Consider the following 57,671-nt stretch of genomic DNA (forward strand, 5'->3'; position numbering starts at 1 on the left):
CCCGTTCGTGATCTTCGACGGCATTGAGGAACGGGCTCTGGACGACGAGCTGCGGGCCGTCGCCAAGGAGTCGGTCGACGAGTCCGGTCGACCGGACCCCGCCCCCTCGCGTCGGCGGCCGCACCCGCCCATGCACCGCGGAACAGGCGTCCGCGTCATCTGCATTCCCAATTTCTGAAACACGTTCTACGGTGTGCGCCGTCAGGTCGGGCTCGGGGAGGCAGGAGGCGCCGTGCATCTCGAATACACGCCGGAGCAGCAGCGGTTGCGCACCGAACTACGGGTCTACTTCGCCGAGTTGGTACCGGACAACGCCTACGCGCGGTACGGCGACCCGGCGGCGCAGAAGCGGTTCTACCGCGAGACGATCCGCCGGCTCGGCGCCGACGGCCGGCTGGGGGTGGGCTGGCCCAAGGAGTACGGCGGGCGGGGCCTGAGCCCGATGGAGCAGTTCATCTTCTTCGACGAGGCCGCCCAGGCAGGGGTACCGCTGCCGCTGATGGCGCTCAACACCGTCGGACCGACGATCATGCAGTTCGGTACGGAGGAGCAGAAGTCGTACTTCCTGCCGAAGATCCTCTCCGGCGAGCTCGACTTCGCGATCGGCTACAGCGAGCCCGACGCCGGGACGGACCTCGCCGCGCTCCGGACCAAGGCCGTCCGGGAAGGCGACGAGGAGACCGGCCACTACGTCGTCAACGGGCAGAAGATCTGGACCACCAACGGCGACACGGCCGACTGGGTGTGGCTCGCCGTCCGCACCGATCCGGACGCCCCGCCCCACAAGGGCATCACCATGCTCCTCGTACCGACCTCCGACCCCGGCTACTCGTGCACCATCATCAACACGCTCGCCTCGCACGACACCACCGCGAGCTACTACGAGAACATCCGCGTCCCGGCCACGCGCCGGGTCGGCGAGGAGAACAAGGGCTGGCGGCTGATCACCAACCAGCTCAACCACGAGCGCGTCACCCTCGCCGCGCACGGCACCATGGCCGTCCGCGCCCTGCACGACGTCCAGCGCTGGGCGATGGAGACCAAACTCGCCGACGGCCGCCGCGTCGTCGACCTGCCGTGGGTGCGCCGCCTCCTCGCCCGGACGCACACCAGACTGGACGCCATGAAACTCCTCAACTGGCGGATGGTGAACGCCGTCCAGGAGGGCACGCTCACCCCGCAGGACGCCTCCGCCGTCAAGGTGTACGGCTCCGAGGCGCGCCGGGACGCGTACGCCTGGCTGATGGAGATCGTCGCGGCCCCCGGCGTCCTCAAGGAGGGCTCCGCCGGAGCCGTCCTGCACGGCGAACTCGAACGCGGCTACCGGTCGGCGGTGATCTTCACCTTCGGAGGCGGGAACAACGAGATCCAGCGGGAGATCATCTCGTGGATAGGACTGGGGATGCCCAGGGTGCGGCGATAGCCTGGCTGTGTGTGACGAAGCTCCTGCGTACGGAGACTCGGAGGTTCAGATTCTGGTCGCAGGGAGTCCCGAGTCGTGTCGAGTCTCAGGTGTCCGCGCCGACAGAGCTGCTCGCTGCTTCGTCCTTGAACGTGAGGCCTTTGAGCCTCACGCTGAGGGTAGCCCCGGGTAGGATTTCGTCGATGCGGACCTGGAGGCTGGCCTCTCCTGGGAGCACAACAACCCTGGTGGTCAGCCGAGGTTCACCTGCGCCGAGGCGGCAGCCTGCTCAGCCGCTTCAGTGCCGCGGCTGCCATGCCGCAAGACATGCGGTCTGTTCTCGGCGATGTCGCCCAGGCTCTCCTGCTGCAGGGAATGGTCTGTGGCGCCTGCGGCACGGCACTGGTTTCCTCATTCGAGCGTTGGCCGAACGGCGGCAGTCCGTACGCGCCTTCGCCGTTCGCCCAGGGGTGAGGTCGGAGTGCCTTTCGAGGCGGCGCAGCAGCTCGCCTGCACGACTTCGCCGATGACGTGCAGGACGCGTTGCGGTTGGTGAAGGGGATGGCGGAGGAAGACGCTGTCCTGACGATGGCGGGCAGGACCGCAGAGGTGTTCCGGGACGAGTTCTCGGGTGTGCCGAAGAATTTGCGGAAGCTGAAGAAGTCGTACGACCTGGCGGGTGACGCGCTGGCGGCGTACTGGCCGAAGCTGGAGCGTGCGCAGGCCCTCGCGGACAAGGCCCTGGCCGACGGGCGGGAGGCCCGGGCCGATCTGTCCTCCGCCAAGTCCCGTCTCTCGTCGGCCGATTCGTGGGTTGCTCGCGCCAACAAGGAAGCCGAGAAGTACAAGGAGGACAAGGGCGCGGGCAAGATGTGCCGAAGCCGGACGAGGCGAAGGTGCGTGCGGCGACGCGGGACGCGCAAAGTGCCAAGGCTGCGCACACGTCGGCTCAGTCGGATGTGACGTCGGAGCAGAGCGTGTTGGACGCGGCGAAGAAGATGGCCGCGGATGCCCGTCAGATGCGTGAGGACGCGGCGGGTGAGGCGAAGCGCAAGATCGATGATGCGTCCGACGCGGGGATCCGGAACCGTAAGTGGTACGAGGAGGTCGGGGACTGGTTCGTCGACAACTGGGACACCATCGTCGCCGTCTGCAAAGTGGTTGTCGCCGTCCTGGGAATCATCGCGATGATCATCGGTGGGCCGATTCTCGGGACGATCGTGCTGATCGCCGCACTGGTCGTCCTCGCGGACACCTTGAGCAAGTACGCCAAGGGGCAGGCGTCGCTGTGGGATGTGGCGTTCGCCGCGCTGGACTGCATACCCGCCATGAAGGGCCTGACCACGCTCGGGGGTCTCGCCAAGGGGCTGAGGTCGCTGGGCAAACTGGGCCTCAAAGGCATGGTCAAGGGCCTGAAGAACGGGCTGCGCAGGGGCGCGGACGACGCGGTGGCCGCCGGCAAGCCCGCCAAGGGCCGGTGCAAGAACGGCGACCCCGTCGACATGGTCTCCGGCGAGATGCTCATGACGCAGACGGACGTCCTCCTCCAGGGAGTGCTGCGTCTGGGTGTGGCGCGAACTCATGTGTCGACCTACCGCTGGGGGCGCTGGTTCGGGCCCTCGTGGGCATCCACGCTGGACCAGCGCCTGGAACTCGACGACGAGGGCGTGCTGTTCGCGACAGAGGACGGGATGATCCTGGTCTATCCCGTACCGGTCGGCGCGGACGCCGTCATGCCGGCGGAAGGCCCGCGGTGGCCCCTGGCCTGGGACCGCGAGCGGCCGGGCGCCAGGCACATCACCGACCCGAGGACGGGTCTGACCCGGCACTTCGCCCCGGTCGGCCGGAACCAGCGGCACGACACCGCCTTCACACTTCCCGTTACGGCCGTCTCGGACCGCAACGGGAACCGTGTCGACTTCGACTACGACGCCTCCGGCACCCCGACCGCCATGCGGCACTCCGGCGGCTACCACGTGATCGTCGAGGCGGACGGCGTGCGTGTGACGGGGCTCGGGCTTCGCCGCTCCGATGGTGAGCCGACCCCCCTGGTGGGATACGGCTACAAAGACGGACACCTCACCGAGATCTACAACTCCAGTGGCCTGCCGTACAGGTTGACCTACGACGGCGAGGACCGGATCACCTCCTGGACCGACCGCACCGGGGACTGGTACCGCTACGAGTACGACACCTTCGACCGGGTCGTCAGGGGCACCGGCGTGGACTCCGTACTGAACTGTGTCATCGCCTATGACGAGGAGGAACGCACCACGCGGTACACCGACTCCCTCGGCCGCAGCACGACGTACCGCCACAACGAGCGGCTCCAGCTCGTCTCCACGACGAACGCCCTCGGGGAGTCGGTGACCGCCGAATGGGACCGGTTCGACCGCCTGGTCTCCCAGACCGACCCGCTCGGCGGGATCGTCCGCTACCGGCACGACGCCGCCGGCAACGTCACCGCCGTCGTCCGTCCCGACGGGACCTCGGCCGAGGCGACGTACGACGAGCTGCACCGGCTGGTGTCGGCGGTGACTCCGGGCGGAGCGGTCTGGCGGAACGTCTACGACGGCGCCAACCATGTCGCCACGATCGGCCCGACCGGTCTGGAGACCCGGTACGCCTACGACGAGCACGGCGGCCTGGTCGCCGCCACGGACCCGGCCGGCCGGACGAGCCGAGCCCGCTGCGACGGCGCGGGGCTGCCCGTGGAGTTCACCGACGTCCAGGGCGCGGTGACCACGATCGAACGCGACGACTTCGGCAGGGTGTCCGGCGTCACCGACCCGCTCGGCCGCACCACACGCCTGGGGACGACGGCCGAGGGCCGGACCGTGTGGCGTCGGGGTCCCGACGGGCACCGGGAGACCTGGGAGTGGGACGCGGAGGGGAATCTGCTCGCCCAGACCGACCGGGCCGGACACGTCACCTCCTTCACGGTCGGACCCTTCGGTCAGGTCGCGGCGCGGACGACGAGCGACGGCACCACCCTCTCGTTCGGCTACGACACCGAGCTGAACCTGCTGAGCGTCACGGATCCGCACGAGCGGTCCTGGCAGTACACGTACGACGCGGTGAATCGGCTGATCGAGGAGAGCGACTTCACCGGCCGGACCCTCACCTACCGGCTGGACGCCATGGGCACGCTCGCGGCCCGGACCAACGGCGTCGGCGAGACGGTGGAGTTCGGCCGTGACGTACTCGGCCGGCTCACCGAGATGCGGCACGACGGCCTCTCGATCCGCTACGCCTACGACGCGGCCGGGCGTGTGGTGCGGGAGAGCGGCCCGGAGGTCACCGTCGAGCGGGAGTACAACGAGCTCGGCCTGCTGCTGTCCGAGAGCATCGACGGCAGGACCACCCGATACGCGTACGACTCCCTGGGGCGCCGCGTCCTGCGGCGCACCCCCACGGGCATCGAGTCCACCTGGACGTACGACGGCGCCGGTCGTCCCCCCGCGCTCGACACCGACGGACACCGCATCACGTTCGGGTTCGACGCCTGCGGGCGGGAGACCGAGCGGGGGCTGCCCGGCGGCGTCACGCTCGACCAGTCCTGGGACACCGCTGGCCGGCTCGGCGCCCAGCACCTGGTCCGCGGTTCCGTGGGGGCGGACACGCTCCTCCAGCGGCGTGAGTACACCTACCGGCCCGACGGCATCCCGACCGGCATCGAGGAACTCACCGGGGGAGAGAAGCGGTTCGGCCTCGATCCGCGGGGCCGCGTCACGGCGGTCGACGGACGAGGTTGGACCGAGCGCTACCGGTACGACGAGGCGGGCAACGTCAGCCGCGCCGCGCTCCCGGGGACGGACGGCACCGACGCGGACCGCACCCACGCCGGTGACCGGATCACGCACCGCGGCCGTACCCGGTACGAGCGGGACGGCGAGGGCCGCGTCGTGCGCTCCGTGTTGCGCCTTCTCAACGGGCAGCAGCGGACGCAGACGTACACGTGGAACAGCCGCAACAGGCTTACCGGGACGACCACCCGGGACGGCGAGCGCTGGACGTACCTGTACGACTCCGTCGGGCGGCGCGTGGCGAAGCAGCGACTTGACGACGGGGGAGCCGTCGCCGACGAGATCCGCTTCTCCTGGGACGGTACGAGGCTCATCGAGCAGGTCAGCCGCGCCGGCCGGGCCACGTCGTGGGACTACCGCCCGGGCGGCCACCAGCCGGTGGCCCAGCTCGACCGGTCCGGCGCCGGCGGGGATGCGCGCTTCCACGCCATCGTCACCGACCTGTCGGGCGCTCCGTCCGAGCTGGTCTCCGCCGACGGTGAGGTGGCCTGGCAGCCCCGCACGACCCTGTGGGGGGAGCGCCTCCCCGAGCGGTTCCAGGGCGCCGGCACTGGGGAGACCGAGTGCCTGCTGCGCTTCCCCGGCCAGTACGCCGACCGGGAGACCGGGTGGCACTACAACTACGAGCGCCACTACGACCCCGCGACGGCGCAGTACACCAGCCCGGACCCGCTCGGCCTGGCCGCCGGCCCCAACGACAGCGCCTACGTGCCCAATCCCTACCGGTGGATCGACCCGCTGGGCCTGTCCTGGCAGGACCCGAACAACGGCATGCGGTTCGGGCGGGACCCGGCCCTCCCGGAGGGTGAGCGCGAGTACACGCGCGACAATCAGTACCCTTCCGAATACCGGACATCCACCCACGACTACATGGTCGAGAACTACACCGACGAGGGCCGGGCGCTCGGAGGAGTACCGCGTGACGCGAACGATGTGAGAGTCCCGCGCGACCAGCTCACCTGGCGCAACGGCAACGACGAGCTGATCTGGGACCCGGCCGCCGAGAACCCGAAGCCCTTCAGCCGGACGGTGACCTACGAGCATCTGGACCCGGTGGTCCAGCACTGGAACCGCGAGGGACGCTTCAGCGACAGGGCGGCGCGCAACGGCTTCTACAACAACACGGATCATCTGGAACCGATGGACTGGAGCGAGAACTCACGCGGCGGTGGCCGTATGACGGACACCTACATCCAGGAAGTCGGTGAGGGCTACTCATGCACCTGATCGTGGAGGAATCATGGACATCCGTGCCGTAGTGAGCGGCTTCCGCAATGTGGAGCCGCTTCCCGGCCCGGCGGACGCCTGGCACTGGTCACCCGCTCCGGGGATCGACTTCGCGGGCGCGCTCTCCGCGGACGGCCGGCGGCTGCTCCAGCTCAGTGCCCGCAATTCGTACGACCAGGAACTGGCTGTCGCCACACTGGAGTTCGCGCGGGAGCACGAGGAGGACATCTTCGCGGGCCATCCCCATCTGGGCACGGCCGGCGGATTCGCGGCGCCCGGGGGAAGGAGGTTCGACGTGGTGGCGGGGGTGGGGCCGCAGGTGCACGGCTTCTACCGGGTCGAGAATCCCGACCTCACTCCGCACGTCCGCCTGACGTTTCCCGCCCATTCCTGCGAGTTCTCCGGAGACGAGACCCTCGAAGAGGCCGTCTCCCGGTACCGCATGCTCAAGATGAACAACTTCGACCGCGAGCCTCTCCCCTTTCTCAAGATGCGCTACACCAATACGCGCACCCGGGGCCGGAGCGGCAACCCCGGACGCGGCCTTACCGAACCGAAGCGCCTGCTGGAGGAGCTTCGGCTGATGGAGGGCGGTGAGGGCAGCTTCGTCGAGTTCGAGAACCGTCACGGCAAGGTGTGGCGGGTCGAGTGGCACGGAGCGTGGTTCATCGCGGAATGGGAGACACCGGACGGCCGGCCCCGCGAGATCGGGGGCGACGACCTCCTGTTGTTCGCACAGAGCCGGTTGACCGAGTAGTCCGTTCCGGATCCCCGGGCCGCCGCTTCCCTCTCCCGCACACTGCTTCCTCGGACGTGCGCGCGCGGTATCACGGAACTGCGGCCAGAGCCGGTTTCCACGAGCGCCATCACCCCGTCGGACGCTTGGAGTTCAGAGGCACCCTTTCGGAGCCTTCGTCCTCAGCAACGACCGTATGCTCCAGCAGTTCGGACTCGGCCTTGCTGTTGCCGTCCTGCTCGACGCCGTCGTCATCCGATGCCTCATCGTTCCCGCGGTCATGCAGACGCTCGGCACATGGGCCCATTGACTCCCTGCCCCACTGGCCCGAAAGCTGCCCAAGGTGTCCATCGAGTGCCCTGAGCAGAGCTGACATCGGCTCAACGCGGCTCGGATCACCATCAAACCCCCGTCACTCTGCTCCAGCCGCCGCCACAGCGGCAGCGAGGAGGAACTGCGCGCCGATGCGGTCGTGGTCGCGGTCGGCGGCTGGGCGCCCGGAATGCTGGGCGGCGGTACCGCTCCGCTGGTCGGCGGCGTGCCGGTGCTGCGTGTTACCCAGGAGCAGCCCGCGCACTTCTCCGCGGCGGACGCGCTCACCTGGCCCAGCTACATTCACCACCCGGGTGCCGCGCTGCCCGTGGACGGCCTCACCGCGGACGGGGTGTACGGACTCGGCAGCACCGACGGCGTCAAGGCGGGCTTCCACGGCGTCGGCCCGGTCGTCGACCCCGTCGGCCCGGCGGGCGACGTGGCCGTCGGGGCCCAGCTTCGTCATGTTGGACCGGTGGACGCTCGCCCGGTGCCTCATGCCAGGACGGGTTCACTCTGCGGCTGCTGCTTCAAGCCGTTCGGTCGGTCCGGCAAAGGCCAGATACAAGGACCGAGAACTGAGGAGCCAATGGCCTTCGACCTTGAGGAACGTGTCCTCGTAGTGGCCGACCTGTGTCGGGGCCTGCGGGGGCAGGCAACCACCGACATGTCCGTCGACACGGTATGTGGTGAAGTAGGTGGTCGCGGTGGCCGTCGACTCTGAACTGACGGTGACCAGGATATTCGTGCATATCCGGCGCGAGAGCCGGTCCGCGGGCCGACCGGCGAAATACGACCGAAGTGCGTCACGGCCCTCAACCCGGCGGTCGCCTTCCGGCCACTCCCAAAATCCGGCATACGTGAAGAGATCGGCCACGTCACCCGGCTCGCCCAGGTCGAGCTTGTGGACAAACTCGACGATGAGGCGTTCGCAAGCCCGCTCGGCAAGCAGACGGTCTGTGGGATTCAGCGCTTCAGCAGCCATCCCCATGTCGTATCAGGATGATCAAGGGCACCGCGACAGCTTTATTGACGCCGCATGCATCCGCGAGCGCCTTCGTATTGCCCCGTGACTACGACCAGCTACTGATCTGTGCTGCCCCGGTGACATCAATCCTCATCGACATTGCTCATGGAAGAACGGCACAGGTGACTCCCGACTCACCTTGAAACGACATCCATGGAGAGTGGCACAGTCAGGAGGCTGGACCCCGACTCATCGACCACGCGAGGTCTCCGCGTATCACGGCAACTTCTGGGAGGTGCTGCTGTACCGGCAGCTCGGCCAGGACCGGTCGGTGATGTTCGACCCGGCCGAGAAGCTGGAGTTCACCGCGGCGTCGGAAGCGCTCGCGGCGAGTACATCAGCGCGCTCGGCGAGGACGGCAAGTCGGTCGACATATCTAAACGGTTCGGCGAGTACTCCACCCACGAACTCGCCGTCCAGCCCGCGGCGTACGACCCCGAACTCGACATCGACTTCGCCCGGCTCCGCGACCAGGACCTGAGCCGAGGGCATCGGCGCAGCGGCCTGATCAGGTGAAGTCGGGCGGCAGCCTCCTGCCGCTTTCCGGCACGCCTCGTGCGGCGATCGGCTCCTGCCGCGTGGAGGTCGAGTCCGCAACGCGGATCGGAGACAGGCCGTCTGGCCTATGGCCGCAACACCACGTCAACGGCCAGAGCGAGCTTGTCGACGAATTCCGGACGGTCGGCCACGCGGTGCTTCCACCCTTCACCGGCGGCGGCCAGGACCTCGGCGATCTGCTGCGGCATGATCTCGCCGGTAGGCCGTCCGGAGGTGGCGATGGCTTCAGTCAGTGCGTCCTGGAAAGCGGACCGGTAGTCGTCGTACATGCCGTCGAGCTTTGCTGCTCCCTGCTCCAGCAGGGCATCGAAACCCTCGCTGAGGTGGGTACCGACATAACGGCCCAGATGGGCGTCGAGCGCGGCCACCAGGCGCGCGCCGAGGTCCATGCCGGGTGTGGCCAGCGCCGTACGGACGTCACCCAGGGCCTTGTCCAGTTCCTGCTGCATGGTCGCACGGAACAGTTCCTCCTTGCTGGCGAAGAGGAAGTAGAGGCCGGGGCGGGAGACGTCCGCGGCCTGGGCCACCGCGTCCATCGACGTCTTGCGGTATCCGAAGGTCGCGAAAACGGTCAGCGCGCACGCGAGCACCTGCTCGCGGCGTTGGGGGTCTCCTCGGGTAACTGACATATACGCACTGTACCGAGTGCACATCCTGTACCGCTTCCATCATTTTGTTCAGTACGGATCGAGGCCGCTCCATGAGAAGAGAAAGGGAGAGCGTCATGTGCGACGGCGGGGCACGCCGGCGCGGACCGGTCGCTGCGACCGGTCCGCGCCGGGGTTTCGTCGGCCCGCGCGTGGTGCTGCGCAGGGGTGCAGCCGTCAAGAGGCGGTGGCGGCCGTGACCTGCTCCCAGCGGGCGTACTCGTCCATCAGCTGGGTGAAGCGCCCGCGCACCATTTCCAGGGCGGCGGGGGCCACCGCGAGGTGCAGCGGGGGCTCGTCGACGCCGGTGATGTCGGCGACGGCCGACATGGACTTGGCGAGGTCGCCGCGCACCGCATGCTTGTCGAACTCGGCCATGGTGGCGTACGAGTCGGCGTAGGCGGCGATGGACGTGGCGGGGAACTTCGAGCTGGCCGTGAAGTTGGTGTGAAAGCCCGCCGGCTCGACCAGGGTGACGTGGATGCCCAGCGGGCCGAGCTCCCAGGCCAGTCCCTCGGTCAGGTTCTGCAGGGCACTCTTGGACGAGCAGTACACGGCCATGGTGGGCAGGCTGACGTGGCCCCCCATGGAGCCGACATTGACGATGTGACCGGCGCCGCGTTCGCGCATGTGCGGGAGCACGGCCTGGACCACCTGGACGACGCCGACCACGTTGGTCTCGTACTGGGCGCGCAACTGGTCGATGCTGACTTCCTCGACCGTGCCGAGCTGGCCGTAGCCGGCGGCGTTGACGACGGCGTCGATGGCACCGAAGCGGTCGAGCGTCTCCTTGACGGCCTGGTCGATGCCGACGCGGTCAGTGACATCGAGGCGGGTGACCAGAACGGTGTCGAGGTCGGCGAAGGCCGGGTTGGCCTTGGCCGTGTCACGCATGGTGGCCACGACGTTCCAGCCGCGCTCGACGTACTCGAAGGTGAGCGTCTCGCCCATGCCGGTCGAGGCGCCGGTGATCAGAACTGTCTTGCTCATGGTGCTCTCTCTTTCATTGGTGCGCCCCCTGACCTCAACTATACAGACTCAACTAATTTTGCATAGTGCGCCCACTGGGTGCAGTATGCGCATTCCTACGCCCCGAGGCGACGTCCAGCGTCGCGAGCAGACACTTGAGGCCGCACTGACCGTGTTTGCCACCTTCGGCTACCGCAGGACGTCGATGGACGCCGTGGCTCAGGCCTCGGACGTCTCCCGCCCCGGCCTGTACTTCCTCTTCTCCAGCAAGCCGGAGCTGTTCCGCGCGACCATGCGGCAGGAGCTGGACAAGGCCCTCGGAGCCGTCCGCGCAGCGCTGGCCGCGCCCGGCGCGGACCTCGGCGCGCGCCTGGTGGCCGCGCTCGACGCCCACCTGGGCCGCTACGTCGGCACCAGCCGCAATGAAGGCGTCGACGCCCTGGGCAGCAGCTGCGGGCGGTCGTACGCAGCCTGCTCGACAATGCGGAACGGCAGGCGCGCACCAGGATCGCCGTACGTCTGTTCCCGTTCGAGGAGGTGAACGTGTGCGGGTACGGGAACGCCGGCGGAGTTGAGGTGGGCCCGGCGGCCGAGCTGGTCGTGGCCGACGACGGTCCGGGGGTCGCCGCCGCCCACCGCGAGCAGGTCTTCGACCGATTCTTCCGAGTCCAGTCCGCTCGCGACCGGAACTCCGGCGGCGTGGGGTTGGGCCTTGCGATCGTCCGCGACGTGGTCACTACTCACGGCGGCCGCGTGTGGATCGCCGGTTCTCCGACTGGCGCGGAGTTCCACGTGCGGCTGCCCATCATTCGTCCAGAGCAATTGCCGTGACTCATCGCAGACGACCGGGCCGGTGCCGGCGGTCACCGATGAGCGCTGTACCGATGTGCCCCGGGGCTGAATCGGATGCAAGGGGGCGACACGTACGGCCACAGTGAAGTGACGAGGGTTTTCCGCCGACCGGAGCCGCAGGTGCGGTCGTGGTCCCGTTCCGCCGCGTCATCGCGACGCCCACGAGGACCACGGCCATGCCCAGCACCACCCGGACGCTGAGGTGTTCGCCCAGGACGACCACGCCGAGGAGAACGGAGACCACGGGCAGCAGGTAGCCGACCACGGCCGCGCTGGTGGCGCCCTCGTCATTGATGATCCGGTAGGTGAGGTGGAACGTGATCGCGGTGCAGAAGACGCTGAGAACGACAGCCGCGACCACGACGGTCGGACCGGGGTCGATCGACTTCAGGCCACCGATCGGCATCGTGACGGCGGTCAGTCCGCTCGCCGCGACGAGCTGGGCGGCGGAGAGGGAGATGGTGGGGGTGCCCTTGCCGACCAGGGTGCGACCCATGTACGTGAACGCGACGGCGTAGCTGGCGGCCGCGCCGAGGATGGCGAGGGCGCCCCAGCCGATGGCCCCGTTCGTCTGCCAGGGGGCGAAGATGACGATCGTGCCGGCGAAGCCGAGCAGAAGGCCTGTCAGACGGACGGGGCGGAGTCCATGTTCCGAGCCGAGGGCGAGACCGAGGGCGATCGACCAGATGGGGGTCGTGGAGTTCAGGACTCCGGCGAGACCCGAGTCGACGGTCTGCTGGCCCAGGCTGAACAGCGCGAACGGGAGCGCGTTGCAGAAGAAGGCCGCGACGACGATGTGGCGCCAGACGGTGACGCCCCGAGGCATGCTCCGGCCCGTCGCGTAGCAGGCGGCGGTGAGGACGAGCGCGCCGAGGACACAGCGGACGAACGTGACCTGGAGCGGGGAGAGCCCGCGCAGCGCCAGTTCGATCCAGAGGAAGGTCGAGCCCCACAGCAGAGCGAGCACGGCCACCCGCATTCCACCCCGCAGACTCCGTGTACTGCTGTTCACGACGGTTGTCCTCGATTCGGTCGATGTCCGGCTCGGTGGTCGGTTCCGCGGTCGGTCCGGCGGGCTCCTTCGGTCCCGGTCCTTCGAAGGTGCCCCAGCCAAGCTTTGAGGACAAGCAAATGGTTCTACCCATTCTGTTAAGCTGTGCTACATGCTTGACGTGAGGCGGCTGCAGGTCCTGCGCGCGGTGGTCACCAGCGGCACGGTCACCGCTGCCGCGGCCCACCTCGGCTACACGCCGTCCGCCGTCAGTCAGCAGGTGGCCGCGCTGGAGAAGCAGGCCGGTACGGCCCTGCTCGAACGGGTCGGCCGCGGGGTGCGGCCCACCGCCGCCGGCCTGCTGCTCACCGAGCACGCGGCTCTGATCAGCTCGGCGGTCGCCCAGGCGGAGACCGCCCTCGCCGACCTCCGCGCCGGACGCACCGGACGCCTGGCGGTCCGCTACTTCGCCACAGCGGGGTCCACGTTGGTGGCCCCCGCCCTGGCCCGACTGCGCGCCGAGCACCCCGGCGTCCGCGTCGACCTCCGACTCACCGACCCGGACGACCCGTTCCAGGAAGTGGCACGCGGCCGGGCCGACCTGGCCGTGGTCGTCCAGACGCGTGACCGCGTCGGCGACGGCTTCCGGCTCATCCGCCTCCTCGACGACCCCTACGCCGCCGTACTGCCCCTCGGTCATCCGCTCGCCGGCGAGGAGACCATCGACCTGAGCGCGCTGTCCGGCGAGCAGTGGGTCGGCAGCGAGCCGCCCGGCCCCTGCCTGGAACCGGTGATCGACTCCTGTGCGGCGGCCGGCTTCAGCCCCGACTTCGTCATTCAGAGCGAGGATTACGCCACCGCTCAGGGCTTTGTCGCGGCTGGCCTCGGTGTCGGCCTGATGCCGCGGCTGGGGCTGCGCAACCAGCACCCCGGCGTCGTCGTACGCCCGGTCCGCAACCCCGAGCCGGTCCGGGTGATCTCGGCGGCCGTACGGGAGATCGCCTTCGAACAGCCCGCCCTGCGCGGTCTGCTGGACGCCCTGCGGGACGCGGCCACCACCGCCGACGCGCCCGATGCACCCGGGGTGGACTGACCGCGTCCGGGTTACGGCGACGCCCCGCCACGTGTGCCGGCTCCGGATCCTGGGCATACCAGGCGGAGTGGACCCCACCGGAGCCCGTGACCCCGGGCTGTTCGGCCCCGACTCGGTCACCTGGCAGATGCACGGCGACCCCATGATGTGGGTCGCCGGGATCCGCGCTCTCTACCTCCAGGCCCTCCACCCGCGCGCTGTACGCGGCGTCATGCAGAACTCCGACTTCCGGAACGACGCCTGGGGCCGGCTCATGCGCACGGCGAACTTCGTCGGGACGACGACATACGGGACCGCCGAGGCCGCGGAGCGGGCAGGGGCCCGGGTACGGAAGATTCACCGCATGCTCACCGCCACCGACCCGGACACCGGCGAACGCTACGGCGTCGACGAGCCCGAACTGCTGCTGTGGGTGCACTGCGCGGAGATCGACTCCTATCTGTACGTCCTGCGGCGTTCCGGCTTCCGGCTCACGGACGCGCAGGCCGACCGCTACATCGGGGAACACCGGGTCGGCGCGCGGCTGGTGGGGCTCGACCCCGCCCAGGTGCCGGCCGACCGCGCCGAACTGGCCGCGTACTTCGAGCGGGTGCTGCCCGAACTCGCCGCGGGCCCCGAGGCCCGTGACGTGGACGACTTCCTCTCGCGTCCGCCGGTCCACCCGTTGCTCGTACCGGCGCGCGCACTGCTGTGGCGGCGCGTGGCCCGGCTCGCGTACGCCGCTCTGCCGCCGTACGCCCACGCGCTGTACGGCAGGGCGGCGCCGGGGCCCGCCACCGTGACCCGGCGACTGCGCGTCACGGGCACCGCGCTGCGCTGTGTCCCCGCACGGCTGCGCTGGCAACTCCCGCCCAAACACATTCTCTCGGCCATGTCACGGCTCGGCCCCGGCTCGCGCCCGGCGCCGTACAAAGTCGCCAGATAGCTCGTCATACTGGACGGGGCCAGGGGTGGGCTCGGAGCTGAGCAGTGACGGGGGCGATCACACGAGATGGCGGAGAGCAGGCTGATCCAGGGCCGTTACCGGCTGCTCGATCCGATCGGGCGCGGCGGCATGGGCGAGGTGTGGCGGGCGCGGGACGAATCGCTGGGCCGCCAGGTGGCCGTCAAATGCCTCAAGCCGCTCGGCCCGCACCACGACCAGTCCTTCACCCGTGTCCTGCGCGAGCGGTTTCGGCGCGAGGCCCGGGTCGCCGCGGCCCTTCAGCACCGCGGGGTGACCGTCGTCCATGACTTCGGCGAGTCCGACGGTGTGCTGTACCTGGTGATGGAACTGCTGGAGGGACACAATCTCGGCCAGCTCCTGGAGGAGAACAAGCACCATCCGCTGGCGGTCGCCGACGTCGTGGACATCGCCGACCAGGTGACCGCCGCGCTCGCGTACACCCACCAACAGGGCATCGTGCACCGCGACTTGAAGCCGGCGAACATCATGCGGCTGACCGACGGCACCGTGAAGATATGCGACTTCGGCATCGCCCGCCTCGGCCACGACATCGGATTCACCTCGCGGCTCACCGGCACCGGCATCGCGATGGGCACGCCGCACTACATGTCGCCGGAACAGATCGGCGGCTCGGAGGTCGACCAGCGCAGCGATCTGTACTCGTTCGGCTGCGTGCTCTACGAAATCGCGACCGGGGCACCGCCGTTCGACCTCGACGACGCCTGGGCCGTCCTCGTCGGCCACCGCGACACCGTTCCTGAGCCGCCGCGCAACCACCGGGCCGAAATCCCCGAGTACCTGGAGCGGATCATCCTCGACCTGCTCGCCAAGCAGCCCGAGCAGCGCCCGCACGACGCCCGCGAACTCGCCCGCCGCATCAGCGCCGGGCGCACCACGCCGATGTACGTGCCGACGGTGGTCGCCCCGGCCCTGCCGTACCCCGCCGCGGGACAGCCGTCCCCGGCACCCCGGGTCCCGTCCCGCCCCGAGCAGCCGCCCTCCCGCGCAGCACGGCTGCCGTCCTGGACCCAGGGCATGACCACCGGCCACAAGGCCACCGGCGCGGGGCTGCGCGTCACCCCGCCGGACGCCTCGGCCGGACTCACCGGCGAGTGGATCGCCCGCCCCTCCACCACGGTCACGCCGCAGCCGGGTCGCGGTGAACGACCCACCCCAGCCCCGGAGTTGCTCACCACCCTGGCGGGGCGGCACAACGCCGGACTGAGCCTCGGGCGGCTCGGCCGGTGGACCGAGGCGGGAGAGGTGCACCGCTCGGTCGCCGCCGAACGGGAGCATCTGCTCGGGCCCGACCACCCGGACACACTCGCCAGCCGCTACGAGGTCGGCTTCACCCTCAGCCGCACCGGGCGCCCCGCCGAGGCGCTCGGCGAGTACGCGCGCGTGGCCCGGGCCAGGGAGCGGGTACTCGGCGCAGGCCACCCCGACACCTTGGCCGCGCGACAGGAAATGGCCTATGTGCTCGGCCAGTTGGGCCGCCACTTCGAGGCACACCAGGCCTACACGTCGGTGCTCGCCGCCCGGGAGCGAGCGATGGGCCCCGACCATCCCGACACATTGCGCTGCCGCCACAATCTCGCCTTCAACCTCAGCAGACTCGGACGCCTGGAGGACTCGTACCGCATGGCGAGCGAGGTCGCCGCCGCCCGCGCCCGGGTGCTCGGCCCGGCCCACCCCGACACGCTCGTCACCCGCTATGAAGTCGCCTATGCCCTCGGCCAGTTGGGGCGCTGGCCCGAGGCGCTGCACACCTATCAGGACGTGGCGGGGGCCCGTGCGCAGGCCCTGGGCCCGGACCACCCGGACACGCTCGCCGCCCGCTACGAGGTGGGCATCAGCCTCGGCAGGCTCGGCCGCAGCGCGCAGGCACTGGAGCTGTATCGCTCCCTCGTCGACGACCGCACCCGGGCCCAGGGCGCCGCGCATCCCGAAACCCTGCGCGCACGGCACGGGCTCGGTGTGAACCTCGGCCGCCTGGGCCGCTGGGAGGAGGCGCTCGCCGAGTCCCGTGACGTGTGCGTCATCCGCGAGCGCGTGCTCGGCGCCGACCACCCCGACACGCTCGTCAGCCGCCGCGAGGTCGCCGTCGGGCTCGGCTGGCTCGGCCGCTGGGCCGACGCCCTCACCGAGTACCGGCGCGTCGCCGCCGCCCGCGACCGCGTGCTCGGCGCCGACCATCCCGACACCCTCGCCAGCCGCAACGACGAAGCGCACTGCCTGGAGCAGCTGGGACACGGGCAGGAGGCGGTGGAGCTGTACCGGAGAGTGGCCGCCCTGCGGCAGCAGCGAGCAGCCGGAGGACGCTGACCACCACGGCGGCCGGCGTCCGCGCCCCCTCGTACGGCCGACCGCCGCTTGCCGCGCACCTCTGGCAGGCGTAGATCATCACGTGCTACGAAGAACCATGCCTGCACACGAGGGATATGACGCCGTGATCGTCGGCGGGGGCCACAACGGACTGGTCGCCGCCGCCTACCTGGCCCGGGCCGGGCGCTCCGTGCTGGTGCTGGAGCGCCTGGGGAACACCGGGGGCGCCGCCGTGTCCACCCGGCCGTTCGCCGGAGTCGACGCGCGTCTTTCGCGCTACTCGTACCTGGTGAGCCTGCTGCCCCGGAAGATCGTGCGGGACCTGGGCCTCGACTTCCGGGTCCGTGGCCGCACGGTCTCCTCGTACACGCCCGTCGAGCGCGACGGACGGCCCACCGGGCTGCTCGTCGGCGGCGGCGAGCGGCGCACCCGCGAGGCGTTCGCCCGGCTCACCGGATCGGACCGCGAGTACGAGGCGTGGCAGCGCTTCTACGCGATGACCGGGCGCGTCGCCCGGAACGTGTTCCCGACGCTCACCGAACCGCTGCCCACCCGCGAGGAGCTGCGGACCCGCGTCGACGACGACGACGCCTGGCGGATCCTCTTCGAGGAGCCGGTCGGCGCGGCCGTCGAGGAGTACTTCACCGACGACCTCGTCCGCGGTGTCGTTCTCACCGACGCGCTCATCGGCACCTTCGCCGACGCCCACGACCCGTCGCTGCGGCAGAACCGTTGCTTCCTGTACCACGTGATCGGCGGCGGCACCGGAGACTGGGACGTGCCGGTCGGCGGGATGGGCGCCCTCACCGACGCGATCGCCTCCGCCGCGCGCACCGCGGGGGCCGTGATCGCCACCGGACACGAGGTGCTGCGGATCGACACGGACGGCGAGTCGGCCGAGATCACCTACCGGACCGCCGACGGCGAGGGCGTCGTAGCGGCCCGTCACGTCCTGGTGAACGCCTCACCCCAGGAGCTCGCGCACCTGACCGGTGACGAGCAGCCGACGCCCGCCGAGGGCGCCCAGCTCAAGGTGAACATGCTGCTCAAGAGGCTGCCTAGGCTCCGCGACACCTCCGTCGACCCGCGCGAGGCGTTCTCCGGGACCTTCCATATCGCAGAGGGCTACGAGCAGTTGGCGACGGCCCACGCGCAGGCCGCGTCCGGTGAACTGCCCTCGGCGCCGCCCTCCGAGATCTACTGCCACTCGCTCACCGACCCGAGCATCCTCGGCCGGGACCTGGTGGAGCAGGGATACCAGACCCTCACGCTCTTCGGCCTCCACACGCCCGCCCGGCTCTTCGAACGGGACAACGACGCCGTACGGGAGGAACTGCTGAAGTCGACGCTGGCACAGTTGGAGGCGCACCTCGCCGAGCCGCTCGCCGACTGCCTGGCCACCGACGCGGACGGGCGGCCGTGCATCGAGGCCAAGACCCCGCTCGACCTGGAGCGCGATCTGCGCCTGCCCGGCGGCAACATCTTCCACCGCGACCTCGCCTTCCCCTACGTCCAGGAGGGCACCGGCCGCTGGGGCGTCGAGACCCGGCACGCGAATGTGCTGCTGTGCGGGGCGGGCGCGGTGCGCGGCGGCGGCGTGAGCGGCGTACCGGGCCACAACGCCGCGAAGGCGGTCCTGGAGTCCCTGGGCCGGCGAGCCTAGCCCGCTGCCGCGGGCGCCGAGCCGGTCGGACCCGGGCTGAGCGGGGCCGAGCCGGTCCGAGTCGGTCTGAGCCGAGCTGGGCCCGTCTGGTCTGATCCGGTCCGGGCCGGTCCAACTCGAGGCCGACGCGAGCCGAGGTCGACACGAGCCGAGGCCGGAGCTGCCCCCGGCCGGGGCGAAGCGCAGTCGCCGTCGGTGACTCGCCGTCCTTGCTCGGATGCCCCAGGGCGAGGGCGGCGGTTCGGTCGGCCGGGATTTCGTCGGACGCTGCGGCGCTGGGCGGCGGGGGGCGCGTAGCCGACCCGCCGCTCAGCCCGTCAGTCCCGGGACGGCTCCCAGCCCACTGTCGCGATCCGCGCCGCGTCCGCAGGCCGTGTCTCGTCGAAGACGACGCGGTCGCCGGTCTCGACCCGCAGGGCGTCGACGTACGCGCCGCGGCCGACGTACAGCCGGTCGGTCGTGTACCGCCAGCGCAGCGTGAGTGCCGGCGCGCTCGGCAGGTCCGCGCCGAGCCGGTGCCACACTCGCCCCGACCAGCCGGTGGCCGTACCCGCCGGATGGTCCTCCGGGGCCTCGGACCGTCGCCGGGTCGTGAAGGGAACCGGCTGCCAGGTCGTGCCACCGTCGGTGGAGGACTCCAGGAACAGGAGGTCCGACCGGGGCTCGGTGTCCCACCACAGCGCGCAGCCGAGGCGCGGGGGACCGGCGGTGGTGTCGAGCGCGGGCAGCGTCAGTGTCGCCGTCGTCGCGCTCGCCGTGCCGGAGAACCAGGACGTACGGCCGCGCGCGGGACGCACCGGGACGGCCCGCGCCAGGTTGTTCGCGGCGGCGACCCGGGGAGCGGAGCCGGATCGCCAATTGCGCACGGGATGGACGGAGTTGCCGAGGACGATCAGGAAGGAGTCGGTCGTCGGGTCGAGGACGAGCGAGGTGCCGGTGAACCCGGTGTGGCCGGCGGTGCGCGGTGTCGCCATCGCGCCCATGTACCAGTGCTGGTAGAGCTCGAAGCCCAGGCCGTGTTCGTCGCCCGGGAAGGCGGTGTTGAAGTCGGTGAACATCAGGTCCACCGTCTCCGGCTTCAGGATGCGGGCCTTGCCGTACGCGCCACCGTTCAGCAGCGTACGGCCCAGAATCGCCAGGTCCCAGGCGCGGGAGAAGACCCCCGCGTGACCGGCGACACCGCCGAGCGAGTACGCGTTCTCGTCGTGGACCTCGCCCCACACGAGCCCGCGGTCCAGTCCCGACCACGGCAGCCGGGCGTCCTCGGTGGCGGCGATCTCCGGCTTCCAGGAGGCGGGCGGGTTGTAGCGGGTGCGGTCCATGCCGAGGGGGCCGGTGATCTCGTCGCGCAGGAGGGTGTCGAGGGCCCGGCCGGTGATCCTCTCCAGGACCAGTTGGAGCGAGATCAGGTTCAGGTCGGAGTAGAGGTACGCGGTGCCGGGCGGACGGAGGGGCACCTCGTCCCAGATGAGCTGGAGCTTTCCCTCGTGGGTCGGCGCCTTGTACAGCGGGATCCAGGAGCGGAACCCCGAGGTGTGGGTGAGCAGTTGACGGACGGTGATGTCCTGCTTGCCGCCGCCCGCGAACTCCGGGAGGTACGAGGCGACGGTGGCCTCCAGCTCCAGGGTGCCGCGCTCCATCTGCTGCACGGCGAGGATCGAGGTGAACAGCTTCGAGACGGAGGCGAGGTCGTAGACCGTGTCCTTCGCCGCCGGGATCTGCTGGTCGGCCGCGAACTCCACGCCGGTGTCGGTCTTCTCGTCGTACGCGGCATAGCGCACGGCCATCCCGATCGGCTGGTGCAGGGCCACCGTGCCGCCGCGCCCGGCGAGCAGCACGGCACCGGCGTACCAGGGGTACTTGGGGGAGGGGTCGAGGAACGCCTCGGCGTCCGCGACCAGTTGGCACAGATGACCGGCGAGCAGCCCGGCCTGCCCGGGGGTGCCGTGCCGCAAGGTCTGGCGGCCGCTTCCCGTCGAGGCCGCCGCCGGGCCCGCCGGGAAGGGGGTGAGGGCCAGTGCCCCGCCCACGGCCAGTACGCCCTTGCCCCATTGACGACGGGTCAGGCCGCCGCCCGCTCTGGCCCGGTCGCCCCCCGCTCCGTCCCGCTCGCCTTCCGTCCTGTCCTTCGCGCCTTCGGTCATCGAGAAGCCTCTCGCTCGCGTCGCCTGAAAGTATCTTTCCGGGTCTGCTGTGCCGAGTGAAACTTTCCCGTCAGGCGTGGGCGTGTCAACCCTCCCCGGCAGCCTTCAAGAGATCTGACGGAGTATCAGAAAAGGCCTTCCCTCGTCCGGATGTCTGCGGCATCCTGCGGCCATGCAGACGGAGCTGAGCAAGGAACTGGGAGTCGAGCACGCCATTTTCGGCTTCACGCCGTTTCCCGCCGTCGCCGCGGCCATCAGTCGCGCGGGTGGATTCGGTGTGCTCGGCGCGGTCCGCTACACCGCCCCCACCGACCTGGAGCGCGACCTCGACTGGATCGAGGCGAACGTCGACGGTATGCCCTACGGCCTGGACGTCGTCATGCCCGCGAAGAAGGTCGAGGGCGTCAGCGAGGCCGACGTCGAGGCGATGATCCCCGAGGGGCACCGCCAGTACGTCAAGGACACCCTCGCCAAATACGGCGTGCCCGAACTCGCCGAGGGCGATGTGTCGGGCTGGCGTATCACCGGGTGGATGGAACAGGTCGCCCGCGGCCAGCTCGATGTCGCCTTCGACTATCCGATCAAGCTGCTCGCCAACGCGCTGGGCTCACCTCCCGCCGATGTCGTGGAACGCGCCCACGCCCAGGGGGTGCTCGTCGCCGCCCTCGCGGGCAGCGCCCGGCACGCGCGCAAGCACGCCGAGGCGGGCATCGACATCGTCGTCGCGCAGGGCTACGAAGCCGGCGGACACACCGGAGAGATCGCCTCGATGGTGCTCACACCCGAAGTGGTCGAAGCCGTCGACCCGTTGCCGGTCCTGGCGGCCGGCGGGATCGGCAGCGGACAGCAGGTGGCCGCCGCCCTCAGCCTCGGCGCCCAAGGGGTGTGGCTCGGGTCGGTCTGGCTGACCGTCACCGAGGCCGACATGCACTCGCCCGCCGTCACCCGGAAACTGCTCGCCGCCGGATCCGGTGACACCGTCCGCTCGCGCGCCCTGACCGGCAAGCCGGCACGCCAGTTGCGCACCGAGTGGACCGAGGCCTGGGACGACCCGAACGGCCCCGGCACGCTACCCATGCCGCTCCAGGGACTGCTCGTCGCCGACGCCGTCTCCCGCATCCAGAAGTACGAGGTGGAGCCGCTGCTCGGCACCCCGGTCGGACAGATCGTCGGCCTGATGAACAGCGAACGCGCCGTCCAGGAGGTCTTCGACGACCTGACCCGGGGCTTCGAGCGCGCCGTCGACCGCATCAACCGCATCGCGGGCAGGGGGGAACAGGCATGAGCACAGCACCGAACGGTTTCTGGGCCCAGGCCGCCGCCGACCCCGAGCGTGTCGTCCTCGTCACCCCCGCCGGCGAGGAGTGGACCGCGGGACGGCTGCACGAGGCCGCCAACGGGCTCGTCCACGGACTGCGTGCCGCCGGCCTCCGGCGCGGCGACTCCTTCGCGGTCGTGCTCCCCAACGGCGTCGAGTTCTTCGTCGCCTACCTCGCCGCCTCGCAGGCCGGTCTCTACCTCGTCCCCGTCAACCACCACCTCGTCGGCCCCGAGATCGCCTGGATCGTCTCCGACTCCGGCGCCAAGGTCCTCATCGCCCACGAGAGGTTCGCCGACGCCGCCCGGCACGCCGCCGACGAGGCGAAGCTTCCCGGGACACAGCGGTACGCCGTCGGCGAGATCGAGGGCTTCCGGCCGTACGCCGAACTCCTCGACGGCCGGCCCGGGTCCGTGCCCGCCGACCGCACCCTCGGCTGGGTCATGAACTACACCTCCGGCACCACCGGGCGCCCGCGCGGGATCCGGCGCCCGCTGCCCGGCAAGCTCCCCGAGGAGTCGTACCTCGGAGGCTTCCTCGGCATCTTCGGCATCAGGCCGTTCGGCGACAACGTGCACCTCGTCTGCTCGCCGCTCTACCACACCGCGGTACTCCAGTTCGCGGGCGCGTCCCTGCACATCGGCCACCGGCTGGTGCTGATGGACAAGTGGACACCCGAGGAGATGCTGTGTGTCATCGCCGCACACGGGTGCACTCACACCCATATGGTGCCGACCCAGTTCCACCGGCTGCTGGCCCTCCCCGACGAGGTCAAGGCCCGCTACGACGTCTCCTCCATGCGGCACGCCATCCATGGCGCGGCCCCGTGCCCGGACCATGTGAAACGAGCCATGATCGAGTGGTGGGGAGACAGTGTCGAGGAGTACTACGCGGCCAGCGAGGGCGGCGGATCCTTCGCGACCGCCGAGGACTGGCTGAAAAAGCCAGGCACCGTCGGCAAGGCGTGGCCGATCAGCGAGCTGGCGGTCTTCGACGACGACGGCAACCGGCTGCCGCCCGGTGAACTCGGCACCGTCTACATGAAGATGAGCACCGGCGGATTCTCGTACCACAAGGACGAGACCAAGACCCGGAAGAACCGCATCGGCGACTTCTTCACCGTCGGCGACCTGGGCCTTCTCGACGAGGACGGCTATCTCTTCCTCCGCGACCGCAAGATCGACATGATCATCTCGGGCGGGGTCAACATCTACCCGGCGGAGATCGAGGCGGCCCTGCTCACCCACCCCGCCGTCGCCGACGCGGCCGCCTTCGGCATCCCGCACGACGACTGGGGCGAGGAGGTCAAGGCCGTGGTCGAGGCCGCGCCGGGCCACGAAGCGGGTCCGGCACTCGCCGCCGACATCCTCGGCCACTGCGAGCGGCAGCTCGCCGGGTACAAGCGCCCCAAGAGCGTCGACTTCATCGCGGCGATGCCCCGCGATCCCAACGGAAAGCTGTACAAGCGGCGGCTGCGCGATCCGTACTGGGAGGGCCGCACCCGGGCCATGTGACCCAGGTCCGCTCATCGGTCCACGAGGACCCGCGTCGACGGCGCCCTCGCGGTCCTCGGCACGGCAGGCCGGGCCACCCGGGCCTGTGACGCGACGGCGCGCGGTGACCTGAGAACTCCTGGCCACCGCGCACCGTCCTCCGTCGCCGTCCGCCCCGCGGTCCCGAAGGACGGGGCGGTCCACGGTCAGCGGTGGTCGCTCACCCGCACGACCCGCAGACCCGGCGACGACAGGATGTCCTTCTCGCAGAACCGCGAGGTCACCCACCGCTCGTCCGAGAACAGCCGCGTCTGATCACTGAAGTGCGGCGAGTTCGGGTTCGAGGACTGGGAGTACGTCAGCAGGGTGCGGGCGACCGGGCAGCGGCCGCCGTCCCAGCCGACGGCCTGGATGTACGAGGACCCGGTGGTGACCTCCGTGTATCCGCCGGCCGCCGCGCTCCACGGCATCTCCACCTTGTTCCACACGCCGAGCGACTCCGTGCCGCCCGGCACGGGGATGCGCCGATCACCGCGTACGACGAACTGGTGGGAGCCGAGCCGCGCGTCCAGCGCGACGCCCGCCGCCCGCAGCTCCGTCACCGTGTCCGCGAGGGCCGTGGCGAAGCCCGGCGCGGCGGTGTTGAGCGTGTTCGGGGTGCGGACCGGGTCCGCCGCCGAGAACGGCACCTTCCACAGCTGCGCCGCCGGCACCGCGACCGTGAGCTTCCGCCAGAACCGGTCGAAGAGCAGCGCGCCCCGGCTGCCGGTGTTCATCGAGTGGTCCCAGGCCCGGAGCACACCGCAGGCCTCGGACACGTCAACGGCCTTGCCGTCGCCGCCCGTTGCCGTGCCGCCCGGCAGCGCGGCACAGGCGCGTGCCGTGTCGTCCGCGACGAGGTCACCCGCGGGCACCCGGTTCGCGAACTGCTGCGCCTGGAGATCCCGTACGGTCAGCCGCCCCCGCGCGGCCATCGCGGCCACGTCCTCGGCCGCGCCACGCGTACGCATCGACCTCTGTGTGCCGATCGTGCCGAACACCCGCTCGTACCCGGTCAGCGGCCGGTCGATGTTGGCCAGCCAGGCACTGTCGTTGGAGTTCTCCGCGTACGGCGCGTCCCGGAGCACCGGCATCTTCGCCGGACCGAAGATGCCCGGCTGCACGGCGTCGGGATCACTGCCGAGCGCGCAGTCGCCGCGCGAACCGTCCAGCACGGCGACACCGGACGAGGGATATGTGACCTTGCCCAGCGGTGTCGAGCAGCGCTGCGCCAACTCGTCGGTGATGCGCGGCAGCACCTGCGACTGCGTGAACAGCGAGTGGCCGTGCGCGTCGGCGGCGATCGTGTTCACCCACGGCAGGCCCTGGGTGCGCCTGAGGGCGGCGAGGACGCCCGCCGTGTCGCGTGCCTTGCTGAGGCCGAGCCCGGTGTCCGGGGCGCGGAGGTTGGCGGCGTTCGGGTCGTTGAGGGCGTACGCCGTCGTGGTCGTCCACGGCAGCGGCAGTTGCGCGCCGAGCGTGCTGACGACCGGGCCGTACCGGGTCCACCACTGGGTCCGTGTCACCGGCGCGCCGTCCCGCACGTCGACGGTGACGGTGCGTCGCGTCATCCGCTCGGGCCTGCCGTCCACCAGATACGTCGTCGGATCGGCCGGATCGAGGGTGAGCTGGTGGAGGTTGAGGGTGACGCCCGTCGCGACGGTGTGGCTCCAGGCCACCTGGGCGGTGTGACCGATGGATATGGTCGCGGTGCCGAGCAGCGCGCCGCCCTGGACGTTCAGCTCGCCGGGGATCGTCTGCTGCGCCTGCCAGAAGCGGCGGCCGCCCTGCCAGGGATAGTGCGGATTGCCGAGCAGGAGGCCACGGCCGTTCGCGGTCGAAGCACCGCTGAAGGCGACGGCGTTGGACCCCATGTCCGCCGTGTCGAACAGCTCGCGCGCCGCGGCGGCGGCCCGCTTCATGTCGGGCACACCATCGACCGCCTCTGCACCCGTCGCACCCGGCGCACCCGTCGCGGCCGTCGGCGGCTGCGCGGCCGTGATGCCGTCGGCACCGCGGCCCTGGCCGCCGAGCACGGCCAGCGCGAAGCCGCGCGCGGCCACGTCCACCTGCGTCACCGGGCGGACCCAGGCGGCTCCCCGGCACGCCGGATCGGTGACGCGGTTCTGCGCCAGCCACGCGTTGTAGCCGGCCGCCCAGCCGCGCATCAGGTTCTTGACGTCGTGGCTGGGCCCCCGGGGCGCGGGTTCGGCCAGCAGCTTCTCGACCGTGCCCGCCTCCCGCACACCGCGGAAGTACTGGTCGCTGGAGAGGTTCTTGGTCGCGGAGGAGAGGGAACCGTCGGGCGCCGCGTCGGGCCCGAAGTAGCGGGACCGCTCTCCGCGCAGGGTCATGAATCCGTCGGCGAGGGTGCACACCTGGTCGGCGGCCTGAGCCCAGCCGGTGCCGAAGCCGAGGTTCGCGTAGTCCTTGGCGACGACGTGTGGAATGCCGTACTCGGTGTAGCGGATCACGGCCGACAGCCCGCCGTGCGAGGGGTGTTCCTGCCGGGCCTGTCGCTCCGCCGCGGCCGCGGGCAGTGTGGCGACGGCGGATAACAGGGCGACGGCCGTGACGACGAGCCGTCTCGGACGGATGCGCATCGTGCCTCCCAACATCATTGAGGGAAAGGGCGGTTGAGCGTACCAACGGGTATGTGTGCGGTCGGTATGTCGGTTCGGCCTCTGTGCGGTGACTTGACCTCCCCGTTCCATGGACCGAGGATCACGTGACATGACGCCTGGACACGGCAGTACGGTTGACGGGGTGCTGCGCCGCAGCGCCCGGCGCACACCGGCGCGGCGCGCGGTCGACTACCGCGAGCGCTCCTGGACGTACGCGGAACTCGACGAGGCCGTCTCCCGCGCGGCGACCGTCCTCCTCGACGAGGGGCTCGCCCCCGGGGACCGCGTCGGCGCCTACGGCCACAACTCGGACGCCTATCTGATCGGCTTCCTCGCCTGCGCCCGCGCGGGACTCGTCCATGTGCCGGTCAACCAGAACCTCACCGGTGACGACCTCGCCTACATCGTCGGCCAGTCGGGAAGCACCCTGGTCCTGGCCGATCCCGGCCTCGCCGACCGGCTCCCGGACGGCGTACGGACCCTGCCGCTGCGCGACACCGAGGACTCGCTCCTCGCGCGGCTGGACACGGCACTCCCGTACGACGGTGACGAGCCGCGCGGTGACACGCTCGTGCAGCTCCTCTACACGTCGGGCACCACCGCGCTGCCCAAGGGCGCGATGATGACGCACCGCGCCCTGGTCCACGAGTACCTGAGCGCGATCACCGCGCTCGACCTGAGCGCCGGGGACCTGCCGGTCCACTCGCTGCCGCTCTACCACTCGGCGCAGATGCATGTGTTCCTGCTGCCCTATCTCGCGATCGGCGCCTCGAACACCATCCTCGACGCGCCGGACGCCGGTCAGCTCTTCGACCTGATCGAGGCGGGTCGCGCGGACAGCCTGTTCGCCCCACCCACCGTGTGGATCGGTCTGTCGAACCGCCCCGACTTCGCCGACCGTGACCTGAGCGGTCTGCGCAAGGCGTACTACGGGGCGTCGATCATGCCGGTCCCGGTCCTGGAACGACTGCGCGAACGGCTGCCGAAGCTGGCCTTCTACAACTGCTTCGGCCAGAGCGAGATCGGCCCCCTGGCCACCGTCCTCGGACCCGACGAGCACAAGGGCCGGATGGACTCGTGCGGACGCCCGGTGCTGTTCGTCGACGCGCGGGTGGTCGACGAGGACGGCAAGGACGTGCCGGACGGGACACCGGGCGAAGTCGTCTACCGCTCACCGCAGTTGTGCGAGGGCTACTGGGACAAGCCCGAGGAGACGGCCGAGGCGTTCCGCGACGGCTGGTTCCACTCGGGGGACCTCGCCGTGCGCGACGCCCACGGCTACTTCACCGTCGTGGACCGGGTGAAGGACGTCATCAACTCCGGTGGCGTCCTGGTCGCCTCGCGGCAGGTCGAGGACGCGCTGTACACCCACGAGGGGGTCGCCGAGGTGGCCGTCGTCGGGCTCCCCGACGAGCGCTGGATCGAGGCCGTCACCGCGGTCGTCGTCCCGCGCGGCGAGGTCACCGAGGACGAACTGATCGCCCACGCACGGGAGAAGCTCGCCCACTTCAAGGCACCCAAGCGTGTCCTGTTCGTGGACGAGCTGCCCCGCAACGCCAGCGGGAAGATCCTGAAGCGGGAGCTGCGGGACCGGTTCGGCGACGCTTAGGACCCGTCCGGGTTGTCGCCCTCGTGCTCGGCGATCCCCGGCACTTCCTCGGCGTCGGGTGCTCCTTCGTGGGACAGGCGGTATGCCACGGCGAGCCCCCAGGGGACACCGAGAAGGAGGACGAGGGAGAGGCCGAGAACGAGTGGCGCCGGGCGTGCGGCACCGACTCCCGCACAGAGGACGGCCACGGCGACGCAGGTGCGGGCCAGCGGCCGGTAGAGCCCGCGGTCCAGGTCCCAGACGCGCAGGGAGTTCGCGAGCACCATCGTCGTACAGAGCACGACGGCCGCGCCCCCGCCGAGCACCCAGGCCGTGGCGGCCGGGGTGCGGCTGTCGTGGGCGTGTTCGACGAGGCCGCCCATCGCGGCGCCCATGGCGGCCACCGCGGCCGTGAGCGGCAGGTGGACCAGCATCCACTGCACGGTGCTCGCGCGTGCAGGCCTCGGCCGCCGGTGTCCGGCGAAGTCGAAGTACGTCCACCAGGCACCGAAGCCGACGACGACGGCGACGAGCCCGACGGCGATGCTGAGCGCGTTGACCGGCTCGTGTGCCAGTCCGTCGACCACTCCGGTCACGGTCTCGCCGAGCACGATGATGATGAACAGCCCGAACCGTTCGGTGAGCGCGCCGGTCACGCTGAGCGCGACCGCCTGCACCGGAGTGGCCGCACCGATCATGAAAGCGAACCCCGCCAGGTAGGCGATGGCCAGAAGGCCCCATGTGAGCACGCGGACGCCGGCGGGCAGGGCGGCGCTCGCCGCCAGGACGACGGCGCAGACGGCCGTCCCGGTCACGAACAGCGTGCTGGGGCGGCGGAATTCCGGGCTGTCACCGCGTGCGGCGAGAAGCCACAGCACCGCCAGCACCGCGAACAGCACCCCCGCGTCCACGGCGAAGGCGGCTCCGCGGGCGCCGCCTGCCTCGGGGATGAACGCGCCCAGCGGCACGAGCACCAGGATCTGCAGCAGGAACATGCTCCGGCCGCGGGCATCCTCGTGCCCATGCAGTTCGTGGTGGAGGGTGCCGTTGAACCAGGCGATCCACACCAGCGCGAACACCACGGCGAACTCGCCCAGCCCGTGCCAGGTGAGGTGCCCGGCGAAATGGTGGGCGGCCTGGGCGACCAGCACGACCACGACCAGGTCGTAGAACAGTTCGAGCGGTCCGACCACCCGCTCGCGTGGCTGCTCGCCATGGGCCCGTGGGGGCTGCCACAGCCGGGCCCACCGCTCGTTTCGTGAGGTCACAGCGGCAGCGTAGGACGTCAGCCGACGAGAGCCTCGGAAACGGCCCACAACCGGTTCGCGTTGTCCGGGTCCAGGGCGTAGGGCGCGACGCCGGCGACGGCACCGGCTCGCCCGGTGACCGGCTCGGCCTGCGCACAGTCCTCGAAATAGCGGCCGGTGATGCCCTTCACCGTCGGCGAGGCGGCCAGCAGCACCGAGGTCGCGGCGCCCTGCTGCACCGTCTTCTGCGGGGGCAGCGCGAGTTGGCCCGAGGCGATGAACGCGGCCACCTGCTCCATGTCCACGTGCCGGGCCAGGGACGTGTCGGCGATGTTGCCCGGCATCAGCGCGTTGGCGGTGATGCCGTCGTCGGCCCATCGCTCGGCGGCACCGACGGCGAACAGGGCGTTGGCGGTCTTCGACTGCCCGTAGGAGGTCCACGGGTCGTACGGCCGGAAGCGGTAGTCCAGATCGTCGAAGACGACCGGCGAGAAGAGGTGGCCGATGGAACTCACCGAGACGATCCGCGCGCCGTCCGCCGCCGCGAGTGCCGGGTGCAGGCCGTCGGCGAGGGCGAAGTGACCCAGGTGGTTGACGGCGAACTGCGTCTCCCGTCCGTCGGGCGTGCGGGTGAGGTCCGGCGGGGCCATCACTCCGGCATTGTTGACCAGGATGTGCAGCGGGCCGTGCCAGGCCGCCACGAACGCCGCGACCGTCGACCGGTCGGCCAGGTCGAGCCGCCCCACTGTCAGCTGTCCCGATTCGGGCGGCAGCTCCGCCTCCAGGCGGGCCGCCACACGGGCACCCGCGTCGGGGTCGCGTACGGCCAGGGTGACGTCCGCGCCCGCCGCGGCGAGCACCCGGGCCGTCTCCACCCCGATTCCGGAACTGGCTCCGGTCACGACGGCCCGGCGGCCGTGCAGGTCGACGCCGTCGATGACCTCGGCGGCGGTCGTGCTTGCTCCGAACGTGTGGATGGTCTGAGGTGCGGACATGAGGTGGGTCTCCTGACGTGAGCGACTTGAGTGACTTGAGGGGTTCGACAAGGCCGAGGACGGGCCGCACCGCGCGTGGCCCACACACCGATCGTGTTCGACGACTCGGCGAGGGGCATCACAGGACGCGGCCGGACCGCACCCGGGACGGCGGGTCCGTTCGCGGGGCACCGGGAAGACCTCTCGATGCCGGTCCTGGTCGCGGCTCCGGCGACCCCTCGACGAATGTAACTAACTGGATACATACATTACCGTAGGCCCGCCGGTTGCGCGTGTCAATAACTAGATAGTTACTTGCTAGGGTGGCGGGCATGCCACGGGACTCCAGTGCCACCAAGGCCCGGCTGCTCGACGCCGCCTTCACCGAATTCGCCGCCTACGGCATCGCCGGTGCCCGGGTGGACCGGATCGCGGAGGCCGCGGCGGCGAACAAGCGGCTGATCTACGCCTACTTCGGCAACAAGGAGCAGTTGTTCGACGAGGTGTTGCAACGGGCCATGGCGGCCGGTGCCGAATCGGTGCCGTTCGACGTCGAGGACCTGCCCGGATACGCCGGCGCGATCTTCGACCACCTCGTCGCCCGTCCGGACCTGATGCGCCTGCGCCTGTGGAAACTGCTGGAGCGCCCCACCGCCACCGGACTCGAACCGGACGCCTTCCGGCGCAAAGCCACCGAAGTGGCCGACGCGCAGCGGCGCGGCGAGGTCGCCCAGGAGATGGAGCCCGCCGATCTCCTGACCATGGTTCTCGCCGCGGCCCAGGCGTGGTTCTGGGCCGCCGAGGGCGTCGACGCCGAGGAGGCCGGCCAGTCCTGGTCGCCGCAGCGGCTGGCCCTGCACCGCGCGGCCGTCGTCGAGGCCGCCCGCCGGATCAGCGAGCCGGAGCCCGCCGTCGAGTAGCGGCCCCAGGCCCAGGCGCACGCACGGCGTGGGGCCGGACCATCTCCCTCACGGTGGGGAGGCGGTGTGGGCGTGCGGGCGGCTTGGGCGGTGTGCCAGCGTCTCCGGCGGATCATGCCGGAGACGCTGGGCCTGATCAGGCGCCGCAGGTTCCTCCGGCATGATCCGCCGGACAGGCCCTAGCGCAGTTCGAGGGACAGATGCCCGGACAGCGCGCGGAGGAAGTCGGCCGCGTCGAAGATCTCGCCCGCGGAGGCGACACCGACCGTCCTGGTCCGGCCCGTGAGGATACGGTCGACCGCTTCGACCACGAGCGGCGCGGTGATGGCGTAGATGTCCCGGCCCCTCGCCACGGCTCGCCGTTCGGTGCCCTGGGAGCGCACGACGACATCGACGAGGAAGGTCTGTGCGGACCGCCCGTCCTCGTCGACCGCGCTCGGCGCCGGTGTGTCGGGGGCCGACAGGTCCTTGGCCGCCTCGACGGTCATGTACGTGCTCACCTCGGGGACGGCGAGGTGGCTGGGCACGGTGACCACGTCGGCCATCGAGAACTCCCCGAGGACGGCCCGCGGGCCCATCGGCTCCGGGAACGGCCATTCCAGGGACGGCAGGGCTTCCTGGGAGTACTCCAACCGCCCCTTCGTGAAGCGGATACGACGGTCACCTCGCCGCTCCCGGGAGACCGCGCCCGCGGCGCGCGTACCGGCGGTGGGGTGCCAACCGCTCAGCCCGTACGCGATGTGCGCCTCGTCGGCCGCCGTCCAGTCACCCATCGCGGCGGTGGCCAGCAGGTCGCCGAGGCCGCCGTAGAAGGCCATCGCGGGGACGATCACCGTGCCCGCGGCCCGGGCGCGCTCCGCGAAGTGCGTGAACGTGTCGATGTTGGCCTCGATCTCGGCCGCCACGTCCACGTACGGGATCCCGGCGCGCAGCGCCGCCTCGATCACGGGGGCGGCCGTCGTGGCGAAGGGCCCGGCACAGTTGATCACCGCCGCCGCGCCGGACAGCGCGTGGTCGAGCGACGCCGGATCGTCGACCGACGCCGGGCGGACGTCCAGTCCGGGCTGGGAGACCGCCAGTTCCTTCAGCTTGTCGGCGTCCCGGCCGGAGAGAACGGGGACGAACCCGCGCTTCCGCAGCTCTGCCACCACGAAGCGTCCCGTGTGCCCGTACGCGCCGAACACCGTCACCGTCTGCCCCGACCCCATGTGTTGTCTCCCTGCTCGATCGCTCTGCCGTGATCCGTCATGGACATCCTGACGAGAGCGGGCTCACCGCACGAGTGTCCGGAACGCCATGGCCCATACAATTCCGGACATGAACACTGTCGCGCTGGCCGTCACCGACGGGATGCTGCACTTCGAACTGGCCCTGGCCTGCGAGGTCTTCGGCTCCGCTCCGGACGCCGTGCCGGGCCCCTGGTACGACCTCGCCCTCTGCGGGCCGGCCGCCGTGCGGGTCGGTCCCTTCCGGCTGGAGCCCGACCACGGTCTCGACCGGCTCCAGCGCGCCGACACCGTGATCGTCCCGGGCTGGGTCGACGTCGACCGGGACCCGCCCGCCGACCTGGTCGACGCGGTGCGCGCTGCCCACGAGGCGGGCGCACGGGTGGCGTCCCTCTGCACCGGCGCGTTCGTCCTGGCCGCCGCGGGCCTGCTGGACGGGAAGCGCGCGACCACGCACTGGGCGCACACCCGGGCCCTGGCCGCCCGTCACCCCCAGGTGGAAGTGGACCCGGACGTCCTCTACGTGGACAACGGCAGCGTGCTCACCTCCGCCGGGAAAGCCGCCGCCATGGACCTGTGCCTGCACCTCGTCCGCCTCGACCACGGCTCGTCGGTCGCCAACACCGTCGCCCGCCATCTGGTCGTGCCGCCGCATCGGGACGGCGGCCAGGCCCAGTTCGTCACCACCCCGGTGCCCGCCCCGGACAACCACCCGCTCGCCGAACTGTTCCCCTGGGTGATCGAACGGCTGGACCATCCGCTGACCGTGGAGGACCTGGCCCGCCGGGCGCGAATGAGCTCGCGCAACCTGGGCCGCCACTTCCGCTCGGTGACCGGCACCACCCCGCTGCAATGGCTGCTGATCCAACGGATCCGCCACGCCCAGGAGTTGCTGGAGACCACGGACGGCAGCATCGACATCATCGCGGCGGCCACCGGCATGGGAACCGCAACGACGTTGCGCCGGCACTTCAACCGCACGGTTGGCGTGCCCCCGGACACCTACCGGCGCACCTTCCGTTCACGGACCCGCCCCGGTCCTGACGACAGCGGGCAGCACCCCGCCGCACCTGAGCCAGGAGCGGCGGTACAGCGGCCGGTCACGGGCGCGGGCGCAGGTCCACGATCCGCTTGAGCTTGCCCACCGACCGCTCCAGCGACTCCGGTTCGACGATCTCCACGGTGACCGAGACACCGATCCCGTCCTTGATGCCCGCGGTGATCGCCCGCGCGGCCGCCTCACGCGTCTCGGGAGTGGCACCGGACCGCGCCTCGGCCCGTACGGTGAGGGCGTCGAGGCGGCCCTCGCGGGTCAGCCGGAGCTGGAAGTGCGGGGCGACCCCAGGCGTCCGCAGCACGATCTCCTCGATCTGCGTCGGGAAGAGATTGACCCCCCGCAGGATCACCATGTCGTCACTGCGCCCGGTGACCTTCTCCATCCGGCGGAACACCCGGGCCGTGCCGGGCAGCAGCCGCGTCAAGTCCCGTGTCCGGTAACGGATCACGGGCATGGCCTCCTTGGTGAGCGAGGTGAACACCAGCTCGCCCTGCTCGCCGTCCGGCAGCACCTCACCGGTGATCGGGTCGACGACCTCCGGGTAGAAGTGGTCCTCCCAGATGTGCAGACCGTCCTTGGTCTCCACGCACTCCTGGGCGACACCCGGACCGATGACCTCCGAGAGGCCGTAGATGTCCACCGCGTCGATCGCGAACCGCTCCTCGATCTCGCGGCGCATCCCCTCGGTCCAGGGCTCGGCCCCGAAGACGCCGACCCGCAGCGAGGTGCCGCGCGGGTCCACACCCTGCCGCTCGAACTCGTCGAGCAGGGTCAGCATGTACGACGGTGTCACCATGATGATCTCGGGCTTCAGGTCCTGGATCAGCTGGACCTGACGTGCCGTCATGCCTCCGGACGCGGGGATCACCGTACAGCCGAGCCGTTCCGCGCCGTAGTGGGCGCCGAGTCCGCCCGTGAACAGCCCGTAGCCGTAAGCGATATGGACCTTGTCGCCGGGTCGGCCGCCCGCCGCGCGGATCGAACGGGCCACCATGTCGGCCCACATGGACAGGTCGTTCTCCGTGTAGCCGACGACCGTGGGCCGTCCGGTCGTCCCGCTGGACGCGTGGATGCGCCGGATCCGGTCCTGCGGCACGGCGAACATCCCGTACGGGTAGTTCTCGCGCAGATCCGCCTTCGTCGTGAAGGGGAACCGTGCCAGGTCGGCGAGCGAGCGGCAGTCGTCCGGGCGCAGCCCCGCCTTGTCGAAGGACTCCCGGTAGAAGGGGACGTTCTCGTACGCGTGCCGCAGCGACGCGCGCAGCCGCTCCAGCTGAAGCGTCCGCAACCCCTCAGTGTCGAGCCGCTCGCCCGCGTCGAGCAGGCCCTTCGAGTCCATCGAGCCCGCCATCGCGCCTCTCCCTCGCCAACCGTGCGATTCCGGACGACCGATCATTCGGTCGTGCTGTTCTGGATCAGTAATTCAGGTGTCCGGCGTCAGTGCAAGGGGTCGGCAGCGCTTTTTGCGGGCGCGGGCGGAGCGGCGTTTCTTGCGAGAACCGGGAGCGGGGGAGGGAGACGTGGGGGCGCGGAGTGCGGAGTGTGGAAGCGAGCGGGGAGGCGGTGGACCTGTGACGGCCGGGACCGCGGCTCGGGGCGACCTCGCGGTCGGTCCCGCCGCGTCGGTCGCCGCGGGCCCCGTCGCTGCCGGTCGCCGCGCGGACGGCAGCGACGGTCAGCGCACCAGAGCCGGCCGCTTGGCGTCGAACTCCCACCCGGGGACGAGGAAGCGCATCCCGACGGCGTCGTCCCGGGCGCCGAGCGCCTTCTTCAAGTAGAGCTCGTGCGCCGCCAGCAGTCGGTCCATGTCCAGCCGGACGCCCAGGCCGGGGGCGTCCGGAAGCGCGATCTCACCGTCGACGATGCGCGGCGGGTCGACCGTGAGCCGCTCCAGGCCCTCCTGCCAGATCCAGTGCGTGTCGAGCGCGTTGTACGCGCCCGGTGCCGCGGCTCCGCAGTGCGTGACCATGGCGAGCGAGATGTCGAAGTGGTTGTTGGAGTGGCAGCCCCAGGTCAGGCCCATGGCGTTGCACAACTGCGCCACGCGCACCGAGCCGCGCATGGTCCAGAAGTGCGGGTCGGCCAAGGGGATGGAGACCGACTGGAGCGCCAGGGCGTGGGTGAGCTGCCGCCAGTCCGTGGCGATCATGTTCGTCGCCGTCGGCAGCCCCGTCGCCCGGCGGAACTCGGCCAGGATCTCCCGCCCCGAGTAGCCGTCCTCGGCGCCGCAGGGATCCTCGGCGTAGGCGAGCGTGCCGACCAGGGGCTCGCACAGCTCGATCGCCTCGCGCAGCGACCAGGCGCCATTGGGGTCGAGCGTGATTCGGGCCTCGGGGAAGCGGTCCTTCAGCGCGCGTACGGCCCGGACCTCCTCGGCGCCGTCCAGGACTCCGCCCTTGAGCTTGAAGTCCCGGAAGCCGTACAGGTCGTGGGCGGCCTCGGCCTGCCGGACGATCGCGCCGGGCGTGAGGGCCTCCTCGTGCCGCAGGCGGTACCAGTCCGTGTCCGAGTCCCGCTCGCGGACGTACTCCAGGTCTGTACGGTCCGGGTTGCCGACGTAGAAGAGATAGCCCAGTACCCGCACGCGGTCGCGTTGCTGCCCGTCGCCGAGGAGGGCCGCGACCGGCACGTCGAGGTGCTGGCCGAGGAGGTCGAGGAGAGCCGACTCCACGGCGGTGACGGCGTGGACGGTCGTCCGCAGGTCGAAGGTCTGGGCACCCCGTCCGCCGGCGTCGCGGTCGCCGAAGCGGTCCCCGATCTCGCGCAGGACGCGCTGACAGTCGCCCACCTTCGAGCCGAGGACGAGGGACTCCGCGTCGCGCAGCGTCCGGGTGATCTTCTCCCCGCCGGGCACCTCACCGAGTCCGGTCCGCCCCTCGGAGTCCTTGAGGACGACGACATTGCGGGTGAAGTAGGGGCCGTGGGCGCCCGACAGGTTCAGTTCCATGCAGTCCCGTCCCGCGACGGGATAGACGGAGAACTCGGTGATCGTCGGCTGCTGACTCATCATCAAAATCCTTGTGTACGAGGGTGACCGGGGCCGGTGATCACAGGATGACGGCGACGAGCCGGGCTAGGGGACGGCCCGCCCCGAGCCCCTCCGGGCCGTCCCCCGCGTGCGTCAGGCGGGTCGGCGCACGGCTCCGACCAGCGCCAGCCCGGTGTCGAGGATCTGCTCCAGAGCGGCGAGATCGGCCGGGCCGGGATCGGTGAGCGGCGCGCGCACGGGGCCGACGGGAAGGCCCCGCAGCCGGGCCGCGGCCTTGACCAGCGAGACGGCGTAGCCGGGTACCCGGTCGCGCAGTTCGACGAGCGGGACGTAGAAGTCCCGCAGCAGTTTGTTCACGGTCGCCTCGTCGCCGGTACGCAGCGCGGCGAAACAGGCGTCGGCGATCTCGGGAGCGAAGGCGTGCACGGCCGACGAGTAGGCGGGGACGCCCACGGTCGCGTACGCGCGGGCCTGGATCTCGGCGGTCGCGGCTCCGTTGAAGAAGAGGAAACCGTCGGGTGCGGCGAGTGTGAGGCGCTGGAGCCGGTCGAGGTCGCTGTGCCCGTCCTTGAGCCCGATGACGGTGGGGATCTCCGCGATGGCGCGCAGACCCTCGGGGGTGAAGGCGACCGGGCCGCGCTGGTAGGCGATGAGCGGCAGCCGCGTACCGGCGGCGATCCGGCGGAGCTGCTCGACCAGGCCGGCCTCGGGGGCCTCGACGAGGTAGTGGGGCAGCACCAGGAGGGCGTCCGCGCCGGCCTCCTCCGCGATCCGGGCGAATCGCAGCGCCTGCGCCCATCCGTAGCCGACGCCCGCGACCACGGGCAGACGGCCGTCGGCGATCTCGACCGTCGCGGCGACGACCACGCGGTACTCGTCCTCGTCCAGCGCGCTGAACTCGCCGGTCCCGCAGGCGGGGAACACCGCGCCCGGCGCCGTGGCCAACTGGGCGGTCAGGTAGACCCGGTAGGAGTCCACGTCGAGGTCGCCGTCCTCCGTGAAGCTCGTGAGCGGGAAGGACAGCACCCCGCTCGCCATGCCGTCCCGCAGTCGCTCGACCACGCGCTCCGGCTCCGCGCTGTACCCCGCCATGAGTCTCATCCCCATATACAGATGCTGTCTATGTATGCGAACACAGGTTAAGTTCGTGAACCCCTGAGGGTCAATGGAATCGACGGCGCGGATTTACGACGGGCGCCTTGTCCTCGGGGTCAGAGGCTCTGGAGGCCCGGCTGTGAGAGTGGCGTCCCGGCCTCCGCGTGTCAGACCGATGCGGGCGGACCCGGGACGGGTGCGGGTGCGGTTCGTGCCCGTGTGACGGCGTCGTGGAGGGCCTTCGGGTCGTCCGCGTGCAGCCTGATCACCTTGACGAGGCGGGGCGCGCCGAGGAACTTCGGCGCGTTGACCGGTTCGGTCAGTGCGAGGGTGATGGAGGTCTGTGAGCCGATGGGCAGGTTCAGCTCGTCATCCTTCTTCTCGTGGGTGAACCGTGCCTCGCGTCGGATGGAGGCGATCTGGTGGAGGGGCACGTGGACGTCGATGTGGGCCGCCTGCCTGACGCGCAGGGTGCCGTCGGCGAGGACGTGTGGCCGGGTGACGGAGGCCGCGTGAAGGCCGAGGACGAAGAGGACGGTGTAGACGTCGACCACCAGGAAGACGGTGTGGACGACGGGCCAGTTCGCCAGCAGGTACGACAGGGCGACGGTCTCGACGACGCAGGCGAACGCGAGGCCGTAGATCATGGTCGCCTGGTCGCGGCCGTGTGAGAAGACCGCGTCGGCGGCGTTGACGCCGTGCCGACGGCGGGCTGCCCACCGGACCAGGCTCGCCATGATCCGCAGCTCGTGTTCGACGAAACGCAGCACGGGCCCGGGCACGAGCTGCGCGAGCGCCTCCCGCCGGGACAGCCCGTGCCGCCGCAGCCGCAGCCAGACGTACGCCTCGGCGCCGAGCAGCACCAGCAGGAGCAGCTCGCCGCCGAGCAGGACGGTGCCGGGTACCGGCATTCCGCTGATGAGACAGACGGCCGGCACGAGCTGGGCGGCCAACGCGATGCCGCGCAGTTTCCGCAGGACCGGCCCCCGGACGGAGGCGACGGGCCGGGGCAGGGTCGCCCCACTCTCCGGAGTCGTCATGATGGTCCTTCCAGTCGTTCCGTCACGAGTTCCATCGCCCGGCGGACGGCCGCCGACTGGGCCGGCGCCAGGTCCGAGAAGATGCTGTCCGCCAGACCGCCGGCGTCGCTGTCAGGGAAATGCGCCGCCAGGTCGTCGGGCAGCAGGGCCGCCAGCGCTGCCGCGGCACGGGCCACCCGCGGGTCGTCCGGCTGTTCGTCGGCGAGGGCGTCCAGCAGGCCGTACACCTCACCGGCGTGCTCCCTCATCCCGTACAGCGTCGTCATCAGCGAGCCCCGCTCCTCCTCGGGTACCAGGGCGTCGAGGAAGGCAAGGTGCTCCCGGTCCTGCACGGCGATCGGGGAGTCCGGCACCTCGCCCAGACCCGCCAGCAGCCGGGCGAACTCCGGCGACACGGGACCCTCGGCGGCGAACCGTCCGGCCCGCACGTCGTCCAGCAGCGGGGCGAGCCGTGCCCGCCGCTCCCGGATGACCGCCTCCTGCCGTCCGAGGTCCTCGTCCAGCTCCTCCAGTACCTCCACCAGCTCCCGCGCCTGGTCATCCGCGAGGACGTCCCGCACCTCGTCGAGCCCGAGCCCGAGCTCGGTCAGCCGCCGGATCCGGGCGAGCAGGACGGCTTCCCGGATGCCGTAGTCGCGATAGCCGTTACTGCGCCGTACGGGCTCGGGCAACAGCCCGAGATGGTGGTAGTGCCGCACGGCCCGCGGGGTGACCCCGACGAGGGCGGCGATTTCGCCGATTCGCATGAGCCCAGTACAAACCCTGACGTTGCGGCAAGGTCAAGCGCGCCCTGGAACGGCGGCGGGCCTTTGGGCAGGAGGTCGGACCGGCCGATGACGGGGCGCGGCGGGTCCGCGGCCTGGGGAGCCGCGGACGCCGCGTCCGGACCGGGACTTCTGCCGCTCGGCCGGGAGACTCCCGGCGGGGCGGCGACGGCGCCCGGTGGGCCGTCGGGTGGATCAGGGCGTCGACGTCGGCGCGGCGGAGCCTGGATTCGGGCCGTACGCCGTCATGAAGTGGTCGCGGAAGGTGTCCATGCGCCACTCCGGCGCGTTCTTGGCGGGCTTCAGGCCGTCCGTCCAGCCCCAGTCGGAGATCCTGTCCAGCACCTTCGGGTCCTTCGCGACGATCGCGACGGGCACGTCCCGGCTCGTGCTTCCGGCGGTGACGGTCGGCACGGGCTGGTGGTCGCCGAGGAAGACGAGCACCGTGTTCTTGTCGCCGTACTTCTCGACGTACTGGGTGAGGCTGTGCAGCGAGTACTCGATGGCGTTCCGGTACTCCCTGCGCACGCTCTCCGGGTTCTTCCAGACCTCCTTGGGGTCCTTGCCCTCCTTCTTGATCTGGTTGTAGACGGAGCCGTCGCCGAGGTCGTTCCAGTCGATCATTTTGGCGATCGGCGCCCAGGGGTTGTGGCTGGAGGCGAGGATGATCTCGGCCATCATCGGCTTGCGGTTCTTCTTGCCGTGCTCCAGACGCTCGAAGGCCCCCAGGCTGAACTGGTCGGGCACGGGCGTCCAGCTGAAGTACGGGCCGTTGTAGCCGAGGTGCTCGGAGTCGTAGATACGGTCGAGGCCGAAGAACTTGCCCTCTGGCCAGGCGCGGCGGACACCGGGCACGATGCCGACGGTGTCCCAGGCGCTGGTCTTCTGGAAGTACTTGGTGAGGGTGTTGCGGTCGCTCGTGGTCAGACTCCGGTAGCGCTGCTGGTTCTTGATCCACAGCCCGGACAGGAACGTGGAGTGGGCCAGCCAGCTGCCGGCGCCCGTGACGGGCGAGCGCAGCCAGGCGCTGCGCGATGAGAACCCGGCCGACTTCAGCCCGCTGGTCCCCTCGGAGAGGACCGAGTCGATCTCCTGGGACATCGCCGGGTCGTCGATGGCCGTACGGCCGTAGCTCTCGATGAAGGTGAACAGGACGTCCTTGCCGCGCAGTCCGGTCAGCAGCTGATCGGGCGGCGTGTCCGCGAAGGCGTCGACGGACGCCTGCTTCGCGAAGACCTGGCCGTCGTGAAGGCTCGCCTGCACCTGGTCCACCCGGTTCTGGACGATCGTGGCGTTGGTCTGCGCGGCCACCGGTACGTCGGTGAACTGCACGCCGAGCGTCACACAGGTGATCCAGGCGGTGCCGAGGATCAGGGTGGTGCGGGTGGCGACGGGCCGGTGGCGGACCATGACCTCGGTCAGCCGTGCGACCGCGAGCGTCATGAGGACCAGCAGGGCGATGACGAGTACGACGACCCCGATCACGGCGAGGATCTCACCGGTGCGGCCGAACGACTCCTTCACCCAGTCCGCGGCGTTCTCGAACAGGATCCAGTCCAGGACCAGGTCGAACGGCCGGGCCATGACCGAGTAGAAGCCCATGTCGACGAACTTCAGGATGGTCACCAGGCCGAGCAGCGCTCCCACGACGTACGACGTGATGCGCCTCGGCTTCGGCGGCAGCGCCAGCAGCAGGGCCGCGAGGAGGACGCCCTCCACCGGGATGCGCAGGAAGGCGTCGAAGCCGAGGCGTTCGAGCTTGTTCGGTACGAGGAGGCCGAAGAGGACGAGCACGGCGGCGAGGACGGTCGTCCCGACGGTCACGATCCGCGCCGCACGCGGGTACTTGGCGAGCGGCCTCCGCCAGCCGCTCCGCTCACCCCCGGCCTTCTCCGAGCCGCCACTGCCGCCGTCCGCATCAGCTTCCGCGATGTCGGAGGCGTCACTGGCTCCCTCGGCATCAGCTTCCGCGATGTCGGAGGCGTCACTGGCTCCCTCGGCGTCAGCTTCCGCGATGTCGGAGGCGTCACTGGCTCCCTCGGCGTCAGCTTCCGCGATGTCGGAGGCGTCACTGGCTCCCTCGGCGTCAGCTTCCGCGTTCTCGGAGGCGTCATTGCCTGCCTCGGCGTCAGCATCGGCCGGCTCGGAGCCTTCACCGCCTCCGGCGTCGGCCTCCGTCGGCTTGTCACCGTCCGCATTGACCGTCGCGTCGGCTTCCGCGGCCTCCGCCGCGTCCGTAGGCGCGGTCGCGTCGGGTTCCGGGGCGTCCGGACCGTCCGTCAGTCCGGCCTCCGGACCGGCCTCCGGGCCCGCGCCGACGGACGGATCGGGTTCGCGGTCCGCGCTCGCGGGTCCGTCGGTCTCCGCGTCCGTCCGCGCGGACGCGTCCGGTTCCGCGACAGCGGGCGTTCCGGTCGCCGTCCCGGCGTCCGGATGCGGCTCCGTCTCCCTCTCCGGCTGTTCCGGCAGTTGACTGGAGCGCGTGATGTGCGACACGCCGATGGTCCTTCCGTACGAAGCCCCGCGATGACACGACGGACACGCCCCGGGGCAAGGCAGGTGTGCCATCATCCGTACGGCTGATCTTCACCCATAGTTCAACCAGGAGGGTCTAGCGCGGGCAAAGAGTACGCGGCGTGCCGCGCGCTCCGGTCAGGGACTCGCGGTCGCGGCGACCGACCGGGCCCAGCGGTAGTCCGCCTTGCCGCTCGGGGAACGCTGGATGGATTCGGCGATGACGAGCCGGCGCGGGATCTTGTAGCCCGCGAGGTGGGCGCGGCAGTGCGTCTGGATGTCGTCGAGGGTCGGCCGCGGCGCGCCTTCCCTGAGTTGGACGACCGCCGCCACGTGGTTGCCCCACTTCGGGTCGGGCACTCCGGCGACCAGGGCGTCGTACACGTCCGGATGCGATTTGAGGGCCTGTTCGACCTCTTCGGGGTAGACCTTCTCGCCGCCGGTGTTGATGCACTGCGAGCCGCGGCCGAGGACGGTGACGATGCCCTCCTCGTCGACCGTGGCCATGTCGCCGAGGAGCACCCAGCGCTCGTCGCCGATCCGGAAGAAGGTCTCGGCGGTCTTCTTGGGGTCGTTGTAGTAGCCGAGGGGTACGTGGCCGCGCTGCGCGACCCGCCCCGGCTCGCCGACCAGGACCGGCTCGTGGGTGACCGGATCCACCACCCGCGTACGGGAGTTGACGCGAATCCGGAAGCCGCGCTCCGGGCCGGAGTCGGGCGTCGCGGTGCCGTTGAAGCCGGACTCCGAGGAGCCGAAGTTGTTGAGCAGCATCACGTTCGGGACGAGTGCCTGGAACTGTTCGCGCACGGTGTCCGACATGATCGCGCCGGACGAGGACACGCTGAACAGGGCGGAGCAGTCCGTGCCCTTCATGGGCCCGTTCAGAGCGTCGATCAGCGGCCGCAGCATCGCGTCGCCGACCAGGGACACACTGGTCACCTTCTCCCTCTCGATCGTCCGCAGTACTTCCTCGGGTACGAACTTGCGCTGGAGCGCGACGCGTTGACCGAAGTTGAAGGCGATGAAGGCGGTGAGCGTCGAGGTGCCGTGCATCAGCGGGGGAGTGGGGAAGAAGGTGATCCCGGCGCCGCCGGCCGCGACGCGCTCGGCGAGCTCCTCCGGCTTCGTGACCGGATCGCCGGTCGGCGCGCCACCGCCGAGGCCGGCGAAGAACAGGTCCTCCTGCCGCCACATCACTCCCTTGGGCATCCCCGTGGTGCCGCCGGTGTAGATGATGAACTGGTCGTCCGCGGAACGAGGAGGAAAGCCGCGCCCGGGTGACCCGGCGGCCTCGGCCTCGGCGAACTCCACCAGATCGGCCAGGTCCGGCGCGACCGATCCGGGCGCCGCGGCGCCCACCCGGACGAGGTGCCGCAGTCGCGGGGCGCGAGGCCGCGCCGCCGCCACCCGGTCGGCGAACTCCGCGTCGAAGACCAGTGCCGCCAGATCCGCGTCGTGGTAGAGGTAGGCCAACTCCTCCTCCACATATCGGTAGTTGACGTTGACCGGTACGACGCGCGCCTTCAGGCAGGCCAGCACCGTCTGGAGGTACTCGACGCCGTTGTAGAGGTGGAGGCCGAGGTGCTCGCCCGGGCGGATCCCGCTGTCGATCAGGTGGTGCGCGACACGGTTCGCGGCCGCGTCCAGTTGCGCGTACGTCAGTCGGCGCTCCGCGCCCGTGCCGGGGTGGTCGATGTACACGAGCGCCTCGCGGTCCGGGACCACGTCGACGACCGACTCGAACAGGTCGGCAAGGTTGTACTCCACCGTTCCTCCTGACCGTGCACGTCCGTCTACGTCCGTGGCCGGGCGCCCCCGGGGGCATGTCCGCTCCGGGCCCGATGGTCATCAGAGCAAAGCCGGACCGAACTGTGAAGGGGCCCGGCACAAGAAATCTGACTGTCTGTCAGAAAACCCTTGTACTGGCTCGACGCCTCCTGCAACCTGTTCTCGCATCCGAGACGGGAGGACGGCAATGGGTGGGACGGAACACCTCACCGTGCAGCGCGAAGGCGCCACACTGGTGCTCACGCTCAACAGGCCCGAGGCCAAGAACGCGCTCTCGCTGTCGATGCTGGTCGGTCTGTACGACGGCTGGATCGAGGCCGACGAGGACGACGCGATCCGCTCGATCGTGCTCACCGGTGCCGGCGGTGCCTTCTGCGCCGGGATGGACCTCAAGGCGCTGGCCGGCAAGGGCATGGAGGGCGAGCAGTACCGGGACCGGCTCAAGGCAGACCCCGATCTGCACTGGAAGGCCATGCTGCGCCACCACCGCCCCCGCAAACCGGTGATCGCCGCCGTCGAGGGGCACTGCGTCGCGGGCGGCACCGAGATCCTCCAGGGCACCGACATCCGGGTCGCGGGAGCCTCCGCGACCTTCGGGCTCTTCGAGGTCAGGCGCGGACTCTTCCCGATCGGCGGCTCGACGGTCCGGCTGCAACGCCAGATCCCGCGCACCCACGCCCTCGAAATGCTCCTCACGGGCCGCCCCTACTCCGCCGAGGAGGCCGCGGGCATCGGCCTGATCGGCCATGTCGTGCCCGACGGCACCGCACTCGAGAAGGCGCTCGCCGTCGCCGAGCAGATCAACGCCTGCGGGCCGCTCGCCGTCGAGGCCGTCAAGGCGTCCGTGTACGAGACCGCCGAGCTGACCGAGACCGACGGCCTGGCCGCCGAACTGCGGCGCGGCTGGCCCGTCTTCGACACCGCCGACGCCAAGGAGGGCTCCCGGGCCTTCGCCGAGAAGCGCCCGCCCGTCTACCGGCGCGCCTGACCCGCAAGCCCGGCGCCGGACGCGTCCGACCCGCCCCGCGACCGCGGCGCGTCCGGCCCCCTGGAAGGAGAGATCCGGGATGCCCGAAGTCCTCAAAGCCCCCCTCGTCGTCGAGTTCCCCTTCACCCGCTCGCTCGGACCCGTGCAGAGCGCCTTCCTCACGGGCCTGCGCGAGCAGGTCGTCCTCGGTGTACGGACCGCCGACGGCCGCACCCTCGTCCCGCCCGTCGAGTACGACCCCGTCACCGCCGAGGAGATACGCGACCTCGTCGAGGTCGCCCCCACCGGCACCGTCACCACCTGGGCCTGGAACCATGAACCCCGCCGCGGCCAGCCCCTCGACACTCCCTTCGCCTGGGTCCTGGTCAAGCTCGACGGAGCCGACACCGGCCTGCTGCACGCCCTCGACGCCCCCGGCCCCGACGCCGTCCGCACCGGGATGCGCGTCCGCGTCCGCTGGGCCCCCGAACGCTCCGGCGCGATCACCGACATCGCCTGCTTCGAGCCCTACGACGGCACGCCGGGCGAACTCACCGGCCACGACGGCCGGTTCGAGGACATGGTCACCGGAATCGTCGCCCCCGCACGGCTCGACTACGTCTACTCGCCGGGCCGCGCCCAGTCCGCCTACATCGCGAACCTCTCCGAGCGGCGGACCGTCGGCGAACGCTGCCCGTCCTGTCACAAGGTGTACGTCCCGCCCAAGGGCGCGTGTCCCACCTGCGGGGTGGGCACCTCCGAACAGGTCGAGGTCGGTCCGCGCGGCACCGTCACCACGTACTGCATCGTCAACATCAAGGCGAAGAACCTCGACATCGAAGTCCCGTACGTCTACGCGCACATCGCCCTCGACGGAGCCGGCCTCGCGCTGCACGGCCGGATCGGCGGCATCCCCTACGACGAGGTCCGGATGGGCCTGCGTGTGGAACCCGTGTGGACGGAGGGCGGCCGCCACCCGGACCACTACCGGCCCACCGGGGAACCGGACGCGGACTACGAGACGTACAAGGAGATGCTGTAGATGCGGCCCATCAGGGACATCGCCGTCGTCGCCTTCGGGCAGACCGACCACCGGCGCACCTCCGACGAGCTCTCCGAGGTCGAGATGCTCCTCCCGGTCCTGCACGACGTCCTCGACCGGACCGGCCTGCAGACCAGTGACATCGGCTTCACCTGCTCCGGCTCCACGGACTATCTCGCGGGCCGCGCCTTCTCCTTCACCATGGCGCTCGACGGGGTGGGCGCCTGGCCGCCGATCTCCGAGTCGCACGTCGAGATGGACGGAGCCTGGGCGCTGTACGAGGCCTGGACCAAACTGCTGACCGGCGACGCCGACACCGCGCTCGTGTACGCCTACGGCAAGTCCTCGCCCGGCTCCGTACGCGACGTCCTGACCCGGCAGTTGGATCCGTACTACCTGGCTCCGCTCTGGCCCGACTCGGTCGCCCTCGCCGCGCTCCAGGCGCAGGCGCTCATCGACGCGGGGGAGACCGACGAACTCGCGCTCGCCTCGGTCGCCGCCCGGAGCAGAGCCTCGGCGACCGCCAACTCCCATGCCCAGCTGCGGGGTTCCGTGCCGCAGGGCGACTATCTCGTACGACCCCTGCGCACCGGCGACTGCCCGCCCATCGGCGACGGCGCCGCCGCCGTGATCCTCGCGGCAGGCGACCGGGCCCGCGAACTGTGCGAACGGCCCGCCTGGATCCGGGGCATCGACCACCGCATCGAGGCACACGCCCTCGGTGTACGCGATCTGACCGACTCCCCGTCCGCCAGACTGGCCGCCGAACGAGCCGGAGCTTTCGAACGGCCCGTCGACACAGCCGAGTTGCACGCCCCCTTCACCTCCCAGGAAGTGATCCTGCGCAAGGCGCTGCGGCTCGACGACCACGTGCGCGTCAACCCGTCCGGGGGACCCCTCGCAGCCAACCCCGTCATGGCGGCCGGGCTCATCCGCATCGGGGAGGCCGCCACGCGCGTCCATCGCGGGGAGTCCGACCGGGCGCTCGCCCACGCCACCTCGGGCCCCTGCCTCCAACAGAACCTGGTCGCCGTACTCGAAGGGGATGCCCGATGAGCAAGGAGCCCGTGGCCGTCATAGGCATCGGCCAGACCAAGCACGTGGCGGCCCGACGGGACGTCTCCATCGCCGGACTCGTCCGCGAGGCCGCCCAACGGGCGCTGGAGGACGCCGAGTTGACGTGGGCGGACATCGACGCCGTGGTCATCGGGAAGGCCCCCGACTTCTTCGAGGGCGTCATGATGCCCGAGCTGTACCTCGCCGACGCCCTCGGGGCGGTCGGCAAACCGATGCTGCGGGTGCACACGGCCGGTTCCGTCGGCGGATCGACGGCCCTCGTCGCCACCAACCTCGTCGCGGGCCGGGTCCACGGCACCGTCCTGACCCTGGCCTACGAGAAGCAGTCCGAGTCGAACGCCATGTGGGGCCTGTCCCTGCCCATCCCCTTCCAGCAGCCGCTGCTCGCCGGCGCCGGCGGCTTCTTCGCACCGCATGTACGCGCCTACATGCGGCGCACCGGCGCCCCCGACACCGTCGGCTCGCTCGTCGCCTACAAGGACCGGCGCAACGCGCTGAAGAACCCGTACGCACACCTCCACGAACACGACATCACCCTGGAGAAGGTCCAGGCCTCGCCCATGCTCTGGGACCCGATCCGCTACTCGGAGACCTGCCCCTCCTCCGACGGAGCCTGCGCGATGATCCTCACCGACCGCGCGGGAGCGGCCCGTTCGCCGCGCCCGCCCGCCTGGCTGCACGGCGGCGCGATGCGCAGCGAACCGACCCTCTTCGCCGGCAAGGACTTCGTGTCCCCGCAGGCCGGCAAGGACTGCGCGGCCGACGTGTACCGGCAGGCCGGGATCGCGGACCCCCGCCGTGACATCGACGCCGTCGAGATGTACGTGCCGTTCTCCTGGTACGAGCCGATGTGGCTGGAGAACCTCGGCTTCGCCGACGAGGGCGAGGGGTGGAAACTCACCGAGTCGGGGGTGACGGAACTGGAGGGCGATCTGCCCGTCAACATGTCGGGCGGGGTCCTCTCCACCAATCCGATCGGTGCCTCCGGCATGATCCGCTTCGCCGAAGCGGCACTCCAGGTGCGCGGCCAGGCCGGAGAGCACCAGGTCGACGGGGCTCGCCGGGTGCTCGGGCACGCCTACGGCGGCGGATCCCAGTTCTTCTCGATGTGGCTGGTCGGCGCCGCGCCGCCCGCCTCCTGAAAGCGTCCCCCTCACGTGGCCTGTCCGCCACACGGACCGATCGCTAGGCTGGCCGCGGACGACGAACCGGGAGGAGCACGGACGTGGCCGAAAGCACCATCGAGCAACACCCGCTCGCGGGCTGGGACAAGCCGGAGCTGGACCTCAGCAACGCCGAATGGCAGTCCAGCAGCCGAGGGCGGGGAGACGTCCAGATCGCCTTTGTCGAGGGCTTCATCGCGATGCGGAACAGTGGCAGTCCCCAGAGCCCTTCCCTGATCTTCACACCCGCGGAGTGGGGGGCGTTCGTATCAGGAGCCCGCGAGGGCGAGTTCGACCTGACCTGAACCGACGACCGCCGGGCCCGCCCCGCCCCGCCCCGCCCCGCACGGGGGAGGGGGCGGCGGCCCGAGCGCCCGCGCCCAGGGGGCTGCTCACCGCCCTGCCTCCCGCAGCCGCGCCGGTGTACGAGGTTCTGACCAGGAGCGCTCGAACGGGCTGCCCCGTGGATGATCGGGGCGTACGCTGAGGTGCCTGAAGGTCACGGTGCGCATCCGCTCCCCGCGCGGGCGCGCGATCGTGACAGGGGGTGATCATGGGGCAACGCAGCCTGCGCAGCCGTCGGACGCTCTTCGAGCGCGAGAGTGAACTGTCCGCCGTCGACGAGGCGTTGAGCGACCTTGTCGGGCCGCGCCGAGACATCGGCGAACCACCGGGCCGGACCCGGGGCGCGCTCCTCGCCTTCGCCGGACGCGCCGGAATCGGCAAGACGACCGTCCTCGCCGAGGTACGGCGGCGCTCCACCGCCAAGGGCTGCACGGTGCTCAGCGCGCGCGGCGGAGAACAGGAACAGCGCGTCGCCTTCCACGTCGCCCGCCAGCTCCTGCAGCCGCAGCTCGCCGGATTCTCCGAGGCCGAACTCCGCGCGTCCCTGGGGAGTTGGTACGCGATCGTCGGCCCCGCGCTCGGCCTCTGCGCGCCGTCGGAAGGCGCCCCGCCCGACCAGCAGGGCCTGCGCGCCGGACTCGACTGGGTGCTCACCCACCTCGCCGTGCAGCGCGCCCCGATGGTGCTCGTCCTGGACGACGCCCACTGGGCCGACGCCGAATCGCTCAGCTGGCTGGCCGCGTTCGCGCCACGCGCCGAGCAACTCCCGCTGCTGCTCGTCGTCGCCTACCGCCCCGACGAACTCCCCGAACACGCCGAAGCGTTCAGAGGGCTGCCCGGTCGCGCGGGACAGCGCCCCATCGGCCTCGAACCGCTCAGCGCGGCCGCCGTGGCCCGGCTCGTCCGCGAGGATCTCGGCACAGCGGCCGACGACGCCTTCTGCCGCGAGTGCTGGGCGGTCACCGCGGGCAACCCCTTCGAGGCCGTCGAGCTGACCGCGAAGGTCCGTGACCGCGGCCTGACCCCGACCGAGGACGGCGCACATCTCCTGCGCGACCTCGCCGCCGCCGTCAAGGGCAGCGGCCTCGTCGCCCGCCTCGAACGCCTCGGCACCGCGACCGTCCGCTTCGCCTGGGCCTGCGCCGTGCTCGGCACGGAGATCCATCCGACGCTCGCCGCCGCCGTCGCGGGCCTCGGCTCCGAGGAGGCCGCCGACGCGGCCGACGCCCTGCGCACCGCCCGCATCCTCACCGGCGCCGACCCCCTCGAATTCGTCCACCCCCTCATCGCCACCGCCGTCTACCGGGACATCCCCGGCAGCGTCCGCGTCGCCCTGCACGGCCAGGCCGCCTGGTGTGTGATCAACGAAGGCCTCGGCCCGGCCGCCGCCGCCCGGCACCTCATGGAGACCCACCCCGACGGCGACACCTGGATCGTCCAGCAGCTGCGCGCCGCGGCCCGCGAGACCCAGCGTGCCGGAGCCCCCGAGGCCGCCCGCAGCTACCTCGCCCGCGCCCTGCGCGAACCGCCGCCCATCGAGGACCGCGCCGCCGTCCTGTACGAACTGGGCTGCGCGTCCCTGCTCACCGAACCGGCGACCACGGTCAACCATCTGCGCGCCGCCCTCGAAGAGCCCATCGCCGATCCGGAGCTGCGCCACAACATCGTCTACCGCCTCTCCCAGGTCCTCGCGCACAGCGACCGCCTCGCCGAGGCCTCCGAGACCCTCGCCCGCGAGATCCGGGTCACCGGCGACGCCCGGGTACGGCTGCGCATGCAGTCCGAGCAGTTCATGTGGGACGCCTTCCGCGCCGACGAACCCGACTCGCCCTCGCGCTCCCGCCGCCTGGCCCGGCTCGCCGACCGGCTCACCGGCCACGACCTCACCGAGCGCTATGTCATCGGGCTGCGCGCCTGGGACGCCACCCTGCGCGGCGAACCCGCCCACATCGCCCTCCACCACGCCGACCGCGCCCTGGCCGGCGGCCTCGGCTGGGCCGAGGCCGACCGCGGCTTCGAGGTCCCGGTCCTGGTCGCCATGACCTTCATGTACGCCGACCGGCCGGGCCGCACCGAGGAACTCTTCGCCACCGGCATCGCCGACTTCGAATCCCAGGGCTGGCACGGCGCCCACCTCTCCTTCGGCTACACGATCCTCGGATACGTCCGCTTCCGCCGCGGCCGTCTCGCCGAAGCCGAGGACTTCGTCCGCGCCGGCCTCAGGTTCGCCGAACGCGTCGGGCCCGGCACACCCGTCCACTGGTACGCCGTGGGCACCCTCATCCAGGTCCTGCTCGCCCGCGGCCGGGTCGAGGAGGCCACGCGGACCGGCGAGGACTACGCGTTCCGCGCCCCCTTCCCGGCCGCCGTGACCTTCCCGGACGCCCAGACCGTGTACGGCGAACTCCTGCTCGCCCGCGGCCTCACCGAGGACGCCGCCACCGAGCTCGCGGCCGCCGGACGTCGGCTCGACCCGCGCGGCATGCGCAACCCCGCCTGGTGCCCCTGGCAGCTCCACCTCGCCCGCGCCGAGAGCCACGACGACCCGGAGCGCGCTGTCGCCACGGCACTCGAAGCGGTGAACCGCGCCCGCCAGTACGGCGCCCCCTCCGCGATCGGCCAGGCCCTGCGCGTCGCCGCCGAGGTCTCCCCGGGCCCGGCCCGCGTCCAGCTCCTCGAAGAGTCCGTGAGCCATCTGGAGCGCTCCCCGGCGGCCTACGAACTGGCCTGCGCCCTGGTCGCCCTGGGCACCGAACTGCGCCGCGCCGGACGTCCCAAGGAAGCCGCAGAGCAGCTCCACCGCGGTCTCGACGCGGCCGTCCGGTGCGGTGCCGACGGGCTGATCGAAGAGGCGCGTGAAGGGGTGGTGGCGGCGGGGCTGCGGCCGCGCCGCCTGCACAGCACCGAGACGGACATCCTGACTGCCCGCGAGCGCACCGCCGCCGCACTCACCGCGCGGGGCCGGACCCCGGCCCAGGTCGCCGAGGAACTGCACATCGACGAGCAGGCCGTCGCCCGGCTCCTGTCGGCGGTCTACCGCAAGGTCGGCACGGACCGCACGGGGCTGCCGGCGGCGCTGCGGGAACAGGCCACTTCCTGACGCGGGCCGGCCGCTGTCCCGGCCCCGCACGGGCTGCGCCCGCGGGGCCCGGTCCACGCCCGTGCACGTACCATTGCGGCATGTCCTTCCTCCGCCGCCGCAGCGCCACGCCCGCCGGGCCCGACTTCGACGTTCTGGCCATGGATCCGGGCGACTGGCCCGGCAATCTCGGCGCGGGCCTGCTGCCCGCCCCCGACGGCAGCTGCCAGGGCGTCTTCCTGCGCTACGACCTGTTCGGCGGCCGCGGTCCCGCGATGATCATCGGCAACCTGCCCGAGGGATCCCAGGCCCGTGACGTCGCCGAGGGCGAGGTCCCCTTCGAGGTGGCCCAGCTCCTCATCGCGTTGGAGAACGACGAGGAGGTCACCGTCACCGGGACCGAGGACATGCCGGTGATGCAGGGCGACAACCTGCTGATCGTGCGCCGGCTGAAGCTCTCCGAGACCCGTATCTCCTGCGTCCAGTTCGACCGCAGCGACAACGTCCTGGTGACCATCGCCGCCTGGGACCGTCCGATCACGGACGACCTGTACGCCCTGCTGAAGCCGCTCCCGGCGGAACTCTTCCAGCAGGGCTGAGGCCGAACACCCCACCTGGCATCACAGTTTGAGGGTGAACCACGTGGTCTTGCCCGTGTCGGTGGGACGTACACCCCAGTCGTCGGCGAGCGCCCGGACCAGGATCAGTCCCCGTCCCGACTCCTCGTCCTGGGTGGCCGACCGGGGCTGCGGCAGATGCGGGCTGCGATCGCTGATCTCCACGGTCAGATCGGTGGCGGTCCGGCACAGGTGCAGGCCGATGGGCCCCTGGGCGTGCTGGACGGCGTTGGTGAGGATCTCGGAGAGCAGGAGCCGGGCGTCGTCCGCGGTGGGCGCGCAGTTCCATGTGGTCAGGGCCTTGCTGAGGAAGGCGCGGCCCTCCGGCACCGATTCGGGCGCCGCGGGCAGGTCGGTGCTGACGGTGGCCAGGGGCCCGTCGGGGAGCCGGGTGAGCAGGAGCGTGACGTCGTCGTTGTGCCCGTCGGCGTCCGGCAGCAGGGCGCTCAGCACATGGTCGGCGGCCTTCTCCAGATCGGGCGCGGTCGCGAACAGGGCCGCCAGGGTGTCGGTGAGCTGGGCCAGCTGGTCCTCGATGTCGCTGCCGGGCGTCTCGATGAGACCGTCGGTGTACAGGACGAGCGTCGCCCCGGGCGGTATCACCGAGGTCGCCTGCTCGTAGAGGATGCCGCCGACACCGAGGGGCGCGTTCACGGGTGCGGGGAGCGGCCTGGTGCCGACGCCGGGCGTGGCCACCAGCGTCGGCAGATGTCCGGCCGAGCAGACCGTCACTTCGCCGGCGTCGGCGGAGATGACCAGATAGCAGCAGGTCACGAGCTGGTCGGGCACGTCCAGATCGCCGACCACGGCCTCCAGGGCCTGCATCAGCTGGCGGGGCTGCATACCGGTCTTGGCCAGGGCGTGCGCGGCCGACCGCAGCTGACCCATCACGGCGGCGGCGTCCAGACCGCGGCCCATCACATCGCCGATCAACACCCCGACCCGGCCGGCTCCGAGCGGGATCAGGTCGAACCAGTCGCCGCCCACCCCGGCTCCCTGCGTGGCGGGCCGGTAGCGGCTCGCGGTGGTCAGACCGGGAATGGCGGGCGGGGTGCCCATGAGGCTGCGCTGGAGAGTGAGGGCGATGTGCCGCTGCTGCTCGTAGAGGAAGGTCAGCTCCGCCTCGGCCTTCTTGCGGTCGCTGATGTCCCGGACGATGGCGCACGCACCGACGACCGAGCCGTCCGGGGCGCGGGTGGGCCACAGCGTGATGTCCACGTCCAGCAGGGCGCCCGAGCGGGTCAGCCGCAGTGTCTCGAAGTGCTCGACCTTCTCACCGCTGCGCAGCCGGTCCAGGAGCAGGTCGATCTCGTCCCGCCGCTCGGTCGTGGCGAGCAGCGACACGTGCCTGCCCATCACCTCGGCCCGGCTGTAGCCGTACAGCCGCTGGGCCGCCGCGTTCCAGTACGTGATGTGGCCGTCCAGGGTCTTGGCGAGGATCGCGTCCTGGGAGGACTCCACCAGACCGGCGAGTTCGTTGATCCGGGCCTCGGCGCGCTTGCGGTCGCTGACGTCGCGGACGGCGGCGGAGACGAGGAGACCGTCGGCGGTTTCGAGGGGGCTGAGGCTGATCTCGACGGGGAATTCGGTGCCGTCCTTGCGGAGGCCGTGGAGTTCGAGTTCGGCGCCCATGGGGCGGACTTGGCGGTTGTCGGCGTAGCCGTCGCGGTGCTGGTGGTGGTGGGCGCGGAAGCGGCCGGGTACGAGGAGTTCGACGGGGTGGCCGAGGAGTTCTTCGCGTTTGTATCCGAAGAGGGCTTCGGTCTGGGCGTTGACGAGTCTGATGATGCCGGTGTCGTCGACGATGACCATGGCGTCCGGCGCCGCCTCCAGCAGACCCCGAAACCTTTCCTCGGCGGCCTTGCGGTCGCTGACGTCGCGGACGGCGGCGGAGACGAGGAGACCGTCGGCGGTTTCGAGGGGGCTGAGGCTGATCTCGACGGGGAATTCGGTGCCGTCCTTGCGGAGGCCGTGGAGTTCGAGTTCGGCGCCCATGGGGCGGACTTGGCGGTTGTCGGCGTAGCCGTCGCGGTGCTGGTGGTGGTGGGCGCGGAAGCGGCCGGGTACGAGGAGTTCGACGGGGTGGCCGAGGAGTTCTTCGCGTTTGTATCCGAAGAGGGCTTCGGTCTGGGCGTTGACGAGTCTGATGATGCCGGTGTCGTCGACGATGACCATGGCGTCCGGCGCCGCCTCCAGCAGACCCCGAAACCTTTCCTCGGCCCCTTCCGGTGCGCTGTCGTGCGGTTCGGCACCGCATCGACACTGCTGTGGGTCCGCCACATGGGCGGGCCGCGTTGAAGTCTCTTTGACGAAATCGCCCATGCCTGCCCCAGGTGTGCCGCTTACCGTGAACGGCCCATCTCACCGCACAGGGTCCGGGCGCGCGGTTACATGTCGTTAACTGGCACTACCGCGGTCGAACCTGTCGTAGGCGGCACTTTCCCTGGTCGGTTGCCCGTGTCATTGTCGTCGCCGACGGACGGAACCGGGCCCGCTTGCGCGGACCCGGCTGCCGAGCCGTCGGACCTGCTAGGGAACCAGGTCCACGTCCGCGGCCCGCACGAACGCCACTCGGTGCCCGAACTGGATCTCGTAGTACAGGTCCGTACCGATCACGACCCTGTGCGGCGCCGTGTCGAAGGTCGGCGCGTAGAAGTACTCGCCGGGCACCTTGTCACCGGCCGCGTACCGCTGACCCGCGAGCACCTTGTACGGCAGGGGTGAGACGGCCTGGACGGGCACGCCCGCCGGGTACGCCTCCTTCTCCGGGTACGCCCTTCCGTACACGGGGATCTCCGCCAGCCCGTCCTTGGGCGTCACGGCGGGCCCCGACGCCTTCACCGCCGTCGGCTGCTTCCTCGGGTTCTTGAACCAGGCCTTCTGGCCCAGGTACCAGATCGCCGTCCAGTCGCCGTCCTGTCCGGCGAGCGCGTACCGCTGCCCGGTGGAGACGCGCGAGGCCACGTCGTTCACGCCGGTCGTCGAGGCGTCGCCCTTCGGGTACAGGCCGATGTCCTTGACGAGCGGCGAACTCTCGTCCGGCTGGGAGTAGAGCCGCACCTCGCTCGAACCGTGTGCAGCGCAGGGCTCGCCCTTGGTGACGCAGCCCGTGTACACCGGCTGGTTCGCGTCGAAGTCGGGCAGGACGGTCACCAGTCCGCCGCCCTTGTGGAACGTGCGGTGGAAGGGGTGTCCGAGGAGGGTGAAGTAGTGCTGCCAGTCCCAGTACGGGCCCGGGTCCGTGTGCATGCCCGGAATGGTGGAGGTCGTGGGGCCCGGTACGTTGTCGTGCCCGAGGATGTGCTGCCGGTCCAGCGGGATGGCGTACTTCCTGGAGAGGTACCTCACCAGGCGGGCCGAGGCCCGGTACATCTCCTCCGTGTACCAGGCGTCGGGCGAGGTGAGGAAGCCCTCGTGCTCCAGGCCGATGGACTTCGCGTTGATGTACCAGTTGCCCGCGTGCCAGGCCACGTCCTTGGCCTTCACATGCTGGGCGATGTGCCCGTCGGTCGAGCGCAGGGTGTAGTTCCACGACACATAGGTCGGGTCCTGGACGAGGTTCAGCACACCGTCCCAGGTGCCTTCCGTGTCATGGATGACGATGTACTTGATGCTCTGCGACGTGGGCCGGTCGCCCAGGTCGTGGTTGCCGTAGTCGCCCTCGCCGAACTCCTCGTACGGGGCCGGGATCCACTCGCAGGACACGGTCCTCGGGCACTCCGTGCCCTCGGCGGAGGCCGTCCGCAGTCCCGTACGGCGGAGCTGCGCGGTGTCGGGGCTCAGCCCTGGCAGAGCGGCGAGGGCCACCTGCTGGCCCGTGTCCGTGGTGCGCTTCTCGCCGGCGCGCATCACCTCGTACACGTCGTCGGCGTAGGCCGCCGCGGTGGCGGCGTCGTCCGCTCCCGAGAAGCGCGCCACCGCCCCGTACCAGTCGGCGGCGTCGTCGCTCAGGGGTTCGCCGAGGTCTCGCTGGGCGGCGGCGAGAAGGGCGGCGCCGCCCGCGATGTTCGCCGCCGCGTCGGTGCGCAGCCGCTGTGCCGGCAGGCCGGTGAGGTCGGCCGCCTTCGTCAATGTCGTGAGCCGGGCCGGGAGTTCGGAGTCGGCCGGTGCCTTCGTGTCGGGCAGGAGGGCCGGCCGCGAGCTGTCGCCGCGGGCGTCCTCGGTGCCGTCGCCGTGGTGCGGAGCCTCGGCGACCGCGGTCCGGGCGTCGGTCAGATGCAGGGGACCGTAGCCGCCGCTGACGCTCGGCGCACCGGCGTGTGAGTCCCAGCGGGACTGCAGATAGGACACGGCGAGCAGCACGCTCTGCGGTACGTGGTACTCGGTGGCCGCGGCGGCGAAGGCCCGCTGCAAACCGGTCGCGGGTGCCTCCTCGGCGGAGCTCGAAGGGGCCGCGCCGAGCAGTGGCAGCAGCAGCGCCGCCGAGGCGACGGCTCCCGCGGTCCTGCGCGCGCGTCTGTGCCCGGTGGTGCCCTTGGGTTCGGTGGCGGACCAGTGCAATGCAGCCTCCTGGGACGGTCGGGCGCGGTGGGGCGTGGGAGGGCCGAACGCGTCAGTGCTACCGGCTCTCCGACGATCCGTCAATCATGCCCAGAGGACGGCGATTTCCCATGTCAGCGCGGGGCGAAGGGGGTTTCGTGGCGGCGGCCTCCCGGCCTGCGGGGCGTCAGTGGTGTGGACCAATGCCTCGAACAGTGGGCGCCCGGATCGGACATGAAGGAGGCCCGCGGTGCGCCCCTGTCCTGGGCGCTACCGCGGACCTCCGTCCCCCTTCAGCGAGTGCCGACCGCCGCGCGAACGGCCCGACGGGCCAGCTGACAGTCGTCGTGCAGCCGCCTCAGCAGCAGCCGCTGTTCCTCGCCGGACGGCGCAGCAGCCGGGTGGGCCGGGCCCGCTGCCGCCGGGGCCGTGTCGTGCATGGAACGCTGCACGGCCATCTCGTACGTACGGATCTCGCGCGTCAGTACGATCATCAGGTTCACCAGGAACGCGTCCCGTGCCGCCGGGCCGGCCGACTGCGCGAGCTGGCTGATCTGACGGCGCGCCACGGGAGCGTCACCGAGGACCGCCCACAGCGTCGCCAGGTCGTAGCCCGGGAGATACCAGCCCGCGTGCTCCCAATCCACCAGCACTGGACCGGCCGGTGAGAGGAGCATGTTCGACAGGAGGGCGTCGCCGTGGCAGAACTGGCCCATGCCCTGGCGGCCGGACGAAGAGGCGATGCCGTGCACCAGCTTCTGCAGATCGCCCATGTCCCGGTCCGTGAGCAGCCCCAGCTCATGGAAGCGGGAGATCCGTTCAGCGTAGTCCAGCGGGGCGTTGAAGGTCCCCGCCGGTGGCCGCCACGCGTTCAGCCGGCAGATGGCGCCCAGCGCGGCGCGGATGTCCGCGCGGGGCGGGGCCTCGGCCGGGTGCCGGTGGAGCGCGGCCACCCTGCCCGGCATGCGCTCGATCACCAGCGTGCAGTTGTCCGGGTCCGCCGCGATCAGCCGGGGCACCCGAACGGGCGGGCGCTGCCGGACGAACGAGCGGTAGGCCGCTATTTCATGCCGGATCCGCTCGGCCCAGACGGGGGAGTGGTCCAGTAAACACTTGGCGACGGCCGTGCTGCGCCCCGTCGTGCCGACGAGGAGTACGGAGCGTCCGCTGCGGCGCAGTACCTGGACCGGAGCGAACTCCGGACAGATCCGGTGCACCGACGCGATCGCCGTGCGCAGCTGGGCGCCCTGGGGGCCGGACAAGTCGAGTCTCCCGCTGAGCGGTTGGGTGCCGAGCCCCGGCACGCGCCGCGTCCGGCCGGCACCGAGCACGGGGGCCGCCTGACGCGCGGGGTCGAGGTAAGGGCCGCTGCCCACCGGGCGGGAGTGCAACGACCGGGGCGGAGCGGACACGGAGGACGATGCTGTGTACATGGGCGAAACAGATCCCTTCGTGTGCCTGCAAGTTGCCGCGCTGCCCGCCCCGGCCGCCCTGGTTCATCCTGGGGAATGTCCCTGGCAACCGGGTC

43 protein-coding genes and 1 pseudogene are annotated in these 57,671 nt (G+C 71.0%); 23 read left to right on the forward strand and 21 right to left on the reverse strand.

What is annotated here, in order from left to right; genetic code table 11:
- Window positions 1-232 precede the first annotated feature (232 nt).
- From ABZX90_RS29025 to ABZX90_RS29045, 5 genes and pseudogenes are all read left to right on the forward strand, one after another.
- The gene (locus ABZX90_RS29025; RefSeq protein ID WP_351134618.1) at window positions 233-1,423 is read left to right on the forward strand and encodes an acyl-CoA dehydrogenase family protein; all 1,191 of its coding nucleotides are present in this window, start codon (window positions 233-235) and stop codon (window positions 1,421-1,423) included.
- Between the two features lie 540 nt (window positions 1,424-1,963).
- Complete coding sequence (locus tag ABZX90_RS29030) at window positions 1,964-2,365, forward strand: putative T7SS-secreted protein (RefSeq protein WP_355209573.1); 402 nt, start codon at window positions 1,964-1,966, stop codon at window positions 2,363-2,365.
- Between the two features lie 14 nt (window positions 2,366-2,379).
- Window positions 2,380-6,435: an RHS repeat-associated core domain-containing protein gene (locus tag ABZX90_RS29035; protein WP_355209576.1), complete on the forward strand. Its 4,056-nt coding sequence runs from the start codon at window positions 2,380-2,382 to the stop codon at window positions 6,433-6,435.
- Between the two features lie 13 nt (window positions 6,436-6,448).
- A complete protein-coding gene (locus ABZX90_RS29040) occupies window positions 6,449-7,192 on the forward strand; it encodes a hypothetical protein (protein ID WP_355209579.1) in 744 nt (247 codons plus the stop codon).
- Between the two features lie 145 nt (window positions 7,193-7,337).
- Window positions 7,338-7,544: pseudogene (locus ABZX90_RS29045) on the forward strand (MMPL family transporter); the annotation flags it as partial.
- 39 nt (window positions 7,545-7,583) lie between these two features.
- Here ABZX90_RS29045 and ABZX90_RS29050 read toward each other — a convergent pair.
- From ABZX90_RS29050 to ABZX90_RS29070, 5 genes are all read right to left on the reverse strand, one after another.
- Window positions 7,584-7,949, reverse strand: a complete 366-nt coding sequence (locus ABZX90_RS29050) for a hypothetical protein (RefSeq protein WP_355209582.1) — start codon at window positions 7,947-7,949, stop codon at window positions 7,584-7,586.
- A 45-nt stretch (window positions 7,950-7,994) separates the two neighbouring features.
- Entirely contained in the window at window positions 7,995-8,468 is a 474-nt protein-coding gene (locus ABZX90_RS29055; protein WP_355209585.1) for a nuclear transport factor 2 family protein, read from the reverse strand.
- A 258-nt stretch (window positions 8,469-8,726) separates the two neighbouring features.
- Window positions 8,727-9,002, reverse strand: coding sequence for a hypothetical protein (locus ABZX90_RS29060; protein WP_355209588.1), 276 nt, complete (start codon window positions 9,000-9,002; stop codon window positions 8,727-8,729).
- Between the two features lie 131 nt (window positions 9,003-9,133).
- Window positions 9,134-9,697, reverse strand: coding sequence for a TetR/AcrR family transcriptional regulator (locus ABZX90_RS29065; protein WP_351129466.1), 564 nt, complete (start codon window positions 9,695-9,697; stop codon window positions 9,134-9,136).
- A 195-nt stretch (window positions 9,698-9,892) separates the two neighbouring features.
- Window positions 9,893-10,705, reverse strand: coding sequence for an SDR family NAD(P)-dependent oxidoreductase (locus ABZX90_RS29070; RefSeq protein WP_355209592.1), 813 nt, complete (start codon window positions 10,703-10,705; stop codon window positions 9,893-9,895).
- An 85-nt stretch (window positions 10,706-10,790) separates the two neighbouring features.
- Between ABZX90_RS29070 and ABZX90_RS29075 the strand changes: the two genes are divergently transcribed.
- Complete coding sequence (locus ABZX90_RS29075; protein ID WP_355209595.1) at window positions 10,791-11,225, forward strand: TetR/AcrR family transcriptional regulator; 435 nt, start codon at window positions 10,791-10,793, stop codon at window positions 11,223-11,225.
- Window positions 11,192-11,515: an ATP-binding protein gene (locus tag ABZX90_RS29080; RefSeq protein WP_355209748.1), complete on the forward strand. Its 324-nt coding sequence runs from the start codon at window positions 11,192-11,194 to the stop codon at window positions 11,513-11,515. Before ABZX90_RS29075 ends, ABZX90_RS29080 begins: the two co-directional genes overlap by 34 nt.
- Before the next feature lies 1 nt (window position 11,516).
- Here the strand turns inward: ABZX90_RS29080 and ABZX90_RS29085 are convergent, their stop codons facing one another.
- Window positions 11,517-12,515, reverse strand: a complete 999-nt coding sequence (locus ABZX90_RS29085) for a DMT family transporter (protein ID WP_351134696.1) — start codon at window positions 12,513-12,515, stop codon at window positions 11,517-11,519.
- A gap of 184 nt (window positions 12,516-12,699) precedes the next feature.
- Here ABZX90_RS29085 and ABZX90_RS29090 point away from each other — a divergent pair, with 184 nt between their 5' ends.
- The 4 genes from ABZX90_RS29090 to ABZX90_RS29105 all read left to right on the forward strand — a co-directional run bounded on the left by ABZX90_RS29090 (window position 12,700) and on the right by ABZX90_RS29105 (window position 18,554).
- Complete coding sequence (locus tag ABZX90_RS29090; RefSeq protein WP_351134689.1) at window positions 12,700-13,620, forward strand: LysR family transcriptional regulator; 921 nt, start codon at window positions 12,700-12,702, stop codon at window positions 13,618-13,620.
- A gap of 127 nt (window positions 13,621-13,747) precedes the next feature.
- The gene (locus ABZX90_RS29095; RefSeq protein WP_351134695.1) at window positions 13,748-14,545 is read left to right on the forward strand and encodes an oxygenase MpaB family protein; all 798 of its coding nucleotides are present in this window, start codon (window positions 13,748-13,750) and stop codon (window positions 14,543-14,545) included.
- Between the two features lie 66 nt (window positions 14,546-14,611).
- The gene (locus ABZX90_RS29100; RefSeq protein WP_355209598.1) at window positions 14,612-16,891 is read left to right on the forward strand and encodes a tetratricopeptide repeat protein; all 2,280 of its coding nucleotides are present in this window, start codon (window positions 14,612-14,614) and stop codon (window positions 16,889-16,891) included.
- A gap of 97 nt (window positions 16,892-16,988) precedes the next feature.
- A complete protein-coding gene (locus tag ABZX90_RS29105) occupies window positions 16,989-18,554 on the forward strand; it encodes an NAD(P)/FAD-dependent oxidoreductase (RefSeq protein WP_355209601.1) in 1,566 nt (521 codons plus the stop codon).
- 317 nt (window positions 18,555-18,871) lie between these two features.
- Here the strand turns inward: ABZX90_RS29105 and ABZX90_RS29110 are convergent, their stop codons facing one another.
- A complete protein-coding gene (locus ABZX90_RS29110; RefSeq protein WP_355209604.1) occupies window positions 18,872-20,698 on the reverse strand; it encodes a serine hydrolase in 1,827 nt (608 codons plus the stop codon).
- A gap of 172 nt (window positions 20,699-20,870) precedes the next feature.
- Between ABZX90_RS29110 and ABZX90_RS29115 the strand changes: the two genes are divergently transcribed.
- The gene (locus tag ABZX90_RS29115; protein WP_351134681.1) at window positions 20,871-21,983 is read left to right on the forward strand and encodes a nitronate monooxygenase family protein; all 1,113 of its coding nucleotides are present in this window, start codon (window positions 20,871-20,873) and stop codon (window positions 21,981-21,983) included.
- Window positions 21,980-23,530, forward strand: coding sequence for an acyl-CoA synthetase (locus ABZX90_RS29120; protein ID WP_355209607.1), 1,551 nt, complete (start codon window positions 21,980-21,982; stop codon window positions 23,528-23,530). Before ABZX90_RS29115 ends, ABZX90_RS29120 begins: the two co-directional genes overlap by 4 nt.
- A gap of 185 nt (window positions 23,531-23,715) precedes the next feature.
- Here ABZX90_RS29120 and ABZX90_RS29125 read toward each other — a convergent pair whose 3' ends face one another.
- Window positions 23,716-26,151, reverse strand: coding sequence for a penicillin acylase family protein (locus ABZX90_RS29125; RefSeq protein WP_355209610.1), 2,436 nt, complete (start codon window positions 26,149-26,151; stop codon window positions 23,716-23,718).
- Window positions 26,152-26,281: 130 nt separating this feature from the next.
- On the opposite strand from ABZX90_RS29125, the gene ABZX90_RS29130 reads away from it, so the two are divergent.
- Entirely contained in the window at window positions 26,282-27,781 is a 1,500-nt protein-coding gene (locus tag ABZX90_RS29130; RefSeq protein ID WP_351134675.1) for an acyl-CoA synthetase, read from the forward strand.
- Here ABZX90_RS29130 and ABZX90_RS29135 read toward each other — a convergent pair.
- Window positions 27,778-29,028: a low temperature requirement protein A gene (locus ABZX90_RS29135; RefSeq protein WP_351134673.1), complete on the reverse strand. Its 1,251-nt coding sequence runs from the start codon at window positions 29,026-29,028 to the stop codon at window positions 27,778-27,780. The genes ABZX90_RS29130 and ABZX90_RS29135 overlap by 4 nt on opposite strands.
- Window positions 29,029-29,045: 17 nt before the next feature.
- Complete coding sequence (locus ABZX90_RS29140) at window positions 29,046-30,002, reverse strand: SDR family NAD(P)-dependent oxidoreductase (RefSeq protein ID WP_355209615.1); 957 nt, start codon at window positions 30,000-30,002, stop codon at window positions 29,046-29,048.
- A 311-nt stretch (window positions 30,003-30,313) separates the two neighbouring features.
- Here ABZX90_RS29140 and ABZX90_RS29145 point away from each other — a divergent pair, with 311 nt between their 5' ends.
- Window positions 30,314-30,901, forward strand: coding sequence for a TetR family transcriptional regulator (locus tag ABZX90_RS29145; RefSeq protein ID WP_355209617.1), 588 nt, complete (start codon window positions 30,314-30,316; stop codon window positions 30,899-30,901).
- A 179-nt stretch (window positions 30,902-31,080) separates the two neighbouring features.
- On the opposite strand, the gene ABZX90_RS29150 is transcribed toward ABZX90_RS29145, so the two are convergent.
- Entirely contained in the window at window positions 31,081-32,109 is a 1,029-nt protein-coding gene (locus tag ABZX90_RS29150) for a saccharopine dehydrogenase NADP-binding domain-containing protein (RefSeq protein ID WP_355209620.1), read from the reverse strand.
- Between the two features lie 109 nt (window positions 32,110-32,218).
- On the opposite strand from ABZX90_RS29150, the gene ABZX90_RS29155 reads away from it, so the two are divergent.
- On the forward strand, window positions 32,219-33,262 hold the full coding sequence (locus ABZX90_RS29155) for a helix-turn-helix domain-containing protein (protein WP_355209623.1): 1,044 nt from the start codon (window positions 32,219-32,221) through the stop codon (window positions 33,260-33,262).
- On the opposite strand, the gene paaK is transcribed toward ABZX90_RS29155, so the two are convergent.
- The 7 genes from paaK to ABZX90_RS29190 form a co-directional block, all read right to left on the reverse strand.
- Window positions 33,228-34,535, reverse strand: a complete 1,308-nt coding sequence (paaK, locus tag ABZX90_RS29160) for a phenylacetate--CoA ligase PaaK (RefSeq protein WP_355209626.1) — start codon at window positions 34,533-34,535, stop codon at window positions 33,228-33,230. The genes ABZX90_RS29155 and paaK overlap by 35 nt on opposite strands.
- A gap of 324 nt (window positions 34,536-34,859) precedes the next feature.
- Window positions 34,860-36,191, reverse strand: a complete 1,332-nt coding sequence (locus ABZX90_RS29165) for an enolase C-terminal domain-like protein (RefSeq protein ID WP_355209629.1) — start codon at window positions 36,189-36,191, stop codon at window positions 34,860-34,862.
- A 114-nt stretch (window positions 36,192-36,305) separates the two neighbouring features.
- On the reverse strand, window positions 36,306-37,280 hold the full coding sequence (locus ABZX90_RS29170; RefSeq protein ID WP_351122858.1) for a 5-dehydro-4-deoxyglucarate dehydratase: 975 nt from the start codon (window positions 37,278-37,280) through the stop codon (window positions 36,306-36,308).
- A gap of 155 nt (window positions 37,281-37,435) precedes the next feature.
- Window positions 37,436-38,308, reverse strand: a complete 873-nt coding sequence (locus ABZX90_RS29175; protein ID WP_355209632.1) for a hypothetical protein — start codon at window positions 38,306-38,308, stop codon at window positions 37,436-37,438.
- Window positions 38,305-39,054 carry a MerR family transcriptional regulator gene (locus ABZX90_RS29180; RefSeq protein ID WP_351122864.1) on the reverse strand — a complete coding sequence of 250 codons (750 nt, stop codon included), beginning with the start codon at window positions 39,052-39,054 and terminating at the stop codon, window positions 38,305-38,307. Before ABZX90_RS29180 ends, ABZX90_RS29175 begins: the two co-directional genes overlap by 4 nt.
- Before the next feature lie 213 nt (window positions 39,055-39,267).
- The gene (locus ABZX90_RS29185) at window positions 39,268-41,130 is read right to left on the reverse strand and encodes a sulfatase (RefSeq protein ID WP_355209751.1); all 1,863 of its coding nucleotides are present in this window, start codon (window positions 41,128-41,130) and stop codon (window positions 39,268-39,270) included.
- Window positions 41,131-41,724: 594 nt separating this feature from the next.
- On the reverse strand, window positions 41,725-43,353 hold the full coding sequence (locus tag ABZX90_RS29190; RefSeq protein ID WP_351122867.1) for an acyl-CoA synthetase: 1,629 nt from the start codon (window positions 43,351-43,353) through the stop codon (window positions 41,725-41,727).
- Between the two features lie 208 nt (window positions 43,354-43,561).
- On the opposite strand from ABZX90_RS29190, the gene ABZX90_RS29195 reads away from it, so the two are divergent.
- The 7 genes from ABZX90_RS29195 (at window position 43,562) to ABZX90_RS29225 (ending at window position 51,646) form a co-directional block, all read left to right on the forward strand.
- Window positions 43,562-44,362: a crotonase/enoyl-CoA hydratase family protein gene (locus ABZX90_RS29195; RefSeq protein WP_351122870.1), complete on the forward strand. Its 801-nt coding sequence runs from the start codon at window positions 43,562-43,564 to the stop codon at window positions 44,360-44,362.
- A 79-nt stretch (window positions 44,363-44,441) separates the two neighbouring features.
- Window positions 44,442-45,383, forward strand: coding sequence for an OB-fold domain-containing protein (locus ABZX90_RS29200; protein ID WP_351122873.1), 942 nt, complete (start codon window positions 44,442-44,444; stop codon window positions 45,381-45,383).
- Entirely contained in the window at window positions 45,384-46,439 is a 1,056-nt protein-coding gene (locus ABZX90_RS29205; RefSeq protein ID WP_355209637.1) for a thiolase domain-containing protein, read from the forward strand.
- Entirely contained in the window at window positions 46,436-47,602 is a 1,167-nt protein-coding gene (locus ABZX90_RS29210; RefSeq protein ID WP_355209640.1) for a thiolase domain-containing protein, read from the forward strand. The genes ABZX90_RS29205 and ABZX90_RS29210 overlap by 4 nt, the downstream gene beginning before the upstream one ends.
- An 83-nt stretch (window positions 47,603-47,685) precedes the next feature.
- Window positions 47,686-47,928: a DUF397 domain-containing protein gene (locus ABZX90_RS29215; RefSeq protein ID WP_351122882.1), complete on the forward strand. Its 243-nt coding sequence runs from the start codon at window positions 47,686-47,688 to the stop codon at window positions 47,926-47,928.
- Window positions 47,929-48,176: 248 nt separating this feature from the next.
- The gene (locus ABZX90_RS29220) at window positions 48,177-51,068 is read left to right on the forward strand and encodes an AAA family ATPase (RefSeq protein ID WP_351122885.1); all 2,892 of its coding nucleotides are present in this window, start codon (window positions 48,177-48,179) and stop codon (window positions 51,066-51,068) included.
- 80 nt (window positions 51,069-51,148) lie between these two features.
- A complete protein-coding gene (locus ABZX90_RS29225; RefSeq protein WP_351122888.1) occupies window positions 51,149-51,646 on the forward strand; it encodes a hypothetical protein in 498 nt (165 codons plus the stop codon).
- Window positions 51,647-51,667: 21 nt separating this feature from the next.
- Here the strand turns inward: ABZX90_RS29225 and ABZX90_RS29230 are convergent, their stop codons facing one another.
- The 3 genes from ABZX90_RS29230 to ABZX90_RS29240 all read right to left on the reverse strand — a co-directional run bounded on the left by ABZX90_RS29230 (window position 51,668) and on the right by ABZX90_RS29240 (window position 57,576).
- Window positions 51,668-53,944 carry a PAS domain S-box protein gene (locus ABZX90_RS29230; protein ID WP_355209644.1) on the reverse strand — a complete coding sequence of 759 codons (2,277 nt, stop codon included), beginning with the start codon at window positions 53,942-53,944 and terminating at the stop codon, window positions 51,668-51,670.
- Between the two features lie 249 nt (window positions 53,945-54,193).
- Complete coding sequence (locus ABZX90_RS29235; RefSeq protein ID WP_355209647.1) at window positions 54,194-56,164, reverse strand: peptidoglycan recognition family protein; 1,971 nt, start codon at window positions 56,162-56,164, stop codon at window positions 54,194-54,196.
- Window positions 56,165-56,436: 272 nt separating this feature from the next.
- Window positions 56,437-57,576, reverse strand: coding sequence for an aminoglycoside phosphotransferase family protein (locus ABZX90_RS29240; protein ID WP_351122892.1), 1,140 nt, complete (start codon window positions 57,574-57,576; stop codon window positions 56,437-56,439).
- Between the last annotated feature and the right edge of the window lie 95 nt (window positions 57,577-57,671).

It is taken from the genome of Streptomyces sp. NPDC002935, assembly GCF_040611295.1.
Classification (GTDB): domain Bacteria; phylum Actinomycetota; class Actinomycetes; order Streptomycetales; family Streptomycetaceae; genus Streptomyces.

What these genes read in the sequence shown, in the direction of transcription:
- ABZX90_RS29030 (WP_355209573.1), top strand. Translation starts at nt 1,964, where the DNA reads ATGGCGGAGGAAGACGCTGTCCTGACGATGGCGGGCAGGACCGCAGAG.
- ABZX90_RS29040 (WP_355209579.1), top strand. Translation starts at nt 6,449, where the DNA reads ATGGACATCCGTGCCGTAGTGAGCGGCTTCCGCAATGTGGAGCCGCTT.
- ABZX90_RS29050 (WP_355209582.1), bottom strand. Translation starts at nt 7,949, where the DNA reads ATGACGAAGCTGGGCCCCGACGGCCACGTCGCCCGCCGGGCCGACGGG.
- ABZX90_RS29055 (WP_355209585.1), bottom strand. Translation starts at nt 8,468, where the DNA reads ATGGCTGCTGAAGCGCTGAATCCCACAGACCGTCTGCTTGCCGAGCGG.
- ABZX90_RS29060 (WP_355209588.1), bottom strand. Translation starts at nt 9,002, where the DNA reads ATGCCCTCGGCTCAGGTCCTGGTCGCGGAGCCGGGCGAAGTCGATGTC.
- ABZX90_RS29065 (WP_351129466.1), bottom strand. Translation starts at nt 9,697, where the DNA reads ATGTCAGTTACCCGAGGAGACCCCCAACGCCGCGAGCAGGTGCTCGCG.
- ABZX90_RS29070 (WP_355209592.1), bottom strand. Translation starts at nt 10,705, where the DNA reads ATGAGCAAGACAGTTCTGATCACCGGCGCCTCGACCGGCATGGGCGAG.
- ABZX90_RS29075 (WP_355209595.1), top strand. Translation starts at nt 10,791, where the DNA reads ATGCGCATTCCTACGCCCCGAGGCGACGTCCAGCGTCGCGAGCAGACA.
- ABZX90_RS29085 (WP_351134696.1), bottom strand. Translation starts at nt 12,515, where the DNA reads ATGCGGGTGGCCGTGCTCGCTCTGCTGTGGGGCTCGACCTTCCTCTGG.
- ABZX90_RS29090 (WP_351134689.1), top strand. Translation starts at nt 12,700, where the DNA reads ATGCTTGACGTGAGGCGGCTGCAGGTCCTGCGCGCGGTGGTCACCAGC.
- ABZX90_RS29095 (WP_351134695.1), top strand. Translation starts at nt 13,748, where the DNA reads ATGCACGGCGACCCCATGATGTGGGTCGCCGGGATCCGCGCTCTCTAC.
- ABZX90_RS29100 (WP_355209598.1), top strand. Translation starts at nt 14,612, where the DNA reads ATGGCGGAGAGCAGGCTGATCCAGGGCCGTTACCGGCTGCTCGATCCG.
- ABZX90_RS29105 (WP_355209601.1), top strand. Translation starts at nt 16,989, where the DNA reads ATGCCTGCACACGAGGGATATGACGCCGTGATCGTCGGCGGGGGCCAC.
- ABZX90_RS29110 (WP_355209604.1), bottom strand. Translation starts at nt 20,698, where the DNA reads ATGACCGAAGGCGCGAAGGACAGGACGGAAGGCGAGCGGGACGGAGCG.
- ABZX90_RS29115 (WP_351134681.1), top strand. Translation starts at nt 20,871, where the DNA reads ATGCAGACGGAGCTGAGCAAGGAACTGGGAGTCGAGCACGCCATTTTC.
- ABZX90_RS29120 (WP_355209607.1), top strand. Translation starts at nt 21,980, where the DNA reads ATGAGCACAGCACCGAACGGTTTCTGGGCCCAGGCCGCCGCCGACCCC.
- ABZX90_RS29125 (WP_355209610.1), bottom strand. Translation starts at nt 26,151, where the DNA reads ATGCGCATCCGTCCGAGACGGCTCGTCGTCACGGCCGTCGCCCTGTTA.
- ABZX90_RS29130 (WP_351134675.1), top strand. Translation starts at nt 26,282, where the DNA reads ATGACGCCTGGACACGGCAGTACGGTTGACGGGGTGCTGCGCCGCAGC.
- ABZX90_RS29140 (WP_355209615.1), bottom strand. Translation starts at nt 30,002, where the DNA reads ATGTCCGCACCTCAGACCATCCACACGTTCGGAGCAAGCACGACCGCC.
- ABZX90_RS29145 (WP_355209617.1), top strand. Translation starts at nt 30,314, where the DNA reads ATGCCACGGGACTCCAGTGCCACCAAGGCCCGGCTGCTCGACGCCGCC.
- ABZX90_RS29150 (WP_355209620.1), bottom strand. Translation starts at nt 32,109, where the DNA reads ATGGGGTCGGGGCAGACGGTGACGGTGTTCGGCGCGTACGGGCACACG.
- ABZX90_RS29155 (WP_355209623.1), top strand. Translation starts at nt 32,219, where the DNA reads ATGAACACTGTCGCGCTGGCCGTCACCGACGGGATGCTGCACTTCGAA.
- paaK (WP_355209626.1), bottom strand. Translation starts at nt 34,535, where the DNA reads ATGGCGGGCTCGATGGACTCGAAGGGCCTGCTCGACGCGGGCGAGCGG.
- ABZX90_RS29165 (WP_355209629.1), bottom strand. Translation starts at nt 36,191, where the DNA reads ATGAGTCAGCAGCCGACGATCACCGAGTTCTCCGTCTATCCCGTCGCG.
- ABZX90_RS29170 (WP_351122858.1), bottom strand. Translation starts at nt 37,280, where the DNA reads ATGGGGATGAGACTCATGGCGGGGTACAGCGCGGAGCCGGAGCGCGTG.
- ABZX90_RS29175 (WP_355209632.1), bottom strand. Translation starts at nt 38,308, where the DNA reads ATGACGACTCCGGAGAGTGGGGCGACCCTGCCCCGGCCCGTCGCCTCC.
- ABZX90_RS29180 (WP_351122864.1), bottom strand. Translation starts at nt 39,054, where the DNA reads ATGCGAATCGGCGAAATCGCCGCCCTCGTCGGGGTCACCCCGCGGGCC.
- ABZX90_RS29195 (WP_351122870.1), top strand. Translation starts at nt 43,562, where the DNA reads ATGGGTGGGACGGAACACCTCACCGTGCAGCGCGAAGGCGCCACACTG.
- ABZX90_RS29200 (WP_351122873.1), top strand. Translation starts at nt 44,442, where the DNA reads ATGCCCGAAGTCCTCAAAGCCCCCCTCGTCGTCGAGTTCCCCTTCACC.
- ABZX90_RS29205 (WP_355209637.1), top strand. Translation starts at nt 45,384, where the DNA reads ATGCGGCCCATCAGGGACATCGCCGTCGTCGCCTTCGGGCAGACCGAC.
- ABZX90_RS29210 (WP_355209640.1), top strand. Translation starts at nt 46,436, where the DNA reads ATGAGCAAGGAGCCCGTGGCCGTCATAGGCATCGGCCAGACCAAGCAC.
- ABZX90_RS29220 (WP_351122885.1), top strand. Translation starts at nt 48,177, where the DNA reads ATGGGGCAACGCAGCCTGCGCAGCCGTCGGACGCTCTTCGAGCGCGAG.
- ABZX90_RS29225 (WP_351122888.1), top strand. Translation starts at nt 51,149, where the DNA reads ATGTCCTTCCTCCGCCGCCGCAGCGCCACGCCCGCCGGGCCCGACTTC.
- ABZX90_RS29240 (WP_351122892.1), bottom strand. Translation starts at nt 57,576, where the DNA reads ATGTACACAGCATCGTCCTCCGTGTCCGCTCCGCCCCGGTCGTTGCAC.